This window comes from Hydrocarboniphaga sp. (assembly GCF_028291725.1).
Taxonomy (GTDB): domain Bacteria; phylum Pseudomonadota; class Gammaproteobacteria; order Nevskiales; family Nevskiaceae; genus Hydrocarboniphaga.
In genome coordinates this window covers 1-57,299 of sequence record NZ_JAQGNT010000057.1, presented here as the reverse complement: position 1 = coordinate 57,299, position 57,299 = coordinate 1, and the positions used below count along the sequence as shown (strand labels likewise).

Here is a 57,299-nt window from a genome sequence, read left to right as displayed (position 1 = left end):
CGTGCGGCCCACCCGTTCGACCGGGACTTTCAGCGCCACCGCCGTCATCAGGTTCGGCACGAACCAGCCCAGGCCGACACCGAAAAGCATCATGCCGATCACGACGCTCACGAGGTTCGACGCGAGAGCCACGACCAGCATGCCGGCACCGGCACAGGCAAAGTTGATCGCAAACGCCGCGTTCGTCGAAAAATAGCGTCTGGAGCGGCCGTACAGCAGCGCGGTGGTGGCGCCCAGGGCGACATCGCCGGTCAGCACCAGCGAGATCACCGTCGGGCTGGTGATGCCCATCTGCTTCATCAGGAACGGCAGATAGACCATCGGCAGATAGGTGATGCTGCCGATGATCAAGGCCAACACCGCGTAACGCAGCGGGAACCAGGTCAGCAGCCCGGGTCCTCGCTTCGCGGCCGGCGCAGCGGCACGACGCTGCTCGACATGCCGAGCGAGTCTCAGTGCCAGCAAGCCGAATGGCAGGCCGATGGCATACAGCGCGAACGGCCAGCGCCAGCCGAACTCGCCCATGAAACCCGCGATGGGATTGAGCACGATAGAGCCGACCATCGCCGTGCCGACGTGCATCCCCATCCATCGGGCGCGATCGATGCCCGCGAGGCGCGTGTTGATCATCACCATGCTGGTCGTGGTGATGGTTACCGCCGCGATGCCGAGCAATAAACGCGATGCGATCAGTGCCGGCAGATTGCTGAGATACAGGCCCGCGGTACCGGCGACGGCGTAGAGCAGACAGGCGCTGATCACGACGCGACGCGCGCCGACGCGGTCGACCAGAAAGCCAGCCAGCGGCGCGCCGATCACCATCGACAGGCCGACGATACCGACGAGCTGCTTGATCAGCAGGCTGTCCTGCGCGCTATGCGCCAGCGCCGCTTCGATCTGCGGCAGCACCGAATTGATCGCGCTCAAAGCCAGCGACACCATCAGCCCACCGCAGAGCATGATGGCCTTGGCGCTCCATTCCAGTGGGGGGCGTGGCACTTCCATCGCCATGCTCGGGTCGCTACTCATGGCATCTCCTCGCCTGCAACGATCGGCGGCCTCTGTGACGGCCACTCTAAAAAACTGCTTTCGGACTTCGAATTTTGATGTGCCGCCCGATCTTAGGACCTGGCGGTACGGCTCTGCCCGCACTCAAACGCCATTCCGCCTGCCCGATCGTCTATGCAAAAGCGATTCACGGCGCGCCCGGTCGAGCGCCGGAGAGCCGCGCCTTCCCCGTGTTGCGTGTCCATCTGCAATCGCCCTACCATCGGCCCCTACAAGCTAGAGGCGATGAGTTGATGAAAAATCGCACGACACCATCCGTCAACAGGCCCTAGATGAACGGGACGCTCTCCGAGTTTCTCAATCTGCTGGATTTGCGCGGACAGACCTGGTGTTTCGTCGACATCCGGTCGTGCTGCGGCTTCAGTATTCCACGCAACGACGACGTGCTGTTCTATGGCGTCATCCACGGTTCCGTTCAAATCGACGGCGTCGCCGGCGGCACTCTCGATTTGCGCTCCGGCAATGTGGCGATGATTCTGTCCGGTGACGCGCACCGGGTATGCATCAATACCGACAGCCCGACTCAGGCGCTGGACTTTCTGTGCGATGAACAGAATATCGATGTCCCACCGGTCATCAGCAGCGGCGGCAGCGGTCCGGTGTCCGCGCGCGTGCTCAGCGCCCGGCTCAAGGTGAGCTGGCCGCGAGGCCTGCGCCGCGTCGCGATGCCGCCGGTGGTGACCATCGGCACCGACCGCAGCACTTTCTCCGGCTTCTCGGCGATCCGCGCCGAAACGCTGCAGCTCTCCGCGGTCGGCAGTGGAGCGGCGGCGCAGCTGACGCGGATCGCGGCGCTGATGCTGACCGTCTCGCTGCGCAGCCACCCGCAATGCCAGCTGCTGTTCCGCTCCTCGACCTGGAGCGATCCGATCGCGCATGCGCTGCATCTGATCGCATCGGACCCGTCGGCCGACTGGTCGGTGGCGCAGCTGGCGCAAAAGGTGGGTATGGGGCGCTCCAGCTTCGCGGCTCACTTCACCGAGCAGGTGGGGCGCACGCCGATGGACGTCATCACCGAACGGCGCATGCAACACGCCGCCGAACTGCTGCAGCAGAGCGAGCTGAAGCTGATCGATATCAGCTCACGCGCCGGGTATCGCTCGGAGGCCGCGTTCAGCCGCCGCTTCACGCTTTACTTCGGGCTGTCGCCCAGCAGCATGCGCCGCAATGCACGGATGAGCAAAAAGTCCGGTGCGGATATCTCGCCGCTGCATGCGCTGGTAGCAGGAGCCCATCAGCCGTCCGGCTGATCCGCGCGCTCCGATCTGCGCCATTGCCACTGCGGTGGACGTTGGAGTGTGCTGTCTGGACGGCTTGTCATGGTGAGCCGGCACATCCTTGCCTAGTCTAGGGGCATCCCATAACGACAGGCACAGGGTCTCGACCCTGGACGAGGAGAGCCGATGTCCGTTCCAGCAGGCTTGAGCAACGCGATGTTCAAAGGTGTGCGTGTCATCGAACTGGCGCAGTTCGTGTTCGTGCCGGCAGCAGGGACCATCCTGGCGGACCTCGGTGCCGAGGTGATCAAGATCGAAGCGCTGACCGGCGATCCCTACCGCACGCTCAGAATCGCCGACGGGCGCCAGACCAAGTCCGCGAACCTGTCGATGGAGCAGAACAACCGCGGCAAGCGCAGCGTCTCGATCGATCTGAAGACGGAGGAGGGACGCGAGTTGCTGCTCAAGCTGATCGAGACCGCCGATGTCTTCCTCACCAGCGTCAGACCTGCCGCCTTGCAGCGTCTGTCGCTGGGTGTCGATCAGCTGCGCGCACGCAATCCGAAGCTGATCTACGTGCATGGCAATGGCCTGGGCTTCCGTGGCGCGGAGGCGAACCGTCCCGGTTACGATGCCTCCTGCTTCTGGGCACGCGGTGGCTTCGCGCATGCGCTGACGCCGCCGGGCCAGCCGCCGATCCGTCCGCGCCCGGCACTGGGCGATCACGCAGGCGCCATGAACATCGCGTTCGGCATGGCCGCCGCGTTGTTCAATCGCGAGCGCACCGGCGAAACGGCGGTGGTCGAAATATCGCTGCTGTCTTCCGCCATGTGGATCCTGTCTTCCGACGTGACCTCGACCAGCGCCCTGGGCGAAGCCGAGCTGGCGCGCGCAGCCGCTGAAGGCCGCTATGCGCTCACGCGTGCCTACCAGACCCGCGATGGCCGCTGGATCCAGCTGATGTTCCTGGACCCCGAACGCTACTGGCCGGAACTGTGCCGCAGACTGGGTCGCGGTGATTTGCTGGAGGACCCGCGCTTTCTGACGCTCGATGACCGGGTCGAGAACGGTGAGGCCATCATCGAGGAACTGGCGAGCGCTTTTCGCCAGAAAGACCTCGCTGCCTGGCGCGAGATCCTGCACGGCTGGGATGCACCCTGGGAACTGATCCAGAACATCAAGGATCTGGCCAACGACCCGCAGGCCCTGGCGAACGACTACCTGTTCAAGGTCAAGGTCGCCGATGGCACCGATATCACGGTAGTCGCGGGCCCGGTGTCGTTCAACGGCAGTGCCGTGCCGGCGAACCCGCTGTGCTCGCCCGTGATGGGGCAGGACACCGCGGCCCTGCTGCGCGAAGTGGGTGCCAGCGACGACTATCTGAGCGATCTGAAGCAGCGAAAGATCATCGCAGGTTGACGAAGCCAGTGGATCGCACAGCGCATGCTGCTCGGTCCACTGCGCACGTACATTTACATGGCTTCGTATCGAAGCGCTTCCGCTAACGCCTGGGGCCGGGTATTCATGACCTGATGCCCTGCATCGATCCGAACCTGTCGCTCGGTCTTCAGACGTGCGGCGAAGGTCTCCTGCCAGGCGAGCGGAAGAATGCCGTCACGAAGACAGACTAGGTACGTGGATGGGACGCGGCCCAGGTGCTCATAACGCCAATCCGAAGCCGCCATCGTTTGAGCCGGCCAGGTGTCCTGGCCCAGCTTCGCGAGGAATGCCGCAGTTTCCGCTTCATTCATGTCGTTGCAGAACATCAGCGGAAATCGTTTGCGAGCGTCGACCGTTTTCGGATCGAACGGCCAGCCCACCTGGTCCTTGTTGCTGCCATGCAGGCCTGAGCCCATCTGTTGCAGGATGCTCTGCCCGGGCATCGGTGCAATGCACGAGACATAGACCAGGCGACGGAACAGATCCGGCCGCTTTTCCACGAGCCGCGGCAGGATCGTGCCGGCTTGCGAATGGCCGACGAGGACGATGTCCTTCAATCCGCTGGCCGAGATATCGGCCACAAACTCGGTGACGACGGCATCCACATCCAGAGCCTCGGTATCCCTGCCGCGTTTCTCGCCGCAGCCGGGCGCATCAAGCGCAAGAGCGCGGCCGAACTTGCCTGCGGTTTGTTGATGTAGCGCGGCAATGGTCTCTTGCCAAACCCAGCCCGCTTGTCCGCCGCCATGTACGAAGACGTAATCTGTCATTGGATAACCTCATTAGTGCGTGACGCCACTTGCGAGTTGCGGGCGCGGCTGGCAACCATAAGCCGGCACTCCTGGCAGGTGCAATGCAGTAAAGAACTCGACAGACGATCGGCAAGCAGATTGGCGTTTCGATGCTGATTGCGGCGGCGATATCTGTGCCGGCATCAGCTCGGGCGCAGAGGGCCGATGGGCGCCCGCCGGGTCGCCTCTATCATCAGCTCTGCGCATGCGCTGGGCTGGCTGAGAAAAGGCGAGTGCGAGCTGTCCATCCAGAATGGCTCTACGCCTAGCCTTGTGATCGTGTGCTTCATGCCGGCCTCTCCGCCACCGCTGGACCGACTCTGGCGACAGAGAATGAGGCTGCGCGGCAAGTCGGCTGCCCAAAACCGCGGGATGGAAATGGCTTCCATCATCGGGGCCAGGGGCTGCGGCGTCAGCATGCTGCAAGCCCATTGCGCAACTTCAGGCGAACAGTCGTGAAAGAAGAAGTCGGTTGCGGCTTCGTCGGAGCGAAATCTGAACCGTCGGTCGATCGCCACCGCCTCGTGGCCGCGCTTGCGCAGCTCCGGAATGAGTTTTTCCCAGCACCAGGCGCCGTGGCAGCCGCCATGAACCAGTACAAATCGCATTGAGCCTCTCCCGGTACGACGCAGATCTGCGTCCATCGGAGATTGTCTGGGGACAAGCAATGCGGCCGCCATGGCATGCCGTCCATAAAGCGGTTCCAACGTCCATGCGTATGGGCAGTTCCAGCATCCGCTCAAGGGCTCTGTGCTGACACGGATTCGTCCGCCTGCGCGGACTTGCCGTTGAACAGTGCCCTTGCCGCATCGAGCCCACCGACGGGTTCCGATCGCTACTTCTTCGGCAACTCGATCTCCGCTTTCGCCGTCGCCATGACGGTACCGAGCTGATTGGACATCCGGACCTCGACCTGCACGATCGAACGGCCCTCTTCGTCGACGCGCTTGTCGATCACCTTCGACGTCATGATCGTGATGTCGCCGGTGAAGGCGGGGCCGCGATACGAGCAGTTGGAGTGGAGGAGTTGGCCCCACTCGCCGGCCCAGCCCGACAGGTAGTCCAGAATCCAGGCACCCATCGAGGCTCCGTAGCCGTAAGAGCGCGGCATGCCGATGTAGCGCGCCCAGCGCGGGAACAGGTGACCGCGCGAAGGGCCGATGTAAGCGCCGTCGGTCAGCTCGGGGTTGTCCAGTTCCAGGACCGGGTCCTGCTCCTTGCCGGCCATGGGGCCGGTGAAGCCTAGCGCTTCCATATCGAGATCCGTGCGACGAATGACGCCGCACCAGATGGTGAACAGGTAGGCGCGCCATTCGGTGGTGAAGCTGGCAACGCTGTGCGGACCGATGGTGCGGACCGGCAGCTCGTCACCCACGCTGATGTCGTCCCAGTAACGCTTGCCATGGCCGAGGGCGTGCAGCGACTTGATGTACTCGTACTTCTTGGTTTCCAGCTCTTCCAGCTGCTCGTCGGTCCATACCGGATCGTCGGAAGCATCCAGCGAGCTCATCTCGCGTGCCATGTCGGCGCGGTAGCGGATCGTGGTGGAGCGCTGCTTGGCGATCAGCTCGCCGTTCTGGTTCTTGTAGAAGTTGTCGCCGCGCTGGAAGCAGGTAGGGCCGGCGAACTTGGTTTCTTTGACGGTGTAGTCGAACGGAATGCGTTCGTTGTGTATCAAGTCGCCGGCATAGATGCGCGGGCCGTAGAACCACCATTCATCGCCACCGAACAGCAGGTGCGAATTGGGAATGCCGCCCATGCAGGCGGGTGCGCTGCCATGGCCGTCGTCGGTGGCGACCGCGAACGACAGCGGCGCCACGAGGCGGCGGTAGCGGCCTTCGGCGGCGAAGCCGTCGTCGTAGTGCAGGCGGTTGGGATAGTGCATGGCCTGGGCCCAGCGCCGAATATCGACGTTCCCCACCGGATCGCGCAGACGGGCCGGCTGCATCGGCACGCCCATGTACTTGTCGAGATCCGAACAGTCCAATGTCTTGTCACTCATGTCTTGACTCCGATTGATGCGCTTGTTGTTGGATGCGCTTGTTGTGTGGCGATGCTTAAACGTCGATGCAAACCTTGCCGAAGGGATGAGCGGACTGCTGATAACGCAGGGCCTCGGCCAGCTCTTCAAGGCGGAAACTCCGGTCGATCACCGGTTTGATGTGCGTGGCTTCGATGGCGTGAACCATGTCGATCTGGTCGCGCCGGCTGCCGACGGTGACGCCCTGCAGGCGCAGCCGCTTGGCTTGAATCGCCGCGAAAGGCATCGCGTCGACCGCAAAGCCGGCGACCGCGCCGATGACCGCGATATGCGCTCCGGTACGAGCGGCCATCATCGACTGCGCGAGCGTGTTCGGGCCGCCGACTTCGACCACATGGTCGACACCGATGCCGCCGGTGAGGCTCAGCACGGCGGCGCCCCATTGATTGACTTCGCGATGATTGATGACGTGATCGGCGCCCAGCGTTTTGAGCCGCTCCATTTTTTCGGCGCTCGACGAGGTCGCGATGACGGTGGCGCCGGCGGCCTTTGCGAATTGCAGCGCGAAGATCGAAACGCCGCCGGAACCCTGGACCAGTACCGAGGCGCCGGGCTTCAAGTGGCCGTCGGTGATCAGCGCGCGCCAGGCGGTCAGTCCGGCGCAAGTGAGCGTCGCGCTCTCGATGTGCGTCAGGCCCTTGGGCGCATGGGTGAAGCAGGCCATGGGGCGCGTGACGAACTCGCAGGCGTATCCGTCGGCGCCGCCGCCGGGGCTGCTCACCAGCTCGGAGCGCTCCGCGTGGCCATCCAGCCATGCCGGATGAAAAGTGCTGACGACGGCGTCGCCGACCTTGAAATCCATCACCTCGTCGCCGACCTCGACGACTTCGCCGGCACCATCCGACAGCAGAATGCGGCCATCGGCAACGGGCAGATGGCCGGCGGCGACGATGCAATCGCGAAAGTTCACGGAGTTGGCGCGGATCCGCACCTTGATCTCTCCGCGTTGCGGCGCGGCAGCCTCCGCTGTCCCGACATAGATGTTGTCGAGGCTGGCCGGAGCCCGGATTCGCATCGCTTTCATGGGGCGATCATCTCGTAGGGTGTCCAAAGCGCAGCGTGCCCACGCGCACAAGCTTCGCACCGCGTGGGCACGGCCTACGGCCTTTGCCCACCCTACAAACGTCGCTGATTCGCTTTGCTCTCATCAGCCCGGTCTTACTGCTTCATTGGAATCTTGAAGCGCTCGCAATAATCGCGAAAATGCTGACGAACTCCGGCCGCGGTCAGGCCGAACTCTTCCAGCGAATAAACGTGCTTGCCGTGTTTGCCCTGCGGGTTGTCGGCCATCAGCTTGGTCATCGCGGTCTCGGCCTCGCTGGTCAGCGGCTCGTCGAAGTGCGTGTAGACCTTGCGCATCTGGCCGACAGGATCGCGCAGCTGCTCGGTGTAGTGGATGTCGAAGATCGACTGCTCGCCGTGCTGGTCGCGGTAGGCGTTCTGGCGCGCGATCATGTGGTCGAAAGTGTCGAGCATCATCGTGGCGATGTCGCGCAGATCGACCTTGTCGCTGAACATCGGCCGCACCAGGCGGATCAGGTTGCAGGCGGAGCCGACCACTTCGGCCGGATCGCGATGCGTCATCACCAGCTGGGCGTCGGGATAGACCGTGGTCAGGTCATTCAGGAACAACGGGTGCCAGGGATTCTTCAGCGTCCAGCGCCCGCCGTTGTTCGCCTGCAGCACTTGCAGCAGCTGCTTGTGGAATTTGAAGGCCGGCAGATAGCGGGTCTTGTGCAAGAGCCATTCGTGATAGCTCGGCATATGCAGGTTGGAATCGAACAGCTGCGAGCAGAACGACGGCGCCATCGCGAACTGGCATTCACTGGGGCCATCGGCGTCCTCGTAATGCGCGGCTGCGATCTGCGGCGCGTACTTGATCGACATTTCCAGCCGCTGCCGCTCGGCCACGCAGCGCGCATCGGTGCTCAGTTCTCCGGCCTTGGCCGGCGGCACGGAGTTAAGTGACTCCCAGCGCAGCAGGCAGCGCCGGGCCGGGTCGGCGTTCAGCAGGTTGATGGTGACCGTGGTGCCGGTACGCGGCAGGCCGAAGACGAACATCGGCTTCTCGATCGGGCGATCGAGCACCTCGGGATGCTGCTTGAGATAGTCGACGACGCGCAGACGGTTCGACAGGATGCTGACGAGGTTCGCTTCCCAGCGCGGCGCGCCCACCTCGGAGAGACGGGCTTCCTCGTCCGCAGCCTTGACCAGGACTGCTAGGCCTTCGAACACGGCAGGGTCGCCCAGGTCGTCAAGGCCGGTGGCCGCGCGCGCCTTGTCAACAATGTTGCTTACTTGCATCCGATGTCTCTCCGGCTTCTATTGGTCGGCAGCGGGCGGAGTGCTCCTTTTGCGCCGATTGCTCAGCGGCCGGTGGTAGGAGGGATCTTGCTTGCTGCGGCAGGGGGCGCCATTGTCGTAGATATCGGCGACATCCGAAAAGGGCAGGGGCATTGTCGGCACCAGGCCCGACCATTCGATGAGGTTGGTGCGCAGCGCAATCTTCCACTCGCCGTTGCGCCGTTCCAGTCGGTCGATATAGCGCCCACCGGCGATCCAGTTCGACTCGTCGCGATTGCGGCCGACGAACAGGTAGTAGGTTTCGCTGTGGGCGGTGTCGCCGTCGATGTCGACCGTGTGGTTGAGGATGTTGTGATGTGTCGCGACCTGTCCGGCCTCGTGCATCGGCTGCGCCCAGTCGTAGCAGCCCTGCACGCTGCCGACATAGGGCCCGGCGGCCATCTCGGCGTCCGCGTGGAAGGCTGACAAATACAGATCACGATCGAAGCGGTCCATGCCGCGGCAGAAGCGCGTCATGCAATCGAGGATGTCCTGGCGGTCGAGCAGCGCGTCGAGCCGTGCCTGGCGGTCGGGTAAGGCTATAGGTGATGAGTCATTTGCCACGGTAGTCGACCTCCCCAGTCAATTCACTCAGCGGCTTCCAGATCGGGGAACCGCGCGTTGCGCGGGCGGATGGAATCACGCTGCCATCGACATCCGTGATGCCGTAGTCCTGGGCCAGTTCGGCGGTGACGAACTCGCCGCCCGAGCGCTTCATGATGTTTGGATCGACGGCCATCGCCGCGACGACGCGCCCCGGATGTTCGACGGTACTGCCGGTCATGCTGGTGATCGACTTGGTCATCTTGTCTCCCATCCTGGCGATGTTGTCCTGCGCCTTCTCGGTCAGGGTCAGGCCCTGCCACATCGTCACCGATGCCACGTTGTAGGGCTGCAACTCGATCGCCATGTCGCGCGACATGCGGCCGACCGCGGACTTCGATGTACCGAAGATCACGCTGTAGGTGTAGGTGACCGCGGCGAAGCCGGAGATGGCGACGATCAGGCCCGACTTCTGCGGCGCCATGAGCTTCGCCGCATGCCAGGCTGCGACGTAGTTCGACTTGACGCCGACGTCCCACATTTCCAGGTTCGACAGCGGTTTTTCCCAGAACGGCTTGGGATCGAGCAGGTCGTCGGACAGCTGGAAGGCGTTGTTGACCAGGATGTCGAGCCGGCCCTGTTCGCGCGCCACCTGCTCGAACAGCGCGGCGACCTTGGCATCGTCGGCATGATCGACCGCCACCGCGATGCCGCGGCCGCCGGACGCGCTGCCGCGCTCGGTGCATTGCGCGGCGGTTTCGCCGACCGATCCGGGCAGGTAATAGGCGCCGGGCGTTACTGTCCGGCCCGTCACGTAGACCGTCGCGCCCTGCTCCGCCAGCACCAGGGCGATGCCGCGGCCGATGCCACGGCTGGCGCCGCTGACCACGGCCACTTTTCCTGTGAGTATGCCCATGCTCAATCTCCTCGAGCGGCCGGCTTCTTGCCGAAGAAGGTTTCGCTGTAATCGCCGCTGGCGCGGCCGGTGTAGTGGCCGGCGCTAAACGGCATGCCCATCACGCCCTGCGACCAGTCGACCGACACGCCGAAATCCTGGAACCAGTCGTACAGCATCGTGCGCTGGGCGATGCGCCATTCGGCGTCGCGCTTTTCGATGCGGTCGAGGTAGCGGCCGCCGATGGTGGTGTCGCGTTCTTCAGTACCCATGTTGACGCGGTGATAGGAAACCACCTGCGTCTCCACCCGTGCCGTGTCGCCCTTCAACTCGATCAGGCTTTGCCCGAGTACATGCTGCGTGACCGGAATCACCGGCGAGCCGGGAATCACCCAGTCGAAATATTCCTGGAAGCTGCCAACGAACATGCCGTAGTCGGTGGTCGAGTCGGGCCAATAGGAGGTGCGGATCAGTTCACCGTCGCGACGGTCTTCGCCGCGCGCGAGTCGCACGATGCACTCGCGGATCTTGTCGCGCTCCAGCAGGGCTTTCAGTTCTTCGTTGATGTTGTCCAATGCGGATCTCCAGTGATTCTGAGGTTTTCAACCGTCATTCCCGCGCAGGCGGGAATCCAGGGTTTGCAGCGTCGCGCGACTCTTCGCTGGATTCCCGCCTTCGCGGGAATGACAACGCTACTTGCCCGCTTTCTGCTGTCCTTTTCGAGCCATGTCGAAGCTGCGCTGCAGATGCTCGCCAAAGCCCGACGGAACCGGCGGCAGCGCCCACAGCTTGTCTGGCAGCTTGCCGGTGTCGCGAATGGCGTCGATCTGCTCGGCGACATCGTCGATGGACCACGACGGGCGGTAAACGCCCTCGGTTTCGGCGATGAAGGCCTTGGCGACGCGACCGGCCATCGAGGTATACATCTCGCCGGTGACCGAGCAGGACTCATGCGCCAGCCAGGCCACCACCGGCGCCACCAGATCCACGCCCATCGGTGGGTACTGCGACACATCCAGGCCTTCGGCCATGCGCGTCACCGCGCCGGGCAGAATGATGTTGCTCTTGATGTTCTTGGCCGCGCCTTCGAGCGCGACCACGTTGTTCAGGCCGATCATGCCGGACTTGGAGACGGCGTAGGGCACGCCGTTGGGGATGCTGTAAAGGCCGCCGATCGACGAAGTCAGCACGACGCGGCCGTAGCCCGCCTTGGCCATATGCGGAAACGCGCTGCGGACCAGATAGAACGCGCCCATCAGATGCACGCCGACCACGGCTTCGAAGTCCGCATTCGGAATCTCTTCCAGAGACCCGTAGCGGACAGTGCCGGCGTTGTGAATCAGGATGTCGATGCGGCCGTAGTGATCGAGCGCCGCCTGGATGATGGCCTGGCTGCCCGCAGGAGTCGCCACCGAATCGGTGGAGACAACCGCGTCGCCGCTGGCCGATCGAATTTCGCGGACCACCGTTTCGGCGGGGCCGGCATCGCTGCCGTCGCCCTGCATGCTGACGCCGAGGTCGTTGACCACGACTCTGGCGCCCTTGGATGCCAGTAGCAGCGCGTACTCGCGCCCCAGCCCTCGGCCGGCACCGGTGATCACCGCGACACGGCCATCGAATCTGCGTTCTGTCACTGCATGCTCCAGGTTTCGTTAATCAGCATATCTGTTGATTGACTTCCAATACTAAACCGGCGACCAGATCGGCGAGCCGCGCTCCGCGCGCAGCGACGGGATGGTTCTGCCGTCGATGTCGGTGATGCCGTATTCCTGCGCCAGCTCGGCGCTGATGAAGCTGCCGCCGGTCCGCTTCAATACGCCCGGGTCCGCAGCAAGTGCCGCGATGACGCGGCCTGGGAACTCGACGGAACTGCCGGCCGTGCTGTTGAGCTGCGAGGCCATGCCGGCAACCGTCTTCAGGTTCTGCCGAGCCCGCTCGGTGTAGGTGAAGCCCTGCCACAGCGACAGCGAAGCCACGCCGTATGGCTTCAGCTCGATCGCCATGTCGCGCGCCATGCGGTCGGTGGCGCTCTTGCAGGTGCCGAAGATCACGTTGTAGGTGTAGGTGACGCCGACGTAACCGGAGAGCGCGACGATCAGGCCGGACTTCTGCGGCAGCATGATCTTCGCGGCATGCCAGGCCGCGACGAAGTTGGAGCGCAGCCCTACATCGATCATCTCCCAGTTGGAAATGGGCTTGTCCCAGAACGGCCCCGGCTGCGTCAGCTCGGCGGGAATGGAGATGGCGTTGTTCACCAGGATGTCGAGCCGGCCCTGCTCGCGTGCGGTCTGCTCGAACAGCGCCGCAACCTGATCGTCCTGCCCGTGATCGACTTGCACGGCAATACCCTTGCCGCCTCTGCGATCGACTTCGATCGCGGTTTCGCCGACGCTGCCGGGTAGTGGATGCGATCCGGCCGTCACCGTTCGTCCGGTGACGTAAACCGTCGCGCCCTGCTCCGCGAGCGCGAGGGCGATGCCCCTGCCGATGCCTCGGCTGGCGCCGGTCACTACAGCGACCTTTCCTGTGAGCGAGCCCATGCTAGCTCGCAAAGTCCAGGATCGCCGGCGCAAGCTTGGGCCAGCCTTCGAACAGTCCGCGACCCTGAGCAAGCGAGGCCGTCAGGCGCTCGTTCCATTCCTGGTCGGACCAGGGCGGATCGACGATTGTCGATTGCGGCAGCAGTTCATGCACCCATTCGCTGGTGCGGCGTGTGTGGCTGGTGTCGCTGTTGCCGCTGCGGAAAATCAGCGCGGGGATTTTCAGCGCCGAGAAATCTGCAGGCGTCATGCCTGGCACCGGCGAGCTTTCCGAGTAGGCAAAGGCCAGCGCCCAGCGCTGCAGGGTGTCGATGTAGCGCTCCGGGTTCTGGGCCAGGATGATGTCGCGATTGGCCGGGTTGCGTTCGATCTGCTGTGCCCAGGTGCCGAGCTGGGCCACGGCGGCCATGCCGCCGTGTGAGGCCGCCATTGCGGACTCGAAGTAGTAGTAGGACGCCAGCTGAGCCAGGGACAAGGGCCCGCCGCTGATCCACCACAGGATCAAATGCGAAACCGCCTGCGGCGCCTTGGCGGCGACGATCAGCGATACGCGAGAGCCGGCCGATCCGGCGGCCAGCGCGACCGGCCCCAGCTTCAGTTCCGCGATCAGACCGATCAGCGCGCGGGCCTGCATGTCCGATTCGCTGCTGCCTTCGAAGCAGATGTCGGAAGCGCCGCAGTTGGGCCGGTCCCACAGCAGCACCCGCTTTCCGCCTGCGACCAGGTTGTCAGCAAGCTGACGCAGGCCCGGGGTGTCGCGGGCGTAGCGGCCGCCCGGCGTCAGCGCCACCACATGTCCGTCCGCAGGCCCGATCAACTCGTAGTCGATCCCGATTCCCGCTATCACTGCTCGCGCCATGGCGGCTCCTCGTTCTAGTTATGTCGAGACTGTCGTTGCGTCCGGTGGACGGCTACACCGTCATCTCTAGGATTTTTCCACCCACTGCGCCGTTCTCGAAGTAGCCGAGTCCGTAGTCGCCCTTGATCGTCGTACGCTGCATGCGACGCGGCTGTTGCGGGTCATGGCCGCTGACGCAGTGGAGCATGCGCCAGTTGTCCCAGATCAACATGTCTGTCGACTTCCACTTGTGGAAATACGGCCTGATCTTTTCGGCGATCTCGCGGCACACCGACTCCAGCAGAGCGTCGCCTTCGGCGTCTTCGTGCAGCTCGATTCCGGCGGCCATCCACGGCGACACGTGCAGCACTTTTTCGCCGTTGGGTCTTGTCCACACCGCCGGATGAATCGCGCGCGGCATGCCCTTTCCGGATTCGGTCACCTTGTAGGCGTCTTCGTGAACTTTCAGCTCGCGGAAACCCTTGGGCAGACCGAAACGCATGTTCGCGTAGATCAGGTTCAAGGTGTAGATGACCTTGCGTCCTTCGATGCGCTTGCGCAGCGCTGGAGAAAACGCACGGTACAGTTGGAGGCCATCGGCAAAACCCGTCATCCCGCCGGTTGGCGGAATATCGATGAGCCGCAGCACACCCGCGCGATTCAGCTCGTTGTTGTAGCAATGGTCGAAATGCCAGGGCAGCCAGTTGGCCAGCCGCTCGCCCTCGATCTCGACGATGCCGCCGGTTCCGGGGACATGCCGGATATCGATGATGCCCAGCTCTTTCTCTGCATCGACCTGTGTGACGCCCGGCAACGGGTGCTTCTTCAGCGGGCCGAACACCGTGCTCAGCGCCACATGCAACTGGCTGCTGGGCTCCATTTCTTCGAAGACGATCATGCCGTGCTGCTCGAACAGCGCGTTGATCTGCTTTCGAATGGCGTCATCCTCAAGCGCCGCTTGCGTAACGCCGACGATGCGCACGCCGAACGAGAGGTCTTCGCGCAGGGGTTTCACGGCAATCGAAGGCATGTCCTACTCTGTTGCCGCGTGGCGGCAGGCAAACGGAATCACGAAGCGCTCTTTGTTCCCGCCTCGACGGTCAGGAGACGATTCTTCCGCCATTGATGCCGATGGTCTGGCCGGTGACGTAGCTGCTCTCTTCGGCAACCAGCCATGCACAGGCGCCGGCGATGTCGTCGGGCTCGCCGGTACGGCGCACCGGGATGGTCTTCACCAGTTCTTCTTTAGGAATCGGGAAACGGTCTACGGTGGCCTCGGACATGATGGTGTTCATGATCATGCCCGGCGGAATGTTGTTCACCGTGATGCCGAGTGGCCCGAGTTCCCGCGCCAGCGTTTTGGTGAGCGCGATGATGCCGCCCTTCGACGCGGAGTAATGCGCCATCGTCTCGGCGCCGGTCTGCGCGCTCGACGAGGAGATGTTGACGATCCGGCCCCAGCGGGCGGCCTCCATGTCGGGCAGCACCACCTGGGTGACGATGAAGCTGCCCTTCAGGTTGATCGCCATCACACGATCCCAGGCTTCATCGGTCAGATCCTGGAAGCGCGCATAGCCGGTGATGCCGGCGTTGTTCACCAGCACCGCAATCGGCCCCAGGGTTTCCCGCAGCTTGGAGACCGCCGCCACGACCTGCGCGCGATCGCCGATGCTGGCTGCCAGGGCGACCGCCGTGCCGCCCTTCGCCTGGATTTCCGAGACGACGGCTTGGGCGCCATCGAGGTTGATGTCGAGCACGCCAACCGCCATGCCGTCGCGCGCGAAGCGCAGGGCGACCGCTCTGCCGATACCTGCCGCAGCGCCGGTGACCAAGGCGACCTTCGTGTTCATGCCTGCACTCCTCAGACTTATCGCGGTTCGTATCACTTAGTGAGACGCTATATTATATTTGTGATACGTTATAGAGGTGGCTTGGAGCGGTCAAGGCGAGTGCGGATACAAGTGCGGATACAGGGGAGAGTTTTTTGGCCGTCAAGCGCAGTCATAGCGGCTCTCGGGTTCTGGCGGTGATGGAAGCGATTGCCAGCCATCAGCCGATCGGCGTGCGCGCGCTTGCGCGGCTGCTCGACCAGGACAAGAGCGCGATCCAGCGGGCGGTGATGACCCTGGCCGATGGAGGCTGGATTCGTCCCACCCGCGAGCCGCCGGTGCGCTGGGAAGTGACCGCCCGTATCGTGACGGTCGCCAACGCCGCGCTGGGCAGCAGCGACCTGCGTCGGCGTGCACGGCCGTTGCTGGAGCAAGTCCGCGACGACACCGGCGAAACCGTGCTGCTGGTGGTGCCGGACCTGCAGAACTTCGTCATTGCCGACGTCGTCGAGAGCCGTCAGGTACTGCGGATGGTGCCGCAGCTCGGCATTCTCGTTGGTACGCGCAATACGGCGACGGGACGCGCCGTACTTCCCTACATGGATACGGCCCGGCAGATGGCCCTGCTAGGCGCCGAGCCCGATGGTCCCTTACTGGACAGCTTTGAAGCGACGCGCAAGCACGGTTACGCCGTCAGCGACGGCGAAATCAATCCCGCTGCAACGAACATCGCGGCGCCGATTTTCGAGCTGGCTGGATTTCCGGCCGGCGCGATTGTCGTAACCGCGCCGAGAGAGCGCCTGACTCCGGCGGATCATCAGGCGATCGGGAAAATGCTCATTCGTGTCGCGAGTGAGCTTTCACGAGGAACGCCCCGATCGAGCTGATCTACAGGACCGGACGCCCCTCGATCGGGTAACCAGGATCGGTGTAGCCCGGCGTCGATGCGTGGCCTGGCGGTACCAGCGCATCGATGAAGCTTTCGTCCTCCGGCCCGAGCCGCACGCTGAGCGCATCGATGTAGCGGTCCCACTGCGCTTCGGTGCGTGGGCCGGCGATCGTCGCGCTGACGAGCCGGTTCTTCAGCACCCAGGCCAGTGCATAGGCGATGGACGTGGTGCCGCGCTCGGCTGCATGCGCCGCGATCGTTTGCGCGATGCGCAGCGATTCCGGGCGCCACTCGGTCTGCTGGATGCGCCGGTCGCCGCGGCCCGCTCGCGAATCCGGCGACGGCGGCGCGTCGATCGCGTATTTGCCGCTAAGCACGCCGCGCGCCAGCGGGCTGTACGAGACAACGCCGAGGCCGTAATGCGCCGCGGCCGGCAGCTGCTCGACCTCGGCGGTGCGATCGACGATGTTGTATAGCGGTTCGCTGGCGACAGGCCGATCGAGCCCGAGCTGGTCGCAGAGGCGAGCCACCTCGGCGATGCGCCAGCCGCGGAAGTTGGAGAGCCCGAAGTAACGGACCTTGCCCTGGCGGATCAGGTCGCCGATGGCGCGCACACCTTCTTCGAGCGGCGCGTCGGGAATCGCGCGGTGGAAGTAGAGGAGGTCGATGTAGTCGGTGCCAAGACGCCGCAGGCTGGCCTCGACCGACTGCAGTATCCACTTGCGCGACTGTCCCTGTTCGTTCGGGCCCTGCGCGAACGGGAAGCCGAACTTGGTGGCGACGACCCAGCGGTCACGCCGCTCGGCGATCGCACGTCCAACGATCTGCTCCGAACGCCCGGCGTGGTAGACGTCGGCCGTGTCGATGAAGTTGATGCCCTGCTCGGCGGCCTTGTCGATGATGCGCCTGGCTGTAGGCTCGTCGGTCTCGCCGCCGAACATCATCGCGCCGAGACACAGCGGCGAGACCTTGACGGCGCTGCGTCCGAGGTAGCGGTAATCCATCGTCGTTCTCCGTTTGTAGAGTTCAGCTGCTGCGCTCGTCGAAGACGCGCTGGGCGCGAATGCGTCCGCCTGCTTGTCGTCGCTCGCGTCGATCAGCGATCGATGCGCTTCTGCATCTGCTCCGGATATCGCGCGCCCTGCACCGCGATCTTCGAGATGGCGTTGTCGATGTCGCGCAGATCCTCAGGTGTCAGGTCGAGCGACGCCGCGCCGAGGTTTTCCGCCAGGCGATGCAGCTTCGTGGTACCGGGGATCGGCACGATCCACGGTTGCTGAGCGAGCAGCCAGGCTAGCGCGATGACTCATAAGTTTGGAAACAAAGATTGGGCTCCCTCCCCCGCGTGCGGGGGAGGGTTGGGGTGGGGGCGTGATGGCAGAACCGAGCTTTCTTCCGCGCCCGCGCCCCCATCCCGGCCTTCCCCCGCAGGCGGGGGAAGGAGACCAGCGCCGCCGTCAATGTTTCCAAACTTGTGAGTCATCGCACTAGCGCGACCTGCGCCGGCGTGGCCTGCTTCTGCGCGGCGATGCGGCCGAGCAGTTCGACGACGGTCTGGTTCGCCTTGCGCGCTTCGGCGGCAAAGCGCGGCACGATGTTGCGGAAGTCGTCGCTCGCGAACCGGGTGTCGGCGCTGACCGGCTGCACCGCGTGCGCGCGGCGGATCGTCTGCACGCCCGCTTCCGAAAGCCCGAAAAACTTGACCTTGCCCTCGGTGATCAGCGCCTTGACGGTACCGGCGACGTCCTCGATCGGCACGTTCGGATCGACGCGATGCTGATAGAACAGATCGATCACGTCGGTCTTCAGGCGCTTCAGCGAGGCCTCGGCGACCTTGCGGATGTTCTCGGGCCGGCTGTCGAGGCCGCGTTGTACTTCGCCGCCGGTAAAGCCGAACTTGGTCGCGATGACGACGTGCTCGCGGACCGGCGCGAGCGCTTCACCGACGACTGCTTCGTTGATGTAAGGGCCGTAGGCTTCGGCGGTGTCGAAGAAAGTGACGCCGCGCTCGTAGGCCGCGCGGATCAGCGTGATGGCCTCGTGCCGGTCGGTGGCCGGGCCGTAGCCGAAGCTCAGGCCCATGCAGCCCAGGCCGATCGCCGAAACCTCGAGACCGCTGCTGCCCAGTTTGCGTGCATGCATTTCATTCTCCGTGTGGGTGTTTGGAGCGCGGAGTCCCTTTGCGCTCGATCGTTCTTGACACCGGCCGGATTTTAGGCCGTAGCATAATGCTCAACAATCAGGCCAGAACTGCACAAGCTATTGAGATGTGCTCATCTATGCCGCGCCCCGTCCTGTCCGAGTTGACTGCCTTCATCGCCATTGCCGAACAGCGAAGCTTTCGCGCGGCGGCCCGCCTGCTGGAAGTCTCTCCGTCGGCGCTCAGCCGTTAGATGCGGAGTCTGGAGGCGGGCCTGGGTGTGCGCCTGTTCAACCGCACGACGCGATCGGTGGCGCTGACGGAGTCTGGCGAGCAGCTGCTGAGGCGCGCGCGACCGGCGATCGCCGACCTTGAAGACGCCGTGACCGAAGTCGCCGCGGGGCGCGACCGGCCCACGGGCGCCATCAGGATCAGCTGCGCTGAATCCGGAGCGGTGGTTCTTGTTCGAGACGTGCTGCCGGGATTCCTGGCCCAATACCCCGATATCCAGGTCGAGTTCGTCGTCGATGGCCGGATGGTCGATATCGTCGCCGACGGTTTCGATGCCGGCATACGGCTGCTTGAAGCCGTGCCGCGCGACATGATCGCGGTCCGTTTTGGGCCAGACATGCGGATGATCGCGGTTGCGTCACCGGGCTATGTCTCGCAGCGCGGCAGACCACTGGCGCCGCATGACCTCGTACAACACCGCTGCATCCGGTTCCGCTTCGACAGCGGCGCGATCTACCGCTGGGATCTCGAACGCCGCGGGAAAAGCGTCGATGTCGCCGGACCAATGACGCTGGGCAACACCAGCCTGATGATCGAGGCCGCGCTGTCGGGTATCGGCATTGCCTGGGTTCCGGAAGATCGGGTAACGGATCTCCTCGCCAGCGGCCGGCTGCTGCTCCTGCTGTCCGACTGGAGTCCTTATTTCCCGGGACTCTGTCTGTACTACCCGGCCAACCGCCACCCGCCGGCCGCGCTGAGGCTGTTCGCGCAGGCGGTGCGAGACTGGGCAAAGCACCGGGAAGCCGCGGAAACTCAACAGGCGGTTTCCTGACCGCTTGCCTGTGGAGCTAACGCCGCTTCTCTCCATCAAACAAGGATCGCGCGCGCCGCCGTTCCCCTCTCCCGCTTGCGAGAGAGACCACCGCAGGCTTGCACCTGCCGGCTTGAATCCCGGAACCGGCCAGCTCCTTCCCCCGCCTGTAGGGGAGGGAGCGGTTCCTGGGTAGCCCCGTGTTCCTTGCGGACCTGCTCACGGACCATGAACCCGACGAAGGTAGGTCGGCAATCCTTTGCCGACGTGCTCAAGCGATCGGGGCGCACACGTCGGCAAGGGATTGCCGATCTACGTCGCTGGCGGGGCAGAGCCGGTTCATTGAGAGGGTGTCGCGTAGCGCTTGGGCCCAAGCGGGGTGAGGGCTGGCGCTCGCAGCAAGACCCTCACCCGGCCCTTCGGGCCACCCTCTCCCACCAGTGGGAGAGGGGAACATCCGCTCGTTTGCCTTCGCGATCACGGCGCGATCGCGCGCGGAGGACTCCTACCGGCCCCGGTTCAAGTGCGCTCCGACCGCAGCGGCAGCGAAGGGCCAGCTCCTGACCCGGTTGCGGCCGGCGCGCTTGGCCTCGTACAGGGCACTGTCGGCGAACTCGATCAAGCGTTCGGCGGGCGTCTCCGCCGACGGGGCCAGCGAAGCGATGCCGGCGCTGATGGTGACGATGCCGCCGGCCGCGGCGGCATGCGGTTCCTGCAGCGCGGCGATCGCGGCGCAGGCGCGCTCGGCCACCGCGCAGGCCGCGGCGCAATCCGCATCCGGCAGGATGATCGCGAACTCCTCGCCGCCGTAGCGGGCGACCAGGTCGGTGTCGCCGCGCGTGACACCTGCCAGTTCCGTCGCCACCCGGCGCAGGCAGGCGTCGCCGCCGATGTGCCCGTAGTGGTCGTTGTACGGCTTGAAATGATCGATATCGATCATCACCAGGCCGATCGGGCGGGCGGTCCGTTGCGCTCGGGCCCATTCCGCGGCGAGCGTATCGTCGAAGCGGCGGCGGTTGGCCAGACCTGTGAGCGCGTCGGTGACGCTCAGTTGCGCAAGCTGCTGCTGCAGCAGTTTGCGCTCGGCGATTTCGCCTTGCAGGGCTTCGTTGGCGCGGCTCAGTGCGCTGGTGCGCACACGGACGGCGTCTTCGAGGCGGCCCATCTTCAGCTCGGCCTGCTGGGTCAATTCCCATTTCACCGACAGCGCGCAGGCCAGCTGATAGGCCTCGATGTTGTCGAAAGGTTTTTTCAGGATCAGCAGCCGGTCGCCGAGGTCGAGACGATCCGACATCTCTTTCCAGGAGTAGTCGGAGTAGGCGGTGCAGACGACGATCTGCAGGCGCGGGTCTTTCTGCCAGATGTGAGCGATGGTTTCGACCCCGTCCCAGCCCGGAGGCATGCGCATGTCGATGAACGCCACGGCGTAGGGCTGGTGGCTCTTCTGCGCCTGTTCGACCAGGGCCAGACCCTGCTGCCCCTGGCATGCCGAGTCGATCTGGAACACTGGGCGTGCGGTTTCCGCGGCGACACCGTCGCCGAACAGTGACTCCTCGATGTGCCTCAGCGCACCGCCATCGTTCGGATCGGTGCCGAGGATCTTCCTGAAGTCGTCGATGATGGAGGGATTGTCGTCGACGACGAGGATGCGACGATTGATGGTCTCGGGTGCCAGGTTCAAGAGAGCTCCTGCGCTGGCTGCAATGGCAATTCCAGAGTGAACGTCGCGCCTTGCTGCGGGCCGTCGCTGTGTACGCTCAGTGAACCGCCCATCTCCTTGGCGGCGAGGGCGCCGCTGTGCAGGCCAAAGCCATGTCCGTTTCTGCGGGTAGTGAAGCCGTGATTGAAGATCCGCTTGATGTTTTCCGCCACAATGCCGATGCCGTTGTCGGTCACCGAAATTCGTACGCGGGCGTCGGCGCAGGCCACTCGCACCGTGATGCGCTTGTCCGGGCGCCCCGAGTCGTCGCAGGCGTGCTTGGCGTTGCGCAGTAGATTGACCAGCACCTGCAGCACTCGATGCTTGTCGATCTGGATCAGCGGCACGTCGTCGGCGTATTCGCGGATGGTTTGGATGCCGTGACGGCTGCTCGAGCTTTCGTTCATGCGCAGGCTGTCTTCCACCAGTTCGGCGACTTTGGCAGTTTCGACGACGCCGGAAACCCTGGCGTAGCTCTGCTGCATCGCCACGATTTTCTTGATGTGCTCGATGTTCTGCTGCAGCGAATCGAGCTCCGCGAGCGTGGCTTGCTGGTCGGCGTGCAGATGCTCGGCGAGCTGCGCCAGGTAGGCCGGCACCAGCCGGCCCTTGGGGTCCTCGGTCATGAACCGGCCGAGGTCGGCTTCGTGCTCGCGCAGCAGCGCCGCGACTTTGGCCACGCCGACGCTCTTGGATTTCTTCACGCTGTCCGCCACCAGGCTGGCGGAGACGTTGACGCTATTGAGCACGTTGCCGACGTTGTGCAGCACGTTGGTGGCGATCTCGGCCATGCCGGCCTGGCGCGATGTGTTGGCGAGCTGCTTGTGCATCTGCTCGAGCTTGGCTTCGGCGTTCTTGCGTTCGGTAATGTTGCGCGCGATGGCGACGACCTGGTTGCGTAACAGCGGCACCAGCCGGACTTCATGGAACGACTCCAGCCCCTTGGCGCCTTCCGCGTGCTCGATGCTGACCATCGCCTTTTCCTCGATCACCCGACGCAGAACCTCATGAAAGCGCTCTCCGGAATACTTGAGCCAGCATTCCTGGATGCGTTTTCCGGACAGTTCGCGCTGCGGCAGGTCAACGCCGGCCCCGGCCTTGACCGACAGAATGGTGCCTTCATCGTCAAGGCGGAATACCAGGTCGGGAATCGCCTGGAAGATCGCCCGGATTTCCGAATTCGCCTCCAGCAGCTCCTCGGAGCTGACTTCCAGCGCGCGCTCCATCAGCTCGCGATCGACCTCGAACTCCTCATAGGCGCTGTCGACGGTCGCGATGAAGCCCTGCCATTCGGAAGGAATGCTGAAGTCGCTGCCGAAAAAACGTTTCAGCTGGCGCTTCAGCAGACTCTGCGTGGGTACCATGATCAGACCTCGGCGAAGGTGGTGATGGTCATGGTTTCGTTGTGCAGTTCGCAGCGTCCACCGGGCGCGAACGGCGCAATCTCGCCGTAGGAATAGAAGCCGGCCAGCATGGCCTGCTCGCCGAGTATCTCGCGCACGCCTTCCACTTCTTCCTCGACGCGCTGCTTCAGCACCAGCTTGCGGCCGACGCAGCTGATCAACAGGGCCAGCTCCGGAGCGATGGTCTCCGGCAGCAGGCAGGCCCGCGCCGCGCCGATGGCACCGTCGACCAGCTTCTCCGAGTTGGCCTTGGTCAGCCGCGCATGGGCGCCTTCGGGGACGTCGCCGCCAAAGGTCATGCTTTGTTGTTCCTCATCGACACCGAGCACCGCGCGCGTCACCGGCGTTTCGCCTTCCGCCGTCCATACGTTCAGCGGAAACAGCAGACCAGTGCCCGGCAAGCCCCTGGCATGTTCGCCCAGGTACTGCTTGTACAGAGCCAGCGCGGGGCGGCCGTCCAGTTCGAACAGTACATTGCCCTTGGAGCGCGTCACCCGCCGTTCCGGTCCAAAAGCGCTCCAGCCGCCGGCGCAACCGAAGCCGACTTTCAGCCGGCTGCCATAAAGGCCGACGATGGAGACGATGCCTTGCTCGGGCCGATCGCCATTGAACACCAGGGTTTCGCCGAAGCGCGCGCCGTCGCCGGCCATGCCGCCAGTCACGGCGACGTTCACCGGCAGACGTTCCATCAACCCGCGGACCAACTCGCTGCCATTGATCAGCAGGCCATCGGCCAGCACCAGCACATGGGCCAGTTTTTGCTCCGGGCCACCGTCGGGGTCGACGATTGAAGCCTGCAACTGCCGCGCCTGGTATTCGCCTGTCCGCAGGCCGTCGGCGTCTGCACCCAGGCTGATCTGCGCCGCGCGCAGCTGCGTATGCTCGAAATGGATCGCGGTGGTGACCAGCGAGTCGTCGCTGACCAGGGTGCCGCAGATCTCTCCGGCGGTAGAGCAGCCGAAGATGTGCGCGGCGGGATAGAACTCGCGGATCATTTGTACCAGGCCGGAATTCCGCAAAGCGGACATGGCGCCGAAGACCAGCACCAGCTGTGCGGATTGCGCCAGCGTCGCGGGGCCAGCGGGATTCCATCCGCTGGCGGGAGTCCAGGTCTTTTGTTCGGTCTTCACGATGGCCGCGCCTGCGCGAGCGGCGCGGCCGGCGCGGGCGCAACGGGGGCACGCATCCGTTCGGCAGCGGGCTTGTCGATGCAAGCTCGGGCGACTGCGCAAAGCATGGTCTGTTTTCCTCCGAGCGAAAGCTCGCTCCTGGCCCCGGAGCTACATTGGCCGCCGGAATCGCACCACCATACTCCCCACATCACGGTCAATCGGGTCGTTCGGTCGAGCGGCGGTGTCAGACAGAGGAGTGAGGAAAGGCATGCCGGTGCCGGCAACGAAGTCGCCGTCCGCCCGCCCGCGCCGACCGGCTGTCAGCGATGGTCCTGTTTCGCGGCCGGCGCGCCGCTAATGCATACGTGACCATCGCGTCGGTAGCGTCGCTACACGCTTTCCGACGTGCTTTCTACGGCGCCTAGCCTGGCGTCCAGCCGGATCGCTTACTTGCTGTTTCGAGAATTCGTTCATGGATACCGATAGCCCCAGTCTGAACCGCCGCATTCTGCTGATCGACGACAACGAAGCGATCCACAGCGACTTCAGGAAGATTTTCCGCGCGGTATCGGACCAGACTCGGAACAGCACCATCGACGAGTCCGAGAGTGTGTTGTTCGAAGATGCGCCGCGCCTGGTGGCGAAGCATTCTCCCTTTCACCTCGATTTCGCGACCCAGGGCGTTGACGGACTTGCCCTGGTTCGCCAGGCCGAGGAGCAACATCTGCCGTATGCGATGGCCTTTATCGACGTGCGGATGCCGCCGGGTTGGGACGGTGTGGAGACGGCCAGAAGGATCTGGCAAATCGATCCGGAAATGCAGATCGTCATCTGCACCGCCTATTCGGACTACGGCTGGGAGGAGATGCAGGAACAGCTTGGGTTCTCGGACCGGCTCGTGGTGCTGAAGAAGCCGTTCGACAGCATCGAGGTACTGCAGCTGGCCGGTGCGCTGACCAGCAAGTGGAGTCTCGCGCAGCAGGCGAAGTATCGTCGCGACGACTTGGAGCGGATGGTCACCGAGCGAACCGAGCAGCTGTTCGCGACCAAGCAGATGTATCGGGCGCTGCTCGAAAATACCAGCGCCATGCCCTGGGAACTCGACCCGCAGGATCGGTCCTGCCTGTACATCGGGCCGCAGGTCGAGCGTTTGCTGGGCTGGACTCCGAACCACTTCGCAAGGCCGGGCTTCATCATCGAATGCAGCCATCCCGACGATCGGGCTCATTTCGCCAAGGCCCTGTCCGAGCAGGGCTTCGGTGCGGATACCGCGGTTGAACACCGGCTCCGCCACCGCGACGGCCACTACATTTATTTTCGCAGCAACGTAGCGCGCAATGGCGCAGACGAACGCTGGGAGTCGGTGCGCGGCATCAGCATCGACGTCACTCATCAAAAAGCGCTGGAGCTGGAACTGCACCAGGCTCAGAAGCTGGAATCGGTGGGCCGGCTGGCGGCCGGAGTGGCGCATGAGATCAACACCCCGATCCAGTTCGTCAATGACAGCTTCCACTTCATGCGCGACGGCATGGCCGAGTTGCAGACCCTGGTCGGCCACTATCGCGGCGCTCTGCAGGACGTGGCCGAAGGCCGCAGCACGTCGCAGGCCGCGCTGCAGCAGATCCGCGCCCGTGAACAGGCCGCCGACGTCGACTACCTGCTGGAAAACATGCCGGGCGCCATCGACCGCTCGCTGGAAGGCTTGCAGCGGGTGACCACCATCGTCCGCTCGATGAAGGAATTCGCGCACCCCGACCAGAAGGAAAAAGCCTACGCCGACCTGAACCAGGCGATTCTCAGCACGCTGACCGTCGCCCGCAGCGAATACAAGTATGTGGCCGACGTCTGCACCGAACTGGGCGAGATCCCGCCGGTGTCTTGCTTCCTGGGTGACTTGAATCAGGCGCTGCTGAACATTGTGATCAATGCTGCGCACGCCATCGAAGAAGCGGTGCGCGGCAGCGATAAGCGCGGCTGCATCACCATCCGCACCGTGCGCGACGGCGGGGACGTGGTGATCAGCGTCCAGGACACCGGCGGCGGCATTCCCGCCGCCATCCGCGACAAGATCTTCGACCCGTTCTTCACCACCAAGGATGTGGGCCGGGGCACCGGCCAGGGCCTGGCCATCGCCCGCTCGGTGGTCGTCGACAAGCATCAGGGCGAGCTGCGCTTCGACAGCGAGCCCGGCGTGGGCACCACGTTCTATCTGCGCCTGCCGATCGAGCCCGCAAAGGCTGGCATCGAGAGGGCAGCAGCGTGAACCGTCTGCTGTTTGTCGATGACGAGCCCGGCATACTCGAGGCCTTGAAGAACTCGCTGCGCAAGCAGCGTGGCCGCTGGGACATGGTGTTCGTGGCCAGCGGTGCCGCTGCGCTGCAGGAGATGGAGAAGGCGCCGTTCGACCTGGTGGTTTCCGACATGCGCATGCCGCAGATGGACGGCGCCGAGCTGCTGAGGCGAGTCAAGGAGCGCTATCCCGCCACGGCGCGCATGGTGCTCTCGGGGCAGGCGGAACAGTCCGAGATACTGCGCGCGCTGCCGGTGACGCATCAATTTCTCAGCAAGCCCTGCGATCCGGAGCAGCTGCTGTCGGTGATCGATCGCACCTGCGGCGTTTATTCGCTGCTGCGAAAAGGACCCGCGCAGGACGTGATCGGCGCGCTGGACCAGCTGCCGTCGCTGCCACGCTCCTACACCGACCTGAAGCGGGCGATGGAGAAGCCGCAGCCGGACATTGCCGAAGTCACCGCGATCGTGCAGAACGACCCGGCGATGTGCATCAAGATCCTGCAGCTGGTGAACTCATCGTACTTTGGTCTTGCCCGGCCGATGAGCTCGATCCGGCAGGCGGTGACCTATCTGGGCCTGGAACTGCTCAAGGCACTGGCGCTGAGTGCGCATATTTTCTCGACCATGGAATCGGCCTGTCTGCGCGGCGTATGCCTGGATCAATTGCAGCAGCACTCGGTGCGCATGGCGCGCATGATGCGCCGCTTCATCACCGACCCCAGACAGTCGGAGGAAGCCTTCACCACCGGGCTGGTGCACGACGTGGGCAAAATCCTGCTGGCGCTGAGTTTCGGGAAGCGCTACGAGTCGGTGTCGGAGCGCGTGCGCAGCGAAGGCCTGGCCTGCCACGAGATCGAGGAAGAGCTGCTCGGCGTGACCCATGCCGAGGTCGGGGCCTATCTGCTCGGCATCTGGGGCCTGCCGTTCCCGGTGGTCGAAGCGGTGGCATTTCATCATCGCCCGAGTGCTTTTGCGGCAGGCGAGGGCGCCACGCTGCTCGCGGCTCTGCACGTGGCCGATACGCTGTGCGACGGTCCCTGCGACGGTCGGGCTGCCGGAGTCGGAGCGCTCGATCGGGCGTTCATCGAGCGCTCGGGCTGCGCCGCCGAGTTGCCGCGCTGGCGCGCCATCGTGGCGGATGAAGTGGCCGGGCGGATCGCATGATGGAACCGGCCACCAATCCTGTCAGTGCAGCGGTCGAGCCGCCGGCTGCGCCGCGGGTGCGCGTGCTGTGCGTCGACGACGAACCCAACGTGCTGGCCGGATTGGCGCTGCATTTGCGCCGCCGCTACGAACTGCTGGCGGCGACCAGCGGCGCTGCGGCGCTGGAGGCGCTCAAGCGTGACCCGGGTATCGCGGTGGTGCTGTCCGACATGCGCATGCCGGGCATGGACGGCGTCGCTTTCCTGCGCCAGGCCCGCGAGGTTTCGCCGGAGTCGACGCGTATGCTGCTCACCGGCCAGTCTGATCTCAATTCGGCGATCGCGGTGATCAACGAAGGCCAGATTTTCCGATTCCTGACCAAGCCCTGCGCGCCCGACGTGCTGCTGTCGGCGGTGGAAGCGGCGGTCGAGCAGCATCGCCTGGTCACCTCGGAGCGGGTGCTGCTGCAGCAGACGCTGCACGGCAGTATCTCGGCCTTGACCGAGGTACTGGCGCTGACCAATCCGCTGGCGTTCGGGCGTGCCTCGCGCACCCGGCAACTGGTCGGCGAACTCGCGGCGCAGATGAATCTGCGGCAGACCTGGCAGATCGAGATTGCCGGCATGCTGTCGCAACTCGGTGCCATCACGCTGCCGCAGGAAACGGTCGAAAAGGTCTACTACGGTACGCCGCTGGATGCCGACGAGCGGCGCCTGGTGGCGCGCGGAGCCTCGGTCGTCGAGCAGCTGCTCGGCAAGATTCCCAGGCTGGAACTGATACGCGAGATTCTGGCCGGATATTTCGATCCCCGGCACGCCGGCTCGATCCCGATGTTGAGTGACGACGGAAAACTGGCCCAGCTCGGTGCAGAGCTGCTGCGCGCGGCGGTGGCCTTCGATGTGCTGGAGGCGCAGGGCCACGGGCCGGGCGAGGCACTGGAGATCATGCGCGGCGAGAACCAGGTCTACAGCGAGCGTGCACTGATGGCATTGACCGCGGCACGCGGCCGGGCCGGCGTTGTTCGCGAGGTGCGGAGCATCCCGCTGGCCGCGTTGCGGACCGGCATGGTGTTCGCGGAAGACGTCAAGCTCAGCACCGGCGTGCTGTTCGTCGCACGGGGCCTGGAGGTGACGCAGGGCCTGATCGAGCGCATCGCCTCGCTGCGTCCGGGAGCCGCCAAATCCCACATCCGGATGGTCGTGTCCGCCGGCAGCGGCCGATGACTTTCACGTCGGGCGGTAATTGCCCATCGAAGCTGGCCGATTCCCGGCTCCGTAGGTTGGGGTTCGCTGCGCTCACCCCAACCTACGGTAGCGGCAGCGCCTTCACGCCGGCTTCGCCGACGACCAGCAGGCCCCTCGGTGCCGCGATGACGCCCGACAGCGTACCGCCGGCGGTTGCGCCTGCGGCCCTGGGCGCGGTCACGACCTGGAATGTCGCATCGGGCTTGACCAGCACCGAGTACTCGTCTGCGCCGACCAGCAGCGCGCCGCGGTCCTTCAGCATCGTGCCGCCGAACAAGCCCTGCTTGGAGCCGGTATCGATCTGCTTCCAGTTCTTGCCGTGCACGTCGTCGCTCAGGTAGATGTTGCCGCGCTGGCCGTAGACCAGCACGCCTTTCGCGCCCCAGGGCAGCGCGCCGTAATAGCTGCCCTCATACGGCGATTCGAGCTTGGTCCAGGGGCCATTGAGGCCGCGCACCGCGAGCGTGCCCTGCTCGCCGGCGATGAACAGCTCGCCGGTGTTCAGCCGGATCATGCTGCTCAGATGCAGCTCGTCTGCGCGCACCGGCGGTGCATCGACCTCATTCCAGGTGGCGCCGCCGTCGGTGGTCTGCAGGAACAGGCCGTAGGCACCCAGCGCGTAGGCGTACTGCGCGTCGATCACCAGCAGGTTCAGCAGCGGCTTCTGCAGTTCGGGATCGAAGTGCTGCAAGGTCCAGGTCTTGCCGGCGTCGGTGGTGTGCAGGATCGTGGCGTCGTGGCCGACCGCCCAGCCGTTGTCGCTGTCGGCGAAGCCCACCGCAGTCAGCGTCGAATTCACCGGCGACGGCGATTGCGTCCACTTCTGCCCGTCGCTGGAGATCACGATGTTGCCGCGCTCGCCGACCGCGACGATCTGCGCGCCGGCGTTGGTGATGCCGAGCAGCAGGCTGCGTGTCGCGCGCGGCATGATCTCGGCCGCATGCGGCTTGGCCGGCGGTGCCGCGGGCGCAAGGGTTTCGCTCGGATCGCCCTTGGGGTTGGACGGTTCTTCCTGCTGGGCGATGGCGTAGCCGCCGACGCCCACGAACAGCAGGGCCAGTGCTGCGATCTTGATGCTCGTCGTCTTCATGGCGATCTCGTTGCTCAGGCGCTGGCGGCGTCGCCGTGTGCGGCGTCGGCGGCAACAGGTTTGGCTTTGACCAGGAACGCCGCGAACGCCGGCAGCAGCAGCACCGCGGCCGCCGCATTGGCCAGAAACATGATCGTCAGCAGGATGCCCATGTCGACCTGGAACTGCAGGCCCGACAACAACCACGTACAGACGCTGGCGGCCAGCGCCAGCGCTGTCACCACCACCGCCTTGCCGGTCTGCTTCAGCGTGGTCTCGTAGGCCTTGCGCAGCGTCATGCCGTTGTTGATGCACTCCTCGAGCACGCTGTAGATGTAGATGCCGTAATCGACGCCGATACCGGCGGCGAACGCGGCGACCGGCAGCGTTGACACCTTCAAGCCGATATCCAGGAACACCATCACCGCATAGGTGATCACCGACACCATCCACAGCGGCAGCAGCACGCAGATCAGGCTGCCGATACTGCGGAAGCTCAGCCACACGCAGATGCCGATGCACAGGAACAGCCAGAACAGCACGGTGTGTTCGGTGTCGCGGATCACGTCGTTGGTCGCCGCCATCACGCCGACGTTGCCGGTGGCGAGCTTGAATTGCACCTGCGGATTCGGCCCCTGTTCCTTGATGAATTCGTTGACCGCTTTGATCACGGTATTGATCGTCTCGGCCTTGTGATCGGTCATGAAGATCAGCACCGGGATCGCGCTGCAGTCGTTGTTCAAAAAGCCGGTCGAAGTCGGGAACTGCTGGCCCGCCAGCACCAGGCCATCGCTGGACCGCGGCAGCACCTGGTACTTCGGGTTGCCTTCGTTGAACGCGCCGTAGACCAGCTTGCCGAGCTGCGGCAAGGACAGCGTCGACTGCACGCCTGGCGTGTTCTGCATGCGATAGGCGAAGCGGTCGATCTCCTCCATGATCGAGTAGTCGATGCAGCCGTCGGCCTTGTTCTCGGCGATCACCTTGATCAGCTCCACGCCGATCGAATAGTTCGCCGCGATCGATGCGGAGTCCTGGTTGTAGCGCGAATCCGGCCGCAGCTCGGGTACGCCGTCATGCAGCTCGCCGATCTTCAGCTGCTTGGAGATGTACTCGGCGCCGCCCCAGCCGGCGAAGGCGACGACCAGCACCACGGCGGCGACCGGCTTGAGCGTGATCGCCGACAGCGCGCGCCAGAGCGGCTCGAAGTTCGCGTCGCGCTTGCGCTGGTAGCTGCGGAACCTGGCCGGGTCGCCGAGGTGTGCGTAGGACAGCAGGCAGGGCAGCAGGATCTTCTTGCAGACGATCACCGCCAGCAGGCCGAACATCGCGTTGATCGCCATCTCGCGGATGATGCCGACCGGGATCAGCAGGATCGTGCCGAAGCCGACCACGTTGGTGACCAGCGCGGTGATGCCCGGCGTGACCAGGCGCTTGTAGGTATTGCGCGAGGCGTCGAAGCTGGAGGCTCCGCGCTCGGCGACCTCCAGCAGCCAGAAACTGGTGATCTGGATGCCGTGCGATACCGAGATCGCCAGCACCAGGAACGGCACCAGGATCGCGAACGGATCGAGGCCGAAGCCGGCCATATGCAGCATGCCGAGTTCCCAGACCACCGCGAGCAGGCCGCAGCTCAGCGGCAGCAGCGCGATCAGCGGCGAGCCGGTGTACCACCACAGCACGATCCAGGTCAGCAGCAGCGCCAGGCCGAAGAAGCCGACCACTTCGAAGGTCGCATCGCCGATGTCGCCGACGACCTTGGCGAAGCCGACGATGTGGATGTCGACGCCGGCGTTGTAGTCGGGATTGTCGCGCTCGATCACGTCGACGTCGCTTCCACGGACGCTGACCGTCTTGGCCGCGTCGGCCGGATCGGCGACCTCGATCTTGTGGAAGCGGAACGTGAATTTGCGCGGATCGGTGTAGACGCTGTCGATCACCGCGCCGGCTTTCAGGCCCTCTTTATCGGCCTTGAGCTTGTAGTCGTAGACCTTGGGGTTGATGAAGTGCTGACGCACGTCTTCAATGAGTTTGGCCGTGGCCAGATAATCCATGCGCTTGCCCGTCATCGGATCGTGTTCGAGCAGCTCGCTGAACACCATCGCGCCGGTCTGGTCGTTGGTGACGTAACGGCCGATGGCTTTCGCTTTTGCTGTGTTGCTCTTGATGATCTCGACCATCTCGGGCGTCGCCGCGTATTCGGCCGGGATCACGTTGCCGCCGCGGAAGCCGTCCTCGACGGTCTCCAGGTAGCGCACGTCCGGCGTGAACAGCGAGCTGACGCGGGCGCGGTCCACGCCCTTGGTGAAGAACACCGACTGGGTCAGCTTGCGCAGCGTTTCCATGAATTCGGGCGTGTAGATGTCGCCCTTTTTCTGCTGCAGCGAGAACAGCACGATGTTGCCGCCGCCGAATTCCTGCTGGTATTGCTTGAACACCTTCATGTACGGATGGCCGAGCGGCAGCTGCTTCTCGTAGCCGGTGTCGAGCTGCAGATGCAGCGCCTGCCAGACCATGAACAGTGTCATCAGGAAGATCGCGACCAGGGTACGCGGCCGGTTGCCGAAGACGATCGGCTCGGTCACGCGCACGAACGCCTTGGAGAACTTGCCTTGGGCTTCGCCGTGCATCAAAAACTCCTCTGTCCGCCCGCCGGGCGGCCGTGATTCGAATTATTCTGGTCGCAGGCTAGCCGGGCCGCGCCGATCGTCTAGCGTACCGGAATCGACCAGCGCCGGGCCTTGGCCTGACAGACAGTCTTGCGCTGATCGCCGTAGGTCGGCAATCCTTTGCCGACCTGTACCCTCCGATGCGCTATCACCGCCTCACGTCGGCAAGGGATTGCCGACCTACGGCGTGCCGCGCTGAAGGATTGCTCTCAGGATCCAGAAGCCGAGCAGCGGGACGACGAAGATGCCGAAGGCCAGTACGTTGTGGCCTTCGCCCAGCGGCGCCCAGGTGCGGCAGGGGATCTCGAACTGCAGGGCCGGCAGCGTCTTCCTGGTGCCGGAGATGCAGAAATCGTTGGTCTGCGACAGCTGCTCCCCGGTCACCAGCGTGCAGTCCAGGCAGACTTCCTGGTACACCGGCGGTGCCAGCTCGGGGAAGATCGCGCGCGCGCGGCCGGCATTGTTGACGTGGTAGAAAACGCCAGTCGGGTCGCGCATCACCAGGCCGCCGCCGGGGATCACCGACAGGTCGTTGATGCGCGAACGCATGCTGTCGGACAGTGGCCCCGAGACCTGCCAGCTGATCGCTGCCCAGATCACCAACAGCCCCCAGAACAGCAGCCGCCCGGCCGCGAATCCGCGTGCATGCAGGGCGCCGCCGAGGGCACGTTGGGTCTGGTCCGGGTTCATCATGCTGCCACCTGCGTTGAGTTCCCATTATAGACAGCGCGTTATAGACAGCACGGTGTCGGCCACGCCGTCCCGGCCGGTCGCCTGTGCTGCGACACCAGACTGCCATTGTCCGCCGGGGCGCCGACAGTGGCTCTGGCATACTGCCCACCAGAAAAAACACCCGCCCACGCGCTGCTGTCGCGCGTCACCGTCGCGGAGGACCAATGAACGACCCCAGGAGCGAGTCCCTGGCCTGGCCGGCATCAGCCGGCAGCGAGGCGCAGGATTCCGGTAAAGAGCAGGAGAGTTTGCTGGCGCAGTTGGAGGCGGCCGGGCAGGCCAGGCAGGATTTCCAGCAGCGGCCGCCCACCGCAGGTTTTATCCGCGGGTTCTACGACACCTCTTCGCTGGACGCGCTGCGGCTGCGCAGTGCCGACGAGCTGTTGAACCTGGCCTTCAACCAGCTGCGCTGGACCCAGGGCCGCCAGCCCGGCGAACTGCGGCTGCGGCTGCTGCGGCCGGGTGAATCCGCGGATTCCCTGAGCGGCCTGGCCCTGGTCGAGACCTGTGTCGACGACATGCCCTACCTGGTCGATACGGTCGCGATCGCGGTACGCGAGGCCGGCGTGTCGATCGACTGGGCGGTGCACCCGATCCTGAAACTGCGGCGCGACGCGGCCGGCCAGATCGTCGCGATCGGCGACGCGGCGGCCACTGACGCCGAGGCACAGCTCGAGTCCTGGATTCACATGGAGTTCGAGCCGCTGCCGAACGAGGCCGCGTACGCCGCGCTCGAGCAGGAGCTGAAGGACTCGCTGTCCGATCTGCGTCGCGCCGTCGCCGACGCGCCGGCGATGCGCGAGCGCGCGCTGGCGCTGGCCGAGGGTCTGCGCCAGATGCCGCCGAATGTCGATCCGGCCGAGTTCGGGGAGGGCCGCGAGTTCCTGCAATGGCTTGCGGACGGGCATTTCACTTTTCTCGGCTATACCGAGACGCGCGCCGCGACTGGAGCCGACGGCCGCGCCCAGCTGTTCGACGCCAGCGAATCCGCGCTGGGCCTGTCGCGGCCCGGCGAGCGTTACGCCGACACCGCCGAGCTGATCGCGCCCAAGGCCGAGTTGGACAAGTACGCCGAGTCGGCGCGGCTGATCGTGGTCACCAAGGCCAACCGCCGCGCGCATGTGCACCTGGCCGACTACATGGACGTGATCTCGGTCAAGCAGTATCGCGAGGACGGCAGCGTCGCCGGCACCTGCCGCTTCGTCGGCCTGTTTGCGTCCGACGTCTACGTGGACCGGCCGCGCACGATCCCGCTGATCCGCGCCAAGGCGGACTACGTGATGCGGCGCTCGCGCATCGCCGAGGACTCGCATTCCGGCAAGCTGCTGCGCGAGATCCTGCATCTGCTGCCGCGCGAGGAGCTGTTCCAGTCCAGCGAGCAGGAGCTGTACCGCACCGCGATGGGCATCCGCGCGCTGCGTGACCGCCATCAGCTCAAGCTGTTTCTGCGCCGTGACCGCTACGGCCGTTTCTACAGCTGCATGATCTACTTGCCGCGCGATCGTTATTCGCGCGAACTGCGTGACCGGCTGGCTGCCGAACTGCTGAAAATCTTCAACGGCATCTCGGTCGATCGTCAGGTCGATTCGCTGCGCGGTTCGATGGCGCGCGTGCGCTTTGTCGTGCGCACGCCGCCGGGCACGCAGATCGATCTGAGCGCCGAGCAGATCGAGCAGCGCCTGATCGCGGCCACGCGCAACTGGCGCGAACAATTGCGCGAACTGCTGCAGCGCACGGTAGGCGGTCGCAGCACGCAGATCCTGGCGCGTTACGCCGATGCGTTCCCGCTGTCGTATACCGAGAGTGTCAGTCCGCCCGACGCCGAGGCCGATCTGCATTACCTGCTGCGCCTGTCCGAAGCCGAGCCGCTGCTGCCGCGGCTGATCCTCGACGCCGCCGCGATGCCGGTGCGCGCCGCCAGCCTCAAGCTGTACGCGCGCGAATCGCCGGTGGCCTTGTCCGACGTGCTGCCGACGCTGGAGAACTTCGGCCTGCGCGTGCTCAGCCAGGAGCCGACGCAGATCACGCCCAAGGATAGCCCGGCGCTGTGGATACAGGAGTTCAGTATCGAGGCGCCGACGTCGAAACTGTCGGCCGAGGTGCAGAAGACCTTCTTCGAAACCGCGCTGGTCAAGACCTTCACCGCTGCGACCGAGAACGACGGCCTGAACAAGCTGGTGCTCGCCGCGGGCCTGGATTATCGCCAGGTTGCCTGCGTACGCGCACTGGCCAAGTACATCAACCAGGTCGGTCTGCCGTTCGGCCGCGTCGACATCGAGCAGCAGCTCGGTGCGCATCCGCAGATCGCGCGCCTGCTGGTGCGTCTGTTCGAGTCGCGCTTCGATCCGCGGATCGCGCCGGACAAGCGCCAGAGCGACGAAATCAAGTTCGCGCAGGAGATCGATGCGGCGCTGGACGCGGTCACCAGCCTCGACGCCGACCGCGTGCTGCGCGCCTTCCTGTCGGTGGTGCATGCGAGCCTGCGCACCAACTTCTACCAGAGCGCCGCGGACGGCTCGCAGAAGCCTTACATCAGCATCAAGCTCGATCCGTCCAAGATCCCGGAGCTGCCATATCCGCGGCCGATGTTCGAGATCTGGGTGTATTCGCCGGAGGTCGAAGGCGTGCATCTGCGCGGCGGCCGCGTCGCGCGTGGCGGCCTGCGCTGGAGCGACCGGCGCGAGGATTTCCGTACCGAAGTGCTGGGCCTGATGAAGGCGCAGATGGTCAAGAACGCGGTGATCGTGCCGGTCGGCGCCAAGGGCGGCTTCGTCGTCAAGAAGCCGGTCGACTCCGGCAAGCGCGAAGCCTGGATGGCGCAGGGCATCGAGTGCTACAAGACTTTCCTGCGCGGCCTGCTCGACATCACCGACAACCGCGTCGGCGATGCGATCGAGGCGCCGCGCGATGTCGTGCGGCTGGACGTTGACGATCCCTATCTGGTGGTCGCCGCCGACAAGGGCACCGCAACGTTCTCGGACATCGCCAACGGCGTCGCCCACGAATACGGCTTCTGGCTGGGCGATGCCTTCGCCTCCGGCGGCAGCGTCGGCTACGACCACAAGAAGATGGGCATCACCGCCAAAGGCGCCTGGGAAAGCGTCAAGCGCCATTTCCGCGAGCTGGAGCGCGATATCCAGAGCGAGCCGTTCACCGTCGTCGGCATCGGCGATATGAGCGGCGACGTGTTCGGCAACGGCATGCTGTTGTCGCGCAAGACGCGCGTGATCGCGGCTTTCGATCATCGCCATATCTTCATCGACCCGACGCCGGATGAAGACAAGAGTTTTGTCGAGCGCGAGAGACTTTTCGCGTTGCCGCGCAGCTCGTGGATGGAATACGACTCCAGCCTGATTTCCGAAGGCGGTGGCATTTATCCGCGCACGGCGAAGCTGATCAGGCTGTCGCCGCAGGCGCAGGCCGCGCTGGGACTGGACCGCGAAGGCTGGACGCCGCCGGAGCTGATGAACGCGATTCTGAAAGCGCCGGTGGATCTGTTCTGGAACGGCGGCATCGGCACCTACGTCAAGAGCCAGCATCAGAGCCATGTCGAAGTGCGCGACCGCGCCAACGACAACATCCGCGTCAACGGCCGCGACCTGCGCGCCAAAGTCGTCGGTGAGGGTGGCAATCTCGGCTTCACCCAGGCCGGGCGCATCGAATACGCCTTGAACGGCGGGCGCCTGAACACCGACGCGATCGACAACAGCGCCGGCGTGCACTGCTCGGATCGCGAGGTCAACATCAAGATCCCGCTGAACCGCCTGATGGCCGAAGGCCAGCTGAGCCGCGAGCAGCGCGACCCGCTGCTCGCGGCGATGACCGACGACGTCGCCGCTCTGGTGCTGCGCGACAACTACGTGCAGTCGGCCTGCGTCAGCCTGATGGAGCGCGAGGCCGCATCACGGCTCGAAGAGCACGCTGGCCTGATGCGCATGCTGGAGCGCGACGGCCTGCTGAATCGCGCGATCGAAGTGCTGCCCGACGAGGAGACGCTGAAGGAGCGTCGCGGTGAAGGCCGCGGCCTGACGCGCCCCGAACTCGCGGTGCTGGTCGCGTATTCGAAGATCTCGCTGAACGACGCGGCGCTGAACTCGGACATCCCGGACGATCCGTTCTTCGAACGCGATCTGCTGGGGAATTTTCCGCCGCTGCTGGTCGCGCGTTATCGGGAGGCCCTGCTGCAGCATCGTTTGAAGCGCGAAATCATCGCGACGATCCTGAGCAATGCGATCGTCAACCGCATGGGCATCGCGTTCGCTCACCGGATGGCGGCGGATCATGGCGTGACCCGTGCCGAGGTGCTGAAGGCCTATGCGACCGCGCACGAAATCTTCGGCGGCGACCGCTACTGGCGCGCCATCGAGGCGCTCGACAACCAGGTGCCGGCTACTCTGCAGTACCGGCTGATGCTGCGTGCGAGCGGCCTGCTCAAGCACGCGAGCGGCTGGATCGTGCGCTCGCGCCTGGCCGAGCGCGCGGTGGGCGATCTGGCGGCGAGCTATCGCGAGCCGGTCGCCAGCCTCGAAGCTGCGCTGCCCGGGATTCTGTCGCCGGCCTATCGCGAAGAATGGGATCGCACCTGCAACGGCATCGTCGCCGAGATCGGTGCCGACAAGGGCGCCGAGCCTTTGGCGCGCAGCCTGGCGAACACGCTGGTGCTCGGCTGCGCTCTCGACATCGCCGACCTCGCCGAGCAGGCCTGCCTGCCGCTGACCGAGACCGCCGCCGTCTATTTCGCGATCGGCGAGCGCCTGCGCATGCCCTGGCTGCACGCCGCGATCCTGGCGCTGAAAGTCAGCGATCAATGGCAGGCGCTTGCGCGCAACAACCTGCGTGACGACGCCTACAAGATTCATTGCCGGATCGCCGCGCGCGTGCTGCTGCAACCGGGCGCGAACGCGGAAGCGCGAATCGATGCCTGGGTGTCCGCACATGAGCAGGCGGTGCGCTTTGCGATGAATCGTGTCGCCGAGCTGCAGGCAAGCAACGGCGCGGACTTCCAGGCGCTCGCGGTCGCGGTCCGCGAGGTTCGCAAGCTGCGCGCCCTGTAAGGCAGTAGGTCGGCAAGCCTTTGCCGACGTGTACGCCCGATGTTGGCAAAGGACTAGCGCGGCGGCGGAGCGGCTTCGGTAACCGGCACCTTGGGTGCATCGGCGCCGCTCGTCACGAGCTTGTAGCTGTAGACTTTTTCGCCGTCGCTGGTGAGGTTCACGACGGTGTCGAAATCGTGTTTCAGATAGCGTCCATTGGCGTCGACGATGTTGATCAGGACCTTGCAGGTTTTCTCGCCCGATGCCGATTCGATCAACGGCGCGTAGCTGATATGGGCGTCCTTGCTCACGGTGATCTGGTAGTACTTGGTGGCCAGGCTGTAGCCGATGCCATTGGATTTCTCGCCGCAGTTCAGCTCGGCGAGCAGCGCCTCGTCGGCGCGGATCGCGAGCCGGCCGGGTTCGTCACGATATGAGGGTTTTTGCACGGTTTTGGACCGCATCTGGACGATCGGGCCGACGCTGACGTAGGCACCTTGCCGCAGCTTCTCGTATCCGGCCGAGGCCAGATCGGTCTGGCCGTAGGAGGCACATCCGGCGAGCCCCGTCAGCAACAGCAGGGTCGGGCCGTTCTTTGCCAGCACTGGGTTCATGTAGTCGATCGATCGTGGGTCAGGGGACCGCAAGCATAAAGCCAAGCGCCTGACGCTGGCTGCTGGGTTTGCACTCGAAGGCGCGCCGCTTGCATTTTGCGAGCTATGCCCAACGGCGGGCGGCGAAGGGCTCTGTGCTCCGGTAGCATCGCGATACCGGGCAACACAGGGATTTACGAGCCCTTACGAGGACATCGCATGGCCTACGAATACAACCCCGAATCCTCACGATTCAATCTGCCGAACCCGCATCGCGTCGAGAATGTGCTGCTGATCGTCGCCGGCGTGGTGCAACTCGCCGTTGCCGCGTTCGCGCTGTGGACCGGCCGCGAATGGCTGCTGCAGCACGCCGGCCAGGTGGCCGCGCGGCCCTTGGCGATCGGTGTCGGGCTGCTGATTTCGGGCCTGCTGATGGTCGGCATGGTCATGCGCCAGCTGGTGTTCTACTTCGGCCGCAACCAGCCGGCGCCGCTGGCCGATGTGCTCAGCCCGCAGAAGGACGGTGTCACCGAGAGCGGCCAGCAGCTGCGTGAGACGATCCGCCAGAACGCGATCAGCTTCGAGACGCCGGTCAGCGGCTTCGACCAGCTGCTCTACAAGATGATCCCGGATCTGGTGTTCTCGCCGCCGCCGGTGCAGTGGCGCGCGCGCATTCAGTTCTATAACACCGCCGTGCTGTTGGCGATCTTCCTGTGCTTCGCGGTTGCCAGTTTCGGCGTGATCAACGCGGCCGCGAAAAGCTGGATTCATCTCGGCTTCCTGGTTCTGACCGCGCTGGTGATCCTGAAGCCGCTGCGCGCACGCGCCGGCAAGCTGTCACTGGGCATCAAGCCGTTCGTGCTACTGCTGTTGCTATCGATCATCGTGCCGGTTCTGCTGAGCATGACCGCGACGCGGCCACTGCTGTATGCCGACAGGATTCATCTCGGCATGCTGACGACGGTGTTCCTGATTCTGGCGCTGGCGGCGAACCTGCTGTTTCTGCTGGCGCTGGTAGGGCAGACACTGCGGCCCGAAAAAATATCGATGGCGAATCATCTGGAAACGCTGTCGATGAACGCGCATCCGCGGCAGCTGTTACTGGAGCTGGATCGCCAGCTGCAGGCGGTCTGGACCGAGAAAATCCCGAACCGTGCCTACTCTCGGGTGTCGCCGCAGATCGAGGCCGGAACGGGATCGTTCACCGGCGAGCTGTTGGAGGAATCGCAGCCGGTGCCGCGTGATGCCGAAGCCTTGAACTTCGGTAGTGCGCTGCAAATGCGCGAGTACCGTTATCTGGTGATCGTCGATCTGTTTGCGATGATGGCCGCGCTGGTCGGCTGCGCTTTGCTGGCGTATGCGGCTTCATCGAAGGCCATTGCCGCGATCAACCCGCTGGTACTGGGGGCGCAGCTGATCGCGGTGGCCTGGTACGGCTTTCGTACCACCAACTTCCTGTGGCGCCGCTTCGAGTTCAGTTCTCGCGCCTGGTGGCTGGAAATCAGCGGCAATTACCAGACCTCCAACGTCGACTACGGCCGCGTGTTGGAGGACGCGGTGAAGACGCGCAAGCAGGTCGTCAACATCGACGACATGACCCTGCGCGTCTGGGTCGCGGATTTCTATTCCGTGGCATTCGGCCCGGACCAGCCGCGTTTTCTGGTGTCGATGTCGGGCGAGCAGGCCGAGGCCGAGCGGCTGTGCCGGCTGCTGCGCGAATTCGCCGAGAACCAGACCGCGCTGCTGGCGCCGGGCTCGGCGCGCGACATCGAGTCGGCGCAGCGGCTGGTGGCGATGAATGCGGTCGGCGATCGGGCTCGCTCGGAAGCGGTATCGCGCAGCGACGCCGCGGCTGCATTGCTGGCTTCGAGGCCGTCGCCGTCGGGTGATGAGGGCAGTGGGCCGCAAGGCTGAGCGGCTCGCAAGAAAACGGAAAATCCCCGCAGCCAGTGGGAGCGGGGCAGGGGTCCGCAACGTCGGTATCGCTGCGCGAGATTCACGTTAAAGCCGACCGTTTCGGCGCTGACGGCGTAGGCGATCGGCATCAACACCGCAGTCACCTGCCGCGATCGCGTGCCTGACCAGAACCGCAGAATGTTTTTCGCTTATGCCTCAAAGGTCATGCGCAGCATCATCATGGACTATGTTCGCCAGCGTTCGGCACGCAACTGTGGTGGCGGCCTGGCGTCGGTGACGCTGAACACCGGGATTGAGGACACCGCTTTTTCCGGCCCGCAACTGTTGCGGTGGACTCCGCCCTGCGAGCGCCGAAACAGATGGACCAGCGCGGCCACGATATTTGCGAGATGCATTTCTACGCAGGCTTGACGGTCGAGGGTCTTTGCGCAGTGACAGAACTGTCGCCGGCGACAGTCAAGCGCAACCTGCGCAAGACGCGCGCGCAGGCGCTGGCCGCCCTCGGGCACAAGGAGTAGCGGTAGCGCCCGCCGCACCCGGCGGCGCCATCCGGCAACCGGATTCGTGACGCCGTTCACATTTCTCGCTCACCGCGTGAGCTTTCTTCCCCGAAATTCCGTCTGGATAGTCAGGAGCCCCTCGCACCGGGGTTCCCCGGTTGTTTCCAGCGGATCTGGAAAACACGGGGCGAGTCGCGCAACCGTCGCAGTTCAAAGCAGCCGTTGTGGCGGGCAAGACCCAGGGAGAACTCACCGTGATTGATCTGAAAACTTTCGTACCTCGCAAGAAGATGACGCTGTCCACCAATGGAGAACACTGATGTCCCTAAATAAAAGACTGGTTGTTGTGGCCGCCGTAACGGCGATTTTTTCAAGCATGGGCGCTTCGGCGGGCCCGAATGATTCGGCCGGCCCGGTACCGGCCGATGTCGCCGCAGGATCGCTCACCGGAACCTCCGGTTTGAGCCTGTGCACCGCCGCCATCAACTCCGACGGCACGCTGGCTGGAAAGTTTCGCGCGAAGTCGTCGGCCCTGGTTGCCCCCGGTAGCTACGAGGTGCTCTTCGGTGATATCTGCGGGAACATCACGGCGGTGAATGGCTGGTCTCGCTGGGTCCAAGTTGATACCTTGACTACCAGCCAGGTCAGCGGTGGTATTACTTGCACCACCGCAGATCGCGCAGGTGCAAAGAACGGCGTCTTCATCTATTGCACGGATGCCGCCGGTGCAGCGATCAACACCTCGTTCTTCCTGTTCGTCGCTCGCTGAAGCTAGGCAGGAGCAGCGCAGGTTCCATTCCAGCCCGCACTGCTCCTGCTTTACAACTCGATTTCGAGCGATTCCGCACGTTCAGCGTCATCGGTTCCGCGTTTCCTAGCTTTCCTCGCTCGCGATGGCGCGGTAAGTGAGCGCTCCGAGCAGGGCGCCGACGATCGGCGCCAGCCAGAACAGCCAAAGCTGGGCGACGGCCCAATCGCCGACGAACAGCGCGACGGCGGTACTGCGCGCGGGATTGACCGAGGTGTTGGTCACCGGAATGCTGATCAGGTGGATCAGCGTCAGCGCGAAGCCGATCGCCAGCGGAGCGAAGCCGGCCGGCGCGCGCTTGTCGGTGGAGCCGAGAATCACCAGCAGGAAGAACATCGTCATGACCACTTCGGTAACCAGCGCAGCGAGCAGCGAGTAGCCGCCGGGCGAATGGGCGCCGTAGCCGTTCGAGGCGAAGCCCTTGGACACGTCGAAGCCCGGCGCACCGCTGGCAATCACGTAGAGCACGCCGCCTGCGGCGATTCCGCCCAGTACCTGCGCCACGATATAGGCCGGCAGTTTGCTGGCGGGAAAGCGGCCGCCCGCCCACAGGCCGACCGAGACCGCCGGGTTGAGATGGCAGCCGGAGATATGGCCGATCGCGTAGGCCATGGTGAGCACGGTCAGGCCGAATGCGAGCGCGACCCCGTGCAGGCCAATGCCCACCTCCGGAAATGCGGCGGCCAGCACCGCGCTGCCGCAACCGCCCATGACGAGCCAGAACGTTCCCAGAAATTCGGCGCCGTATTGCTTCATGTTCAACTCCCCTTGCTGGTTGGACCAAGTCGATCCGCGATTCGAGTGGCGATTCGAGCGGATCACCCCCCTAGACTCCAAAAGAGTAATCCCTGCAGCGGTCGATAACCAACAAGCTGGCTGCGTCTACCTCAGCTGCGCGGCGCGGCGGGCGGACGCGATTCCGGCCTGGCGTCCGAAGTAGGTGGCGTCGGCCAGCGACAGACCCGAGCTGTAGCCCTCGCCCCAGCGCGGCAGGCCGCAGCTGCTGCGGCCCGCCGCGTACAGTCCGGGCAGGCACCGGCGTGATTCGTCGAGCACTTCTCCGCTGACCGCAGTGTCCAGCCCGCCCATCGTGAACGTCGTATAGAGCGCGTGATCGATGCGGCAATCCAGCGCCACGAACGGTGGCTCCAGCAGCGGCTGCACCCACTTCGATGCCTTGTGATACAGCGGGTCCTCGGAGCGTTCTGCGTGCTGGTTGTACAGCGCGACGGTGGAGGTCAGCGCGCCCAAGGGCAGATCGAGTTCGCGCTCGACCTCGGCCCAGGTTTCGCCGGTGGCGCCGATGCCGATCTTGAAATGCGCGCCGAAGTCCGGCTCGGCATAGCTGTTCTTGTCGAGCAGGACGTAGATGCGGTTGCCGCCCTGTTGCAGGCAGTGATGCGAGACGCGGCCGTGGTAGCAGTCCTCGTTGATGAAGCGCTGCCCGCGCTCGTTGATGAAGATGCCGCGGATCAGGCGCTCCGGCGGATACCAGGGCAGCGTGACGAAGCCTTCGCTCATGTTGATCGCGGCGCCGCCGACGCTCTGGCCGAGTTGCACGCCGGAGCCGTCGTCGACCGTGCCCAGCGGATACTGCGCACGCAGCAGCATCGGCGCATGCCGCTTGACCATGTCGCGATTCATGATGAAGCCGCCGGCGCACAGGATTACGCCGCCGCGCGCACGCGCGTAACGGTCGATGCCATCGATCCTGACGACAATGCCGCGCACCTGATTGTCGGACTCGGCGATCAGTGACACGGCGCGCGCTTCGTACTGCACTTGCACGCCCGCTTTGATCACCTGCCCGGCGAGCACGTCCATCAGGTACTTGCCGCCGCCCATGCCCATCCACTGCGGCGTGTGGCCGCGCGGGCAGGGCTTGGCGCCTAGATTGAACGGATAGGCCTCTTCGCTGCCGCTCCACAGCAGGCAGTCGTCGGTGAGCGGCTCGACGATGCGCTCCTTGATGAAGCTGTTCTTGTACTGCAGGCCCTGTGCGACGAGCCACTGGTAGTGCTCGGCGCAGCCGTCGGCGTAGGCGCGGCACTTGGCCTGATCCGCGTTCGGGCCGCCGGCCATCAGCAGATACCGGTAGAAATCCTCGGTGTCGTCATGGAAGCCGGCGCTGCGCTGGATTGGTGTGCCGCCGTGGCCGCCCATGTAGATCTCGCCGCCGGACAGCGCTGAAGTGCCACCGTGCGCGGCGCTGACTTCGAACAGCAGCACCTTGGCACCGGCACGGGCGGCCTCGATCGCGGCCGAGGCGCCGGCGGCACCGAAGCCGACGATGCACACGTCGGCCTCGAAATCCCAGCGCGGGACTTCGTTGACGCGGCAGGGGCGGGTGCGGGAATACGTCGGCTGGCTCATGGCGGCTTGGGCGAGGGGATACCGTCCAAGCCTGCCTGCGCTGCCGACGCCGCGCTTACTCAGAACTGATGAGGCTCCGTAGGTCGGCAATCTTTTGCCGACGTGCACCCTTCGATGCGCAATCGCGGCCTCACGTCGGCAAGGGATTGCCGACCTACGCTGCTCAGGCCGCGGCGCGCTCGCCGTACTGCGGGCCGTCTTCAGGCCTCAGCGTCGCGAAGTACTGCTCCGGCGTGAACTCGTCGACCTCGATCGCCTCCAGCCGCGCCTGCAGCGCCTGCTTCAGCATCTCGGCGTCCGCTGCGGTGACGATGCCGGCCTTGACCGCCTCGTCGGCGATGTCGGCGGGCAGATAGCCGCGCGGCAGCTTGCGCGCCTTCTGCGCCCGGATGATGCGCTCTGCCGCCGGATGCGCGGCGCTGACCAGTGCGAAGGATTTCAGTAAACGTCCGAGTGCGCGCGTGTCGTCGATCGGCAGGAACACCGCATAGGTCAGGCGCTGGAACTGCTCGTTGTTCGACTGGATGCACAGTGCGGCCCTGTGGCTTTGCTCATCGCTCGGCGCGTGCCCCAGCGGATTGATCCGCAGCCACAGCCCGCCGAATACGCGCAGCAACCAGCCGAGCGGGCCACCGAAGTTCTGGTAGATGCCGACAAAGGCCTCCTGCACCTGGTGCAGCGCATGGCTCAGCGCGTAGTGCAGCATCGGCAGGTCTTCGCGTCGCCGGCCTTCGGCCTCGAAGCGGCGCAGCGCGGACACGCCGAGCAGCATCCAGGCCAGCGCGTCGCTGTAGCGGCCGGTGAGTTTGCCGCGCACCTTCAGCTTGCCGCCGATCGCGAACATCGCCAGATCCGTCATCAGGCCGAAACGCGCGCCGGCCCAGCCGATGCGTCGATAGTAGACGCGAGTCGCCGGATCGACGTCGGGAACGCTGACGGTGTGGCCGCGCGTCAGCCCGCGCAGCGCGGTGCGGAAAATGCCGGCGATGAAATGCAGGATCCAGCCGCTGAGGTTTTTCCGGAACAGCGCGACATCGTCGTTCTGCACCGCATTGACGACGTTCAGCGCATACGGATGGCAGCGCGTCGCGCCCTGGCCGAAGATCATCAGCGTGCGCGTCAGGATGTTCGCGCCCTCGACGGTGATGCCGACCGGCGCGCTCTTGTAGGCCATGCCGAGGATGTTGTTGGGCCCCTGCATCACGCCAGCGCCGCTGAACACATCCATGCCGTCGATGATGATCTCCTGGCTGATGCGCGTGGTGTAGGCCTTGAGCACGCCGGAGGTCACCGGCGGATGCTCGCCGTTGTCGATCGCCGAGCAGCCGTAGATGCGCGCGGCCTCGATCAGGTACGCCAGGCCCGCCATGCGGCCGACACGTTCTTCCACGCCCTCCATGCGGCCGATCTGGATGCCGAACTGCTGGCGCACCATCGAATACGCGCCGGTGGCGATCGCGGCCGCTTTGGCATTGCCGACCGCGCCCGCAGGCAGCGAGATCGCGCGGCCGCCGGCGAGCTGCTGCATCAGCTGCAGCCAGCCTTTGCCGGCGTATTCGACGCCGCCGATGATGTTGTCGACCGGCACCACAACATCCTTGCCGTACAGCGGGCCGTTGTAGAACGGATCACCGATCGGGTCGTGGTGGTCGCCGTTGGTGAAGCCCGGCGTGCCCTTGTGGATCATCACGCAGCTGATGCCGATCTCCTCGCCCTTGCCGAGCAGGTTATCGGGGTCCTTGAGCTTGCAGGCCAGCGTCGCCAGGTTGGCGATCGGCGCCAACGTGATGTAGCGCTTGCGGAAGTTGAGCTTGAGCTTGATGCCGCCATCGGTGTCGCGGAATACGCGGCCCTCGGCCTTGATGCTGGCCGCGTCGGAGCCGGCGGTCGGTTCGGTCAGGCCGAAGCAGGGCACGTATTCGCCGCTCGCCAATTTCGGCAGATACTCGTCTTTCTGCGCCTGCGTGCCGTAATGGATGATCAGCTCGGCCGCACCGAGTGAGTTCGGGATCGTCACGAGGGTGGCGACCGCCGAATTCCAGGTGTTGAGCTTGGACAGGATCGTCGATACACCCAGCGTCGAGAATTGCTTGCCGCCGTAGGCTTTCGGAATCAGGAAGCCCATGAAGCCTTCGTGTTTGATGAAGGCGATGACCTCGTCCGGGATGCGCTTGCTGCGGCCGATCTGATAGCGGTCGGTCATCCGCAGCAGCTGTTCGACCGGGCCGTCGAGGAAGGCCTGCTCCTCGGGCGGCAGCACCGAGTACGGCTCGGCCAGCATCTTTTCGAAGTCGGGGTTGCCGCGGAAGAAATCACCGTCGATCCATACCGAGCCGGCTTCCAGCGCCTGGCGCTCGGTATCCGATATCGAAGGCAGCATCTTCCGGGCCTTCATGTACCTCATCAACAGTCCGAACATCGCCAATCTCCTTATCAATTGGTAAGCGTCGTACAGACCGCTTGTCTGCCTGCTGAATCGCCGCTCCGTCTGTCGTTACCCGGATGTTGCGCCGCATCATTGCCGAGGTTCAACAACCAGAGAGGAAATGGGGCTTGTCGTTTGCGCGGCGCCGTTTCATAGTGGCCTTATCGAGGAGCGGTATCACCATAGAACTAGAAACAGGGGCCCATGCAAACTTCCATCGCGTTGCCTGATTTGAAGAAGCTCGATCCGGACACCCGTGTCCGCATCGAGGCCGCCGTGCTCGATATTTTTTCGACGCGCGAATTCCATCGTATTGGCCTGATCGAGATCGCGCGCGGCGCCAACGTCAGCCTGCAGACGATCTACAAGTACTACGGCAGCAAGGAGGCGCTGCTGTTCTCGGGGCTCGATTCCTGGCTGACTCAGCTGGTTACGCCGATGGGCCCGTATCTGCAGGCCAACGGTTTGAACAGCGGGGACATGAAGCAGCGCCTGCGCAGCCTGTTCGACGTGGCGCTGGATTTCTTCGAGCGCAATCCCAAGGTCATGCAGATCGTGATGAGTTCGGTGTATCTGAATACCTGGCGACGCAGCGCCGGCAGCCAGAACCGCGAGTTCTACGCGGCGATCACGCGCATGCTCGCGCAGGGCCAGGCGCAAGGCGTGTTGAACCGGCAGGTCAGCGAAGAAGTGCTGCTGGACTACTGCATCGGCATCATCGTGCGCCTGGTGCAGGGCTATATATCGCGCGGAATGAACGAGCCGCTGACGCCGCAGGCCGAAGCGTTGTTCGAAATGCTGTGGCAGGCGATCGCGGCGCGGCACTGAAGCCCGAACAGGCCGTGTAGCCCCTGGCGAGCATAGGAATCTACACATCATCCCGCCAGCGTGTAGGTTGGGGTGAGCGCAGCGAACCCCAACATCGGCGCGGACACCTGTTGGGGTTCGCTGCGCTCACCCCAACCTACTCAGTACCGTCGATGCGCAACGAAGGCCTCACGTCGGCAAGGGATTGCCGACCTACGCGTGGTTCGCGTCTGCAGACAACATCACCCGCACCGGACCGCGCAGCGCATCCGCGCGCATGTTGCGGATGCGTTCGACCAGGCTCGCATTGATCTCGTAGCCGCGCGGCACCAGACGCTGGCCGGTCTGCGTCAGCAGGTCGTCGCACAGGACCATGCCGGCGCACAGCTGCCGCACCGGCACCGTGCGCAGCTCGACGGCGAGGCTCTGCGCTCCCTTGATTGCTTCGATCGCGTCGATCAGCTCCGCATCGCCGTGCTGCGAGCGCAGTTCGGCGAGCGCGACAGTGACCGAATCGCCGCGCGCCTGCTGATCGACGAAGCGCGAGGCCAGGCGCAATACCTTGGCGAGTCTGGCGACCGGAATCGCGGAACGATGGGCGAAGGCGTTGCGGCTGATTCCGCCGTGGCCCGCTTCGCGCAGGATGTCGCATACCGGTTCCAGCCTGGGAATCGAGGCGAGCAGGCGCTGCGTGACTTCCGGCACGCGGTCCAGTGCTTCGCGATCCGATTCGCGGCGCATATCGTCGCCCGCTGCCTGGCGCTGCAGCAGTTCCGGCGGCAGGCTGACGCGGCCCAGCGGCGCCAGCATCGCGGCCAGTTCCAGCGCCCAGGTCGGTTGCAGATCGAGCTTGACCGCCATCGCCAGTGCCAGCTTCTGCACCTGCGTGGCGCGCGCGAATGCGTCGGGGTCGGTCAGTGACAGCACGTCGGTCAGCGCCTGCACGGCGCCGCGCAGGGTGCGCTCCAGCAGGCTGCGTTCGACCGTCTGAAGCCGGTACTGGCTGGCGGCATCGGCAATCGCGCGTTGCACCGTCGGCGGCGGACAGGGCTTGATCAGGAAGCGGAAGATGTGGCCGTCGTTGATCGCGCTGGCGGCCGAGGTGACGTCGGCGTAGCCGGTCAGCAGTACGCGCACCGTGTCCGGAAAGTGCTTGCGTGCGGTCGCCAGCAGCGCGGCGCCGTCGATGCCGGGCATGCGCATGTCCGACAGCAGCACTGCGTAATCGCCGGTGCGCATCAGCTGCAGCGCCTGTTCGCCGTTGGTGGCGGTGTCGACTTCGTAGTGCTGCCGCAGCGACAGCTCGAGGCCTTCGAGCACCGCCGGTTCGTCGTCGACGCAGAGCACGCGCAAGCGTGTGTCGAATCCGTATTCGTCGATGGCCATATTTTGTGGTGCTTGGTTGTGCCTAGATTCGGGTGATCGGTTTGCCGGCCTGCCAGCCGAGCACGGTTTCTTCGACGCCGAGATGCCGCAGGTAGTCGAGGTCGAACTGCTCCGGCAGGCTTTGACTATCGCTCTTGTCGTACGACAGTACGCTGGCGACATGCACCGCCGCGGTCGCGCCGAAGCGCGTGTCGCCGGAGCGCATCGGCTCGTTGTGATAGGCCACGGCCTCGACCAGCGGCACCGGCAGGCCCCACAGCGCGAGCATGCGTGCGCCGATCTGCGCGTGGTCGCAGCCCAGCTCTTCGGTTTCGAGCCGGTACAGCGCCTCGCCGGTGCGGCGCGCGCGGTTGCGGATGCGCGCCGAGGCTTCCGGCAATCCGACCGCGAGCACCAGGTAGCCGACGTCGTGCAGCACCGCGGCGGAATAGGCGGTCTTGCGCTCATCGGCATTGGCCAGCATCTGGCTGGTCAGCCAGGCGGTGTGCAGCGAACGCGTCTGCAGCTTCTCCAGCGAGAAGCCGCGCGGCGTGGCGATGTCGCTCATCGCGCGGAACAGATGCTGCTGCAGCACCGCGACACGTATCGCCTGCAGGCCCAGCGCGGTGATCGCGTCGCGCACGCTGCGCACGCTGCGCGCGGATGCGAAGAAGGCCGAGTTCGCCATCTGCAGTACGCGCGCCGTCATCGCCATGTCCTGCTCGATGATCTTGGCGACCGAGGCCGAGTCCGCGCTCGGCTTGTCGAGCTCGCGCACCAGGTCCCAGTACAGCCTCGGCAGCGCGGGCAGCCCCTGCAGCAGGCCCAGCACCTGTGCGACGGCGGGCCGGTCGCGGCTGCCTTGCAGGCCGGCGCCGCATTCGATCGCGCGCTGCAGCAGTTCGATGTCGCAGGGCTTGGTCAGCAGCTGATGGGCGACCGGCATCAGCTTGATCGCGCCGTCGGGGCCGGTCTGGCCCGACAGCAGGATGCGCACCGTCTCCGGGTGGCGCTCGCGCACCCAGTCGAGCAGCTGGCCGCCGTCCATGCCGGGCATGCGCATGTCGGAGACCACCACGTCGACCGCCTCGCGCCGCAGCTCCTTGATCGCCGCGTCGGCACCCAGCGCAAAGCGCATCTGCCAGCGCCCGGCGCGACTGTGCAGCCGGTTCTCCAGGCCTTCGAGCACGTCGGTTTCATCGTCGACGAAGAGCACCTTGATCATGCTGCGAAACCCTCGGCGACTGGCCTTGCGCTGCTGTCGTCCTTGCGGCGACCGTTGATGGGAATACGGATGGTGAACGTGGTGCCGCTGGTGCCGCCGCCGTGCTCGCTGACGAAGTCGAGCGTACCGCCGTGGCGCTCGACGACGACATTGCGCGAGATCGCCAGACCTTGGCCGGTGCCTTTGCCGACTTCCTTGGTGGTGAAGAACGGATCGAACACGCGATGCCGGATCGCTGGCGGAATACCGCTGCCGTCGTCGCTGATCGAGATCACCACGCTGTCGGCCTCGCGGTGCGTGGCGACGTGGATGCGTCCGCGCGCAGCCTTGTCACTGCGCTGCTGGCGGTCGCCGATCGCCTGCGCGGCGTTGACGATCAGGTTCAGAAAGACCTGGTTCATGTCGCCGCCGTTGCAGATCACGTCGGGCAGATCGCCGAAGTCGCAGACCAGGTCGGCGACGTAGCGGTATTCGTTGTTGGCGACGGTGAGCGTGTCGCGCAGGCCCTTGTTCAGATCCACCGCCGCCATTTCGGTCTGCGGATGGCTGAACGCGCGCATCGCCTCGACGATATGGCTGACGCGGCGCACGCCTTCGAGCGCGCGGTCGAGTGCGCGCGGCAGGCGGTCGCGGATGAAGCCCAGGTCGGTGCCCGCCTGCAGCTGCGAAAAGCGCGCGGCTTCGGCGGCGGGCAGATGCGCGCGCAGATCGGGCAGTGCGTCGAGCAGCGGCTGCAGCTTGCCGATCGCCTCCTGGATGAAGTGCAGGTTGTCGCCGATGAACTGCATCGGCGTATTGATCTCGTGCGCGACGCCAGCCGACAGCTGGCCCAGCGATTCCATTTTCTGAGCGTGACGCAGCTCGACTTCGAGCCGGCGGCGCTCGGACAGGTCGAGCGCCACGAACACCAGCGACACCGGCTGATTCTTGCGGTCGCGGTGCACCGAGGCCGAGATCAGCACCGGGATCACGCGGCCATCCTGGGCCAGCCAGTCGGCCTCGTCGCGCAGCAGGCCGCCGCCCTGGATCAGACAGCGCGCGATGAATTCCGGCGCGCTCGGCCAGATCCGTTCCAGCTGCGTGCCGCTCAGCTCGGCCATCCGGTAGCCCAGCAGGTCCTGCACACCGGCGTTGCCACTGGCGATGACGCCCGCCGGGCTGGCGCCGATCAGCGCGCCGGGCAGCGCGTCGTTCAGGCCCATCAGATAGGTCTGCGCGGCCGAGGCCTGATCCTGGGTGATGCCGAGATCGAGATTGCGGTCCTCGATCAGCCGCGACATCAGTTCGACGCGGCGTTCCGCGCGCAGCAGTCTCAGGCCTGCGGCGCCGGCGCTCACTGGCGCACCTTTTGGTATGAGCGGCGCCGGTCGCGGGCATGAGCGCATCGCCCTGCTCCCGCACCCACTGCCGCACTCGCTGCTGCTAGGGGGCAGACACCGTGTCGCAGTGCGCTCATGCGGCCACCGGCATCGGAATGTCCACATGAAAGCTGCAGCAGTCGCCGCCGGCTTCGCGCGCGCAGCGCAGATGGCGGACCCGCAACGGCGCGTTCAGGTGATCGCCCAGTCCGGTCAATGCACCCTCGATCGCCGGACACAGCAGGCCGCGCGACGGATAGGCGAGATCGGCGCCGCTGCCCTGGTACTGGATCGTGAAGTCCGCGCCGCTGAGGCCGACCAGCACTCGCCGCAGCTGCGGCAGCACGATCGTGTACAAATCGCCGATACGCTGTTCCAGCGTGCGGCCGGCGACCGTTAGCAAGGTGTAGCGGCGCACCAGCTGCGGCATCGCCCAGCGCCCGAGCCGGCGCAGGAAGTCGTCGAAGCCGACGCCGTCGAGCACCGCCGCGGCGCCGGCCCAGCGCAGAAAGTCGGCTTCCGGATATCCGAGCGCGTCCAGCCAGGGATCGGCCTCGGCGAAGCCGCTGGCCTGCAGAGCGGCGACCAGCGCCGCCTCGTCATGGCGCTCCAGCAAATATCGTTCAACAAGATTGAAGGCTAGCCCGATCACATTGTTCCCTGTATCAACCGGCCGGGAATCCGCTGCCTCATGCGGTGTATCGGCCGGAACGAGCCGTTCCTCAGATTGCCGGTGCAAGGGTTTCCCGAAAACGCGTATCCGACCCCTTCCGGGATCAGGTAAGCGGGCGGTGTACAATCGCCCGCCGCGTTCCATCAGGATTCCCATGGCTTCCGTGCCTAACGACGATGCCTCTTCTTCGGCACCTGCCGTTCGTTTTGCCGACCTACGGTTGGCTGCACCGGTACTAGAGGCGTTGACTCGTATCGGCTACGAGTCTCCGAGCCCGATTCAGGCCCGTACTATCCCGCCTTTGCTCGAAGGCCGCGACGTGCTCGGCCAGGCGCAGACCGGCACCGGCAAGACCGCCGCGTTCGCACTGCCGATCCTGTCGATGATCGACCTGTCACGTAGCGTGACCCAGGCGCTAGTGCTCGCGCCGACGCGCGAACTGGCGATCCAGGTTGCCGAGGCGCTGCAGAATTACGCTTCTGCGCTGGTCGGTTTTCATGTGCTGCCGATCTACGGCGGCCAGAGCTACGAGCCGCAGCTGCGCGGCCTCAAGCGCGGCGCGCACGTCGTCGTCGGCACGCCCGGCCGCGTCGTCGACCACATCAAACGCGGCTCGCTGAAGCTCGACAACCTGCGCCAGCTGGTGCTCGACGAGGCCGACGAGATGCTGCGCATGGGCTTCATCGACGATGTCGAATGGGTGCTGCAGCAGACCCCGCCGGACCGTCAGATCGCGCTGTTCTCGGCGACCATGCCGAGCGTGATCCGGCGTGTCGCCCAGACCTATCTGCGCGACCCGATCGAGATCTCGATCAAATCCAAGACTTCCACCGCGACCAATATCCGCCAGCGCTACTGGCTGGTCAGCGGCATGAACAAGCTGGAGGCGCTGACGCGTTTTCTCGAAGCGGAAACCTTCGACGCGATGATCGTGTTCGCGCGCACCAAGGCGGCGACCACCGAACTCGCCGACCGCCTCGCGGCGCGCGGCTTCTCGGTCAGTGCGCTGAACGGCGACATGCAGCAGAACGATCGTGAACGCACCATCGCCAAGCTCAAGGACGGCCAGCTCGACATCGTCGTCGCCACCGACGTCGCCGCGCGCGGCCTGGACGTCGAGCGGGTCAGCCATGTCGTCAACTACGACATCCCGACCGACACCGAGAGCTACGTGCACCGGATCGGCCGCACCGGCCGTGCCGGACGTAACGGTGACGCGATCCTGTTCGTGTCGCCGCGCGAGCGTCATCTGCTGAAGGCGATCGAGCGCGCCACGCGCCAGCCGATCGAGGCGATCGCCGCGCCGAGCAGCGACGTGATCAACCGGCGCCGCGTGCAGCGCTTCAAGCAGACCGTGATCGACGCACTGAGCAAGGCGCAGACCGATCGTGCCGCCGCCAGCCAGTTCGAGGCTTTCCGCGGTGTGCTCGCGGATATCGAGAACGAGTCGGGCGCCTCGCTGACCGACATCGCCGCCGCGCTGGCGTCGATGGCCCAGGGCGAGCGTCCGCTGCTGATGGCCAGCGACGACGCGCAGCTCGCCGATTATTCCTCGCGCTCGGATACGCGCTCGGATTCCCGCTCCGATACACGGTCCGATACGCGCGTGGCGGCTCCGCGGCGCGCGCCGGCCGAGCCGGTGATCGCGGAAGCCCCGCGCTCCGAGATCCGCACGACGCCGAAGCGTCCGCCGGCCGAACCGCTGCCGGCCGCGTCACCGGTGCCGTCCTCGTTCCCGATGTCGCCGAAGCTGCGCGAACGTCCGGAGCGCGTCGAGCGTCCTGCTGCGTCGCGCCCGGAACGGGTCGAGCGTCCGATCGACCGCCCGCTGCGGATGGAGCGCCCGGAGCGGCCCAAGCCCAAGAACGGCGACGAGAGCGAGACCTTCCGCATCGAAGTCGGTGCACAGCACGGCGTCAAGGCGGCGAACATCGTCGGCGCAATCGCCAACGAGGCCGGCCTCGACAGCCAGTACATCGGCAAGATCGAAATCATGGATGACCACAGCTTCGTCGACCTGCCCAGCGGCATGCCGCGCGGCGTGTTCCGCGATCTGCAGAAAGCCTGGGTGCTGGGCCGCCAGCTGCGCATCAGCAAGCTCGGCGGCGAGATCCCGCCGGCGACACCGGGCCCCGGCCCGGGCGCCAAGCGCAAGCCGCCGCGCAGCTGAGGGTATGCGTAGGTCGGCAATCCTTTGCCGACGTGTATGGTCGATGCGCAACTGGCGCCTCATGTCGGCATGGGATTGCCGACCTACGACTGGCTCTCGTCGCCGTCCAGATACAGCGTGTAGGTTGGGGTGAGCGCAGCGAACCCCAACATCGGCGCGGGCACACGTTGGGGTTCGCTGCGCTCACCCCAACCTACTCAGACAACGTCGCCGTCCAGATAAAGCCAGCGGCCGTCGACGCGCAGGAAGCGACTGGTCTCGCGCATCCGCTGCGCGCTACCGCCGCCAACGCGAAAGCGCGCCACGAACTCGACGAGCGCGGTGTCACCGTCCGGCGCGGTCTCGTGACGCAGGATCTTCAGTCCCAGCCATTTCGGTGCCTGCAGGTCGCCGTCGCCGAAAGCCAGCGACTCCGGCCTTGTGCTCGGATGACAGGTCGCCAGCAGATACGGCTCCAGCTTCAGCACATAGGCCGAGTAGCGCGAGCGCATCAGCGCTTCCGCGGAGCGCGCGACGGCGCCTTCGTGCAGCGGCGCGCAGCAGCTGGCATACAGACGCTGTTCGTCGCAGGGGCAGTGAGTGATCGCGATCCTGACCGTCATGTGCGCACTTTAAACCTGGCTTGTCGGCCCGGCGGTAGCGCCGCTTTCCGGCTCGCCGCCGGATCCGTCTCGGATTCGCTCAGCTGCTGCGCTGCCAGACGATGCAGCGATTGTTGGCCGGCATCGCGCGGTCTTCGACGAGCGCCAGTCCGGCGTCGCGCGCCAGCGCATCGACGGTTTCGAAATCGCGGATGCCGCTGAGCGGATCGCGTGCTTTCAGCCAGGCTTCGAAATCGCGGTTGCTGTCGCTGGTGAACGCACCGCGGTAGTTGAAGGGGCCGTAGGCGACGAGTTTCGCGCCGAGCTCCATCACGCCCGGCAATGCCGCGAACAACTGCGTCACGGCGGCAGCGCTCATGATGTGTAGCGTGTTCGCGGTGAAGATGCCGTCGTAGCGCGCTGGCGGCCACTCGCCGCCGACGTCGAGTGTCAGCGGCGGCAGCACGTTGGCGAGCGCGGCTTCATCCAGCCAGGCGCGGATGCCGGCGTGATGTTCGCTGCGATCCGAGGTCTGCCAGACCAGCTGCGGCAGCGCCGCGCCGAAATGGATCGCGTGCTGTCCGGTGCCGCTGCCGATTTCGAGTACACGCCGACGATCGGCGAAGTGCTCGCGCAATACCGCGAGAATGACGTCGCGATTGCGGGCGCAGGAGGGAGCATCGGGTTTGATCATGTCGCCACGATATCAAGTCGCAGCCTTCAGAAATGTAGGGCGGGTCGTGACCCGCCGTTTTGTGTTGTTGTCACAACGGCGGGTCACGATACAACGGCGGGTCACGACCCGCCCTACGGTTCATTGCCTGGGCAGGGGGAGGTTTTCAAATGCTGGACATCGGCCGCGCCAGATCCTCCAGCGAACGCCGCTCGGCCGCCAGGCCATAACGCCAGACCACGGCCGCGGCCACGATCATCAGCGCCGCTCCGAAGCCGTAGCCTAAGGCGATCGCGCTACGTTCGCCGGTACCGATCAGGCTGCCGAACAGCCAGGGGCCGACAATGCCGCCCATCGCGGTGCCGAGCGTGTAGAACACCGCGATCGCCAGCGCCCGCACTTCCAGCGGAAAGCTTTCGCCGACCGTCAGATACGCCGAACTTGCCGCGGCGGACGCGAAGAAGAAAGTGATCGACCAGGCAATCGTCTGGCCGGTCGCGTCGAGCAGGCCGTTGACGAACAGCCAGGCGGTGATCGTCAGCAGGATGCCGGACGCGGCATAGGTGAACGCGATCATCTGGCGCCGGCCAATGGTGTCGAACAGCCTGCCGAGCAGCAGCGGGCCGAGAAAATTGCCGGCGGCGAACGGCAGGATGTACAGGCCGATTTTCTCGCTGGGGATGTCGAAGAAGGTGCTTAGCACCAGGGCATAGGTGAAGAAGATCGCGTTGTAGAAAAACGCCTGCGAGGCCATCAGCACCAGGCTGACCAGTGCGCGTTTCGGGTAAAGCCTGAACAGGCTGCGCGCCAGCGCGACCGCGCCGAAGCCGCCGTCGCGCACGCGCAGTCTGACCGGCTGGGTCGGCACGTCGATGCGCCGCTCACCGGCGACAGCCTCGATCTGCGCGACGATCGCCTCGGCCTCGGCAACGCGGCCGCGCGTCATCAGCCAGCGCGGACTTTCCGGCAGGAACCGCCGCAGCAGCAGGATGCTCAGGCCGAGCACGGCGCCGATGCCGAAAGCGATGCGCCAGCCCATGTCGGCCGGCAGCAGCCCCGGCTGCAGCAGCACGATCGACCCGATCGCGCCGATCGCGGCGCCGACCCAGAAACTGCCGTTGATGACCAGGTCGGTATGGCCGCGATAGCGCGCCGGCACCAGCTCCTGGATCGCCGAGTTGATCGCCGAATATTCGCCGCCGATGCCCGCGCCGGTGAAGAGACGGCACAGTAGGAACATCCAGAAGTTCTGCGAAAACGCGGTTGCTGCGGTCGCCACCAGATACACCGCCAGTGTCAGCGAAAAGAGTTTTTTACGGCCGAGCCGGTCGGCCATCCAGCCGAACACCAGCGAGCCCAGCACCGCGCCGAGCACGTAGGCGCTGGCGCTGATGCCGATCTGTGCGTCGCTCAGATGTAGCGCAGGGCTGGATTTGAGAGCGCCGGAGACGGCGCCTGCGAGCGTGACCTCGAGGCCGTCGAGTATCCAGGTGATGCCGAGCGCGACGACCACCAGCGTGTGGAAGCGGCACCACGGCAGCCGGTCGAGTCGTGCCGGCACGTCGGTTTGGATGGCGCCCGCTTCATCGTCTGCGACCAATCCTTGTGCAGTAGCTGCTTCCACGGCAACCGTCCTTGGTTGTGCAGGATGACAGTGGTTCCGACCGCGCTGCTTCGCTGTCGTTCCGCAGCAGGCGTAGGTTAACGTGAAAGAGACCTGATTTAGGGCGCAGAGGTCCCTGGCCTTTTGAGGCCATGGGAAGCGGGGTGGAGATCAGGGTGCTGCGGGGATCAGGCCGTACTGAGTGAGGGCCTTGATCCA

Annotated in this window: 45 protein-coding genes and 3 pseudogenes (1 of these 48 running past the window's edge); 14 read left to right on the top strand and 34 right to left on the bottom strand. The window is 65.1% G+C overall.

The window, feature by feature from the left end:
• Nucleotides 1-1,029, bottom strand: partial view of an MFS transporter gene (locus JWQ90_RS15515; RefSeq protein WP_299695811.1) — the 5' portion only. Its footprint begins 204 nt before the window's first position; the window shows 1,029 of its 1,233 coding nt (coding positions 1-1,029); its start codon is at nucleotides 1,027-1,029; the stop codon falls past the left edge of the window.
• A gap of 311 nt (nucleotides 1,030-1,340) precedes the next feature.
• Between JWQ90_RS15515 and JWQ90_RS15510 the strand changes: the two genes are divergently transcribed.
• Together JWQ90_RS15510 and JWQ90_RS15505 are read left to right on the top strand one after the other, a co-directional pair.
• A complete protein-coding gene (locus JWQ90_RS15510) occupies nucleotides 1,341-2,318 on the top strand; it encodes an AraC family transcriptional regulator (RefSeq protein ID WP_299695809.1) in 978 nt (325 codons plus the stop codon).
• Between the two features lie 153 nt (nucleotides 2,319-2,471).
• Nucleotides 2,472-3,704: a CoA transferase gene (locus JWQ90_RS15505; protein ID WP_299695807.1), complete on the top strand. Its 1,233-nt coding sequence runs from the start codon at nucleotides 2,472-2,474 to the stop codon at nucleotides 3,702-3,704.
• Between the two features lie 53 nt (nucleotides 3,705-3,757).
• Here the strand turns inward: JWQ90_RS15505 and JWQ90_RS15500 are convergent, their stop codons facing one another.
• The 13 genes from JWQ90_RS15500 to JWQ90_RS15440 form a co-directional block, all read right to left on the bottom strand.
• Entirely contained in the window at nucleotides 3,758-4,495 is a 738-nt protein-coding gene (locus JWQ90_RS15500; RefSeq protein WP_299695805.1) for an alpha/beta hydrolase, read from the bottom strand.
• A gap of 164 nt (nucleotides 4,496-4,659) precedes the next feature.
• Complete coding sequence (locus JWQ90_RS15495) at nucleotides 4,660-5,124, bottom strand: hypothetical protein (protein ID WP_299695803.1); 465 nt, start codon at nucleotides 5,122-5,124, stop codon at nucleotides 4,660-4,662.
• Nucleotides 5,125-5,351: 227 nt separating this feature from the next.
• Entirely contained in the window at nucleotides 5,352-6,518 is a 1,167-nt protein-coding gene (locus JWQ90_RS15490; protein WP_299695801.1) for a MaoC family dehydratase N-terminal domain-containing protein, read from the bottom strand.
• Nucleotides 6,519-6,573: 55 nt separating this feature from the next.
• On the bottom strand, nucleotides 6,574-7,581 hold the full coding sequence (locus JWQ90_RS15485) for an NAD(P)-dependent alcohol dehydrogenase (RefSeq protein ID WP_299695799.1): 1,008 nt from the start codon (nucleotides 7,579-7,581) through the stop codon (nucleotides 6,574-6,576).
• A gap of 134 nt (nucleotides 7,582-7,715) precedes the next feature.
• Complete coding sequence (locus tag JWQ90_RS15480; protein WP_299695797.1) at nucleotides 7,716-8,861, bottom strand: sulfotransferase; 1,146 nt, start codon at nucleotides 8,859-8,861, stop codon at nucleotides 7,716-7,718.
• An 18-nt stretch (nucleotides 8,862-8,879) separates the two neighbouring features.
• Nucleotides 8,880-9,464 (bottom strand): nuclear transport factor 2 family protein, encoded by a 585-nt coding sequence (locus tag JWQ90_RS15475; protein WP_299695795.1) that lies wholly within the window; start codon nucleotides 9,462-9,464, stop codon nucleotides 8,880-8,882.
• Nucleotides 9,454-10,359 (bottom strand): SDR family NAD(P)-dependent oxidoreductase, encoded by a 906-nt coding sequence (locus tag JWQ90_RS15470; protein ID WP_299695793.1) that lies wholly within the window; start codon nucleotides 10,357-10,359, stop codon nucleotides 9,454-9,456. The genes JWQ90_RS15475 and JWQ90_RS15470 overlap by 11 nt, the downstream gene beginning before the upstream one ends.
• A 2-nt stretch (nucleotides 10,360-10,361) precedes the next feature.
• Entirely contained in the window at nucleotides 10,362-10,913 is a 552-nt protein-coding gene (locus JWQ90_RS15465) for a nuclear transport factor 2 family protein (RefSeq protein WP_299695791.1), read from the bottom strand.
• 117 nt (nucleotides 10,914-11,030) lie between these two features.
• A complete protein-coding gene (locus JWQ90_RS15460) occupies nucleotides 11,031-11,972 on the bottom strand; it encodes an SDR family NAD(P)-dependent oxidoreductase (protein WP_299695789.1) in 942 nt (313 codons plus the stop codon).
• A gap of 51 nt (nucleotides 11,973-12,023) precedes the next feature.
• On the bottom strand, nucleotides 12,024-12,878 hold the full coding sequence (locus JWQ90_RS15455; RefSeq protein ID WP_299695787.1) for an SDR family NAD(P)-dependent oxidoreductase: 855 nt from the start codon (nucleotides 12,876-12,878) through the stop codon (nucleotides 12,024-12,026).
• Between the two features lies 1 nt (nucleotide 12,879).
• Nucleotides 12,880-13,737: an alpha/beta hydrolase gene (locus JWQ90_RS15450; protein WP_299695785.1), complete on the bottom strand. Its 858-nt coding sequence runs from the start codon at nucleotides 13,735-13,737 to the stop codon at nucleotides 12,880-12,882.
• A gap of 52 nt (nucleotides 13,738-13,789) precedes the next feature.
• The gene (locus JWQ90_RS15445) at nucleotides 13,790-14,746 is read right to left on the bottom strand and encodes a TauD/TfdA family dioxygenase (RefSeq protein ID WP_299695783.1); all 957 of its coding nucleotides are present in this window, start codon (nucleotides 14,744-14,746) and stop codon (nucleotides 13,790-13,792) included.
• A 70-nt stretch (nucleotides 14,747-14,816) separates the two neighbouring features.
• The gene (locus JWQ90_RS15440; protein ID WP_299695781.1) at nucleotides 14,817-15,566 is read right to left on the bottom strand and encodes an SDR family NAD(P)-dependent oxidoreductase; all 750 of its coding nucleotides are present in this window, start codon (nucleotides 15,564-15,566) and stop codon (nucleotides 14,817-14,819) included.
• 134 nt (nucleotides 15,567-15,700) lie between these two features.
• Here JWQ90_RS15440 and JWQ90_RS15435 point away from each other — a divergent pair, with 134 nt between their 5' ends.
• Nucleotides 15,701-16,432: an IclR family transcriptional regulator gene (locus tag JWQ90_RS15435; protein ID WP_299695779.1), complete on the top strand. Its 732-nt coding sequence runs from the start codon at nucleotides 15,701-15,703 to the stop codon at nucleotides 16,430-16,432.
• Between the two features lies 1 nt (nucleotide 16,433).
• Here JWQ90_RS15435 and JWQ90_RS15430 read toward each other — a convergent pair whose 3' ends face one another.
• The 3 genes and pseudogenes from JWQ90_RS15430 to JWQ90_RS15420 form a co-directional block, all read right to left on the bottom strand.
• Nucleotides 16,434-17,438 (bottom strand): aldo/keto reductase, encoded by a 1,005-nt coding sequence (locus JWQ90_RS15430; RefSeq protein ID WP_299695777.1) that lies wholly within the window; start codon nucleotides 17,436-17,438, stop codon nucleotides 16,434-16,436.
• A 92-nt stretch (nucleotides 17,439-17,530) separates the two neighbouring features.
• Nucleotides 17,531-17,737: pseudogene (locus JWQ90_RS15425) on the bottom strand (aldo/keto reductase); the annotation flags it as partial.
• 185 nt (nucleotides 17,738-17,922) lie between these two features.
• Nucleotides 17,923-18,576 (bottom strand): annotated as a pseudogene (locus tag JWQ90_RS15420) (aldo/keto reductase); the annotation flags it as partial.
• Nucleotides 18,577-18,713: 137 nt separating this feature from the next.
• On the opposite strand from JWQ90_RS15420, the pseudogene JWQ90_RS15415 reads away from it, so the two are divergent.
• Nucleotides 18,714-19,637, top strand: a pseudogene (locus tag JWQ90_RS15415) (LysR family transcriptional regulator).
• A 484-nt stretch (nucleotides 19,638-20,121) separates the two neighbouring features.
• On the opposite strand, the gene JWQ90_RS15410 reads toward JWQ90_RS15415, so the two are convergent.
• Genes JWQ90_RS15410 through JWQ90_RS15400 form a run of 3 tightly spaced genes read right to left on the bottom strand, consistent with a single transcriptional unit; the run spans nucleotide 20,122 to nucleotide 23,848 of the window.
• Nucleotides 20,122-21,297 carry a diguanylate cyclase gene (locus JWQ90_RS15410; protein ID WP_299695771.1) on the bottom strand — a complete coding sequence of 392 codons (1,176 nt, stop codon included), beginning with the start codon at nucleotides 21,295-21,297 and terminating at the stop codon, nucleotides 20,122-20,124.
• Complete coding sequence (locus tag JWQ90_RS15405) at nucleotides 21,294-22,679, bottom strand: ATP-binding protein (protein WP_299695769.1); 1,386 nt, start codon at nucleotides 22,677-22,679, stop codon at nucleotides 21,294-21,296. Before JWQ90_RS15405 ends, JWQ90_RS15410 begins: the two co-directional genes overlap by 4 nt.
• A gap of 2 nt (nucleotides 22,680-22,681) precedes the next feature.
• Nucleotides 22,682-23,848: an FIST N-terminal domain-containing protein gene (locus tag JWQ90_RS15400; RefSeq protein WP_299695767.1), complete on the bottom strand. Its 1,167-nt coding sequence runs from the start codon at nucleotides 23,846-23,848 to the stop codon at nucleotides 22,682-22,684.
• 454 nt (nucleotides 23,849-24,302) lie between these two features.
• Here JWQ90_RS15400 and JWQ90_RS15395 point away from each other — a divergent pair, with 454 nt between their 5' ends.
• The 3 genes from JWQ90_RS15395 to JWQ90_RS15385 are packed head-to-tail and all read left to right on the top strand — an operon-like array spanning nucleotide 24,303 to nucleotide 28,488.
• Complete coding sequence (locus tag JWQ90_RS15395) at nucleotides 24,303-26,093, top strand: ATP-binding protein (RefSeq protein ID WP_299695765.1); 1,791 nt, start codon at nucleotides 24,303-24,305, stop codon at nucleotides 26,091-26,093.
• On the top strand, nucleotides 26,090-27,286 hold the full coding sequence (locus JWQ90_RS15390; RefSeq protein WP_299695763.1) for a response regulator: 1,197 nt from the start codon (nucleotides 26,090-26,092) through the stop codon (nucleotides 27,284-27,286). The genes JWQ90_RS15395 and JWQ90_RS15390 overlap by 4 nt, the downstream gene beginning before the upstream one ends.
• A complete protein-coding gene (locus JWQ90_RS15385) occupies nucleotides 27,283-28,488 on the top strand; it encodes an HD domain-containing phosphohydrolase (RefSeq protein WP_299695761.1) in 1,206 nt (401 codons plus the stop codon). Before JWQ90_RS15390 ends, JWQ90_RS15385 begins: the two co-directional genes overlap by 4 nt.
• 82 nt (nucleotides 28,489-28,570) lie before the next feature.
• Here JWQ90_RS15385 and JWQ90_RS15380 read toward each other — a convergent pair whose 3' ends face one another.
• The 3 genes from JWQ90_RS15380 to JWQ90_RS15370 all read right to left on the bottom strand — a co-directional run bounded on the left by JWQ90_RS15380 (nucleotide 28,571) and on the right by JWQ90_RS15370 (nucleotide 32,937).
• Nucleotides 28,571-29,599, bottom strand: a complete 1,029-nt coding sequence (locus JWQ90_RS15380) for a YCF48-related protein (protein WP_299695759.1) — start codon at nucleotides 29,597-29,599, stop codon at nucleotides 28,571-28,573.
• Nucleotides 29,600-29,613: 14 nt separating this feature from the next.
• On the bottom strand, nucleotides 29,614-32,205 hold the full coding sequence (locus JWQ90_RS15375) for an MMPL family transporter (RefSeq protein ID WP_299695757.1): 2,592 nt from the start codon (nucleotides 32,203-32,205) through the stop codon (nucleotides 29,614-29,616).
• 219 nt (nucleotides 32,206-32,424) lie between these two features.
• The gene (locus JWQ90_RS15370; protein ID WP_299695755.1) at nucleotides 32,425-32,937 is read right to left on the bottom strand and encodes a hypothetical protein; all 513 of its coding nucleotides are present in this window, start codon (nucleotides 32,935-32,937) and stop codon (nucleotides 32,425-32,427) included.
• Nucleotides 32,938-33,140: 203 nt separating this feature from the next.
• Between JWQ90_RS15370 and JWQ90_RS15365 the strand changes: the two genes are divergently transcribed.
• Nucleotides 33,141-38,030 carry an NAD-glutamate dehydrogenase gene (locus tag JWQ90_RS15365; protein ID WP_299695753.1) on the top strand — a complete coding sequence of 1,630 codons (4,890 nt, stop codon included), beginning with the start codon at nucleotides 33,141-33,143 and terminating at the stop codon, nucleotides 38,028-38,030.
• 53 nt (nucleotides 38,031-38,083) lie between these two features.
• Here JWQ90_RS15365 and JWQ90_RS15360 read toward each other — a convergent pair whose 3' ends face one another.
• Nucleotides 38,084-38,623, bottom strand: coding sequence for a hypothetical protein (locus JWQ90_RS15360; RefSeq protein WP_299695751.1), 540 nt, complete (start codon nucleotides 38,621-38,623; stop codon nucleotides 38,084-38,086).
• Between the two features lie 198 nt (nucleotides 38,624-38,821).
• Here JWQ90_RS15360 and JWQ90_RS15355 point away from each other — a divergent pair, with 198 nt between their 5' ends.
• From JWQ90_RS15355 to JWQ90_RS15345, 4 genes are all read left to right on the top strand, one after another.
• The gene (locus JWQ90_RS15355) at nucleotides 38,822-40,516 is read left to right on the top strand and encodes a hypothetical protein (protein WP_299695749.1); all 1,695 of its coding nucleotides are present in this window, start codon (nucleotides 38,822-38,824) and stop codon (nucleotides 40,514-40,516) included.
• Between the two features lie 180 nt (nucleotides 40,517-40,696).
• Nucleotides 40,697-40,930 carry a hypothetical protein gene (locus JWQ90_RS29190; RefSeq protein ID WP_366919517.1) on the top strand — a complete coding sequence of 78 codons (234 nt, stop codon included), beginning with the start codon at nucleotides 40,697-40,699 and terminating at the stop codon, nucleotides 40,928-40,930.
• Complete coding sequence (locus JWQ90_RS15350) at nucleotides 40,849-41,037, top strand: ECF-type sigma factor (protein ID WP_366919516.1); 189 nt, start codon at nucleotides 40,849-40,851, stop codon at nucleotides 41,035-41,037. Before JWQ90_RS29190 ends, JWQ90_RS15350 begins: the two co-directional genes overlap by 82 nt.
• A 301-nt stretch (nucleotides 41,038-41,338) precedes the next feature.
• Complete coding sequence (locus tag JWQ90_RS15345; RefSeq protein ID WP_299695745.1) at nucleotides 41,339-41,788, top strand: hypothetical protein; 450 nt, start codon at nucleotides 41,339-41,341, stop codon at nucleotides 41,786-41,788.
• A 105-nt stretch (nucleotides 41,789-41,893) separates the two neighbouring features.
• Here the strand turns inward: JWQ90_RS15345 and aqpZ are convergent, their stop codons facing one another.
• The 3 genes from aqpZ to JWQ90_RS15330 all read right to left on the bottom strand — a co-directional run bounded on the left by aqpZ (nucleotide 41,894) and on the right by JWQ90_RS15330 (nucleotide 46,619).
• On the bottom strand, nucleotides 41,894-42,583 hold the full coding sequence (aqpZ, locus tag JWQ90_RS15340) for an aquaporin Z (protein WP_299695743.1): 690 nt from the start codon (nucleotides 42,581-42,583) through the stop codon (nucleotides 41,894-41,896).
• Between the two features lie 126 nt (nucleotides 42,584-42,709).
• Nucleotides 42,710-44,200, bottom strand: a complete 1,491-nt coding sequence (locus JWQ90_RS15335; protein ID WP_299695741.1) for an FAD-dependent oxidoreductase — start codon at nucleotides 44,198-44,200, stop codon at nucleotides 42,710-42,712.
• A 163-nt stretch (nucleotides 44,201-44,363) separates the two neighbouring features.
• Entirely contained in the window at nucleotides 44,364-46,619 is a 2,256-nt protein-coding gene (locus tag JWQ90_RS15330; protein ID WP_299695739.1) for an acyl-CoA dehydrogenase, read from the bottom strand.
• Nucleotides 46,620-46,829: 210 nt separating this feature from the next.
• On the opposite strand from JWQ90_RS15330, the gene JWQ90_RS15325 reads away from it, so the two are divergent.
• On the top strand, nucleotides 46,830-47,453 hold the full coding sequence (locus JWQ90_RS15325; protein ID WP_299695737.1) for a TetR/AcrR family transcriptional regulator: 624 nt from the start codon (nucleotides 46,830-46,832) through the stop codon (nucleotides 47,451-47,453).
• 192 nt (nucleotides 47,454-47,645) lie between these two features.
• Here the strand turns inward: JWQ90_RS15325 and JWQ90_RS15320 are convergent, their stop codons facing one another.
• From JWQ90_RS15320 to JWQ90_RS15305, 4 genes are all read right to left on the bottom strand, one after another.
• A complete protein-coding gene (locus tag JWQ90_RS15320) occupies nucleotides 47,646-48,818 on the bottom strand; it encodes a response regulator (RefSeq protein WP_299695735.1) in 1,173 nt (390 codons plus the stop codon).
• A gap of 22 nt (nucleotides 48,819-48,840) precedes the next feature.
• On the bottom strand, nucleotides 48,841-50,022 hold the full coding sequence (locus tag JWQ90_RS15315; RefSeq protein ID WP_299695733.1) for a response regulator: 1,182 nt from the start codon (nucleotides 50,020-50,022) through the stop codon (nucleotides 48,841-48,843).
• Nucleotides 50,019-51,359, bottom strand: coding sequence for an ATP-binding protein (locus tag JWQ90_RS15310; protein WP_299695731.1), 1,341 nt, complete (start codon nucleotides 51,357-51,359; stop codon nucleotides 50,019-50,021). Before JWQ90_RS15310 ends, JWQ90_RS15315 begins: the two co-directional genes overlap by 4 nt.
• Before the next feature lie 115 nt (nucleotides 51,360-51,474).
• On the bottom strand, nucleotides 51,475-52,197 hold the full coding sequence (locus JWQ90_RS15305) for a heme NO-binding domain-containing protein (RefSeq protein ID WP_299695819.1): 723 nt from the start codon (nucleotides 52,195-52,197) through the stop codon (nucleotides 51,475-51,477).
• Between the two features lie 10 nt (nucleotides 52,198-52,207).
• Between JWQ90_RS15305 and JWQ90_RS15300 the strand changes: the two genes are divergently transcribed.
• Nucleotides 52,208-54,223 (top strand): DEAD/DEAH box helicase, encoded by a 2,016-nt coding sequence (locus JWQ90_RS15300; protein ID WP_366919515.1) that lies wholly within the window; start codon nucleotides 52,208-52,210, stop codon nucleotides 54,221-54,223.
• Nucleotides 54,224-54,420: 197 nt separating this feature from the next.
• Here the strand turns inward: JWQ90_RS15300 and JWQ90_RS15295 are convergent, their stop codons facing one another.
• From JWQ90_RS15295 to JWQ90_RS15285, 3 genes are all read right to left on the bottom strand, one after another.
• Nucleotides 54,421-54,825, bottom strand: coding sequence for a YchJ family metal-binding protein (locus JWQ90_RS15295; RefSeq protein WP_299695727.1), 405 nt, complete (start codon nucleotides 54,823-54,825; stop codon nucleotides 54,421-54,423).
• 79 nt (nucleotides 54,826-54,904) lie between these two features.
• Nucleotides 54,905-55,498: a DUF938 domain-containing protein gene (locus tag JWQ90_RS15290; protein WP_299695725.1), complete on the bottom strand. Its 594-nt coding sequence runs from the start codon at nucleotides 55,496-55,498 to the stop codon at nucleotides 54,905-54,907.
• 145 nt (nucleotides 55,499-55,643) lie between these two features.
• Nucleotides 55,644-57,077 carry an MFS transporter gene (locus JWQ90_RS15285; RefSeq protein ID WP_366919518.1) on the bottom strand — a complete coding sequence of 478 codons (1,434 nt, stop codon included), beginning with the start codon at nucleotides 57,075-57,077 and terminating at the stop codon, nucleotides 55,644-55,646.
• Between the last annotated feature and the right edge of the window lie 222 nt (nucleotides 57,078-57,299).

What these genes read in the sequence shown, in the direction of transcription:
- JWQ90_RS15510 (WP_299695809.1), top strand. Translation starts at nt 1,341, where the DNA reads ATGAACGGGACGCTCTCCGAGTTTCTCAATCTGCTGGATTTGCGCGGA.
- JWQ90_RS15505 (WP_299695807.1), top strand. Translation starts at nt 2,472, where the DNA reads ATGTCCGTTCCAGCAGGCTTGAGCAACGCGATGTTCAAAGGTGTGCGT.
- JWQ90_RS15500 (WP_299695805.1), bottom strand. Translation starts at nt 4,495, where the DNA reads ATGACAGATTACGTCTTCGTACATGGCGGCGGACAAGCGGGCTGGGTT.
- JWQ90_RS15495 (WP_299695803.1), bottom strand. Translation starts at nt 5,124, where the DNA reads ATGCGATTTGTACTGGTTCATGGCGGCTGCCACGGCGCCTGGTGCTGG.
- JWQ90_RS15490 (WP_299695801.1), bottom strand. Translation starts at nt 6,518, where the DNA reads ATGAGTGACAAGACATTGGACTGTTCGGATCTCGACAAGTACATGGGC.
- JWQ90_RS15485 (WP_299695799.1), bottom strand. Translation starts at nt 7,581, where the DNA reads ATGAAAGCGATGCGAATCCGGGCTCCGGCCAGCCTCGACAACATCTAT.
- JWQ90_RS15480 (WP_299695797.1), bottom strand. Translation starts at nt 8,861, where the DNA reads ATGCAAGTAAGCAACATTGTTGACAAGGCGCGCGCGGCCACCGGCCTT.
- JWQ90_RS15470 (WP_299695793.1), bottom strand. Translation starts at nt 10,359, where the DNA reads ATGGGCATACTCACAGGAAAAGTGGCCGTGGTCAGCGGCGCCAGCCGT.
- JWQ90_RS15455 (WP_299695787.1), bottom strand. Translation starts at nt 12,878, where the DNA reads ATGGGCTCGCTCACAGGAAAGGTCGCTGTAGTGACCGGCGCCAGCCGA.
- JWQ90_RS15450 (WP_299695785.1), bottom strand. Translation starts at nt 13,737, where the DNA reads ATGGCGCGAGCAGTGATAGCGGGAATCGGGATCGACTACGAGTTGATC.
- JWQ90_RS15445 (WP_299695783.1), bottom strand. Translation starts at nt 14,746, where the DNA reads ATGCCTTCGATTGCCGTGAAACCCCTGCGCGAAGACCTCTCGTTCGGC.
- JWQ90_RS15440 (WP_299695781.1), bottom strand. Translation starts at nt 15,566, where the DNA reads ATGAACACGAAGGTCGCCTTGGTCACCGGCGCTGCGGCAGGTATCGGC.
- JWQ90_RS15430 (WP_299695777.1), bottom strand. Translation starts at nt 17,438, where the DNA reads ATGGATTACCGCTACCTCGGACGCAGCGCCGTCAAGGTCTCGCCGCTG.
- JWQ90_RS15405 (WP_299695769.1), bottom strand. Translation starts at nt 22,679, where the DNA reads ATGGTACCCACGCAGAGTCTGCTGAAGCGCCAGCTGAAACGTTTTTTC.
- JWQ90_RS15395 (WP_299695765.1), top strand. Translation starts at nt 24,303, where the DNA reads ATGGATACCGATAGCCCCAGTCTGAACCGCCGCATTCTGCTGATCGAC.
- JWQ90_RS15385 (WP_299695761.1), top strand. Translation starts at nt 27,283, where the DNA reads ATGATGGAACCGGCCACCAATCCTGTCAGTGCAGCGGTCGAGCCGCCG.
- JWQ90_RS15380 (WP_299695759.1), bottom strand. Translation starts at nt 29,599, where the DNA reads ATGAAGACGACGAGCATCAAGATCGCAGCACTGGCCCTGCTGTTCGTG.
- JWQ90_RS15375 (WP_299695757.1), bottom strand. Translation starts at nt 32,205, where the DNA reads ATGCACGGCGAAGCCCAAGGCAAGTTCTCCAAGGCGTTCGTGCGCGTG.
- JWQ90_RS15370 (WP_299695755.1), bottom strand. Translation starts at nt 32,937, where the DNA reads ATGATGAACCCGGACCAGACCCAACGTGCCCTCGGCGGCGCCCTGCAT.
- JWQ90_RS15365 (WP_299695753.1), top strand. Translation starts at nt 33,141, where the DNA reads ATGAACGACCCCAGGAGCGAGTCCCTGGCCTGGCCGGCATCAGCCGGC.
- JWQ90_RS15360 (WP_299695751.1), bottom strand. Translation starts at nt 38,623, where the DNA reads ATGAACCCAGTGCTGGCAAAGAACGGCCCGACCCTGCTGTTGCTGACG.
- JWQ90_RS15355 (WP_299695749.1), top strand. Translation starts at nt 38,822, where the DNA reads ATGGCCTACGAATACAACCCCGAATCCTCACGATTCAATCTGCCGAAC.
- JWQ90_RS29190 (WP_366919517.1), top strand. Translation starts at nt 40,697, where the DNA reads ATGTTTTTCGCTTATGCCTCAAAGGTCATGCGCAGCATCATCATGGAC.
- JWQ90_RS15345 (WP_299695745.1), top strand. Translation starts at nt 41,339, where the DNA reads ATGTCCCTAAATAAAAGACTGGTTGTTGTGGCCGCCGTAACGGCGATT.
- aqpZ (WP_299695743.1), bottom strand. Translation starts at nt 42,583, where the DNA reads ATGAAGCAATACGGCGCCGAATTTCTGGGAACGTTCTGGCTCGTCATG.
- JWQ90_RS15335 (WP_299695741.1), bottom strand. Translation starts at nt 44,200, where the DNA reads ATGAGCCAGCCGACGTATTCCCGCACCCGCCCCTGCCGCGTCAACGAA.
- JWQ90_RS15330 (WP_299695739.1), bottom strand. Translation starts at nt 46,619, where the DNA reads ATGTTCGGACTGTTGATGAGGTACATGAAGGCCCGGAAGATGCTGCCT.
- JWQ90_RS15325 (WP_299695737.1), top strand. Translation starts at nt 46,830, where the DNA reads ATGCAAACTTCCATCGCGTTGCCTGATTTGAAGAAGCTCGATCCGGAC.
- JWQ90_RS15320 (WP_299695735.1), bottom strand. Translation starts at nt 48,818, where the DNA reads ATGGCCATCGACGAATACGGATTCGACACACGCTTGCGCGTGCTCTGC.
- JWQ90_RS15315 (WP_299695733.1), bottom strand. Translation starts at nt 50,022, where the DNA reads ATGATCAAGGTGCTCTTCGTCGACGATGAAACCGACGTGCTCGAAGGC.
- JWQ90_RS15305 (WP_299695819.1), bottom strand. Translation starts at nt 52,197, where the DNA reads ATGGAACGCGGCGGGCGATTGTACACCGCCCGCTTACCTGATCCCGGA.
- JWQ90_RS15300 (WP_366919515.1), top strand. Translation starts at nt 52,208, where the DNA reads ATGGCTTCCGTGCCTAACGACGATGCCTCTTCTTCGGCACCTGCCGTT.
- JWQ90_RS15295 (WP_299695727.1), bottom strand. Translation starts at nt 54,825, where the DNA reads ATGACGGTCAGGATCGCGATCACTCACTGCCCCTGCGACGAACAGCGT.
- JWQ90_RS15290 (WP_299695725.1), bottom strand. Translation starts at nt 55,498, where the DNA reads ATGATCAAACCCGATGCTCCCTCCTGCGCCCGCAATCGCGACGTCATT.